The organism is Tomitella cavernea (assembly GCF_016599145.1).
Lineage (GTDB): Bacteria > Actinomycetota > Actinomycetes > Mycobacteriales > Mycobacteriaceae > Tomitella > Tomitella cavernae.
Genome location: NZ_JAENKO010000005.1, coordinates 1 through 57,231 on the forward strand (window position 1 = coordinate 1; position 57,231 = coordinate 57,231).

52 protein-coding genes, 2 tRNA genes and 1 pseudogene (1 of these 55 only partly in view) are annotated in these 57,231 nt (G+C 69.1%); 20 read left to right on the top strand and 35 right to left on the bottom strand.

Features of this window, described 5'->3' with window-relative positions; all coding sequences use genetic code 11:
* From JJ683_RS03390 to folE, 8 genes and pseudogenes are all read right to left on the bottom strand, one after another.
* Positions 1–197: pseudogene (locus JJ683_RS03390) on the bottom strand (hypothetical protein); the annotation flags it as partial.
* Between the two features lie 227 nt (positions 198–424).
* A complete protein-coding gene (locus tag JJ683_RS03395; RefSeq protein WP_200171264.1) occupies positions 425–739 on the bottom strand; it encodes a DMT family transporter in 315 nt (104 codons plus the stop codon).
* On the bottom strand, positions 739–1,089 hold the full coding sequence (locus JJ683_RS03400; protein WP_200171265.1) for a DMT family transporter: 351 nt from the start codon (positions 1,087–1,089) through the stop codon (positions 739–741). The genes JJ683_RS03395 and JJ683_RS03400 overlap by 1 nt, the downstream gene beginning before the upstream one ends.
* Positions 1,090–1,273: 184 nt before the next feature.
* Positions 1,274–1,633, bottom strand: a complete 360-nt coding sequence (locus JJ683_RS03405) for a type II toxin-antitoxin system RelE/ParE family toxin (protein ID WP_200171266.1) — start codon at positions 1,631–1,633, stop codon at positions 1,274–1,276.
* Complete coding sequence (locus tag JJ683_RS03410; RefSeq protein ID WP_307810663.1) at positions 1,633–1,920, bottom strand: type II toxin-antitoxin system ParD family antitoxin; 288 nt, start codon at positions 1,918–1,920, stop codon at positions 1,633–1,635. The genes JJ683_RS03405 and JJ683_RS03410 overlap by 1 nt, the downstream gene beginning before the upstream one ends.
* Positions 1,921–1,988: 68 nt before the next feature.
* Entirely contained in the window at positions 1,989–2,396 is a 408-nt protein-coding gene (locus JJ683_RS03415; RefSeq protein WP_200171268.1) for a hypothetical protein, read from the bottom strand.
* An 82-nt stretch (positions 2,397–2,478) separates the two neighbouring features.
* Complete coding sequence (locus JJ683_RS03420; RefSeq protein ID WP_200171269.1) at positions 2,479–3,006, bottom strand: DUF2231 domain-containing protein; 528 nt, start codon at positions 3,004–3,006, stop codon at positions 2,479–2,481.
* Positions 3,007–3,039: 33 nt separating this feature from the next.
* Positions 3,040–3,675 carry a GTP cyclohydrolase I FolE gene (folE, locus tag JJ683_RS03425; protein ID WP_200171270.1) on the bottom strand — a complete coding sequence of 212 codons (636 nt, stop codon included), beginning with the start codon at positions 3,673–3,675 and terminating at the stop codon, positions 3,040–3,042.
* A gap of 113 nt (positions 3,676–3,788) precedes the next feature.
* Here folE and JJ683_RS03430 point away from each other — a divergent pair, with 113 nt between their 5' ends.
* Positions 3,789–4,484, top strand: coding sequence for a helix-turn-helix transcriptional regulator (locus JJ683_RS03430; protein ID WP_242474370.1), 696 nt, complete (start codon positions 3,789–3,791; stop codon positions 4,482–4,484).
* Positions 4,485–4,505: 21 nt separating this feature from the next.
* On the opposite strand, the gene JJ683_RS03435 is transcribed toward JJ683_RS03430, so the two are convergent.
* Complete coding sequence (locus JJ683_RS03435; protein WP_200171271.1) at positions 4,506–5,351, bottom strand: SDR family NAD(P)-dependent oxidoreductase; 846 nt, start codon at positions 5,349–5,351, stop codon at positions 4,506–4,508.
* Positions 5,352–5,519: 168 nt separating this feature from the next.
* Here JJ683_RS03435 and JJ683_RS03440 point away from each other — a divergent pair, with 168 nt between their 5' ends.
* Both JJ683_RS03440 and JJ683_RS03445 read left to right on the top strand, forming a co-directional pair.
* A complete protein-coding gene (locus tag JJ683_RS03440; protein WP_200171272.1) occupies positions 5,520–5,894 on the top strand; it encodes a hypothetical protein in 375 nt (124 codons plus the stop codon).
* Between the two features lie 84 nt (positions 5,895–5,978).
* A complete protein-coding gene (locus tag JJ683_RS03445; RefSeq protein WP_200171274.1) occupies positions 5,979–6,605 on the top strand; it encodes a SagB/ThcOx family dehydrogenase in 627 nt (208 codons plus the stop codon).
* A 242-nt stretch (positions 6,606–6,847) separates the two neighbouring features.
* Here JJ683_RS03445 and JJ683_RS03450 read toward each other — a convergent pair.
* From JJ683_RS03450 to JJ683_RS03475, 6 genes are all read right to left on the bottom strand, one after another.
* Positions 6,848–6,920 (bottom strand) — tRNA-Ala (locus JJ683_RS03450).
* 156 nt (positions 6,921–7,076) lie between these two features.
* Positions 7,077–7,150, bottom strand: a tRNA-Ile gene (locus tag JJ683_RS03455).
* An 87-nt stretch (positions 7,151–7,237) separates the two neighbouring features.
* On the bottom strand, positions 7,238–8,311 hold the full coding sequence (locus JJ683_RS19585; RefSeq protein ID WP_307810664.1) for a DUF3566 domain-containing protein: 1,074 nt from the start codon (positions 8,309–8,311) through the stop codon (positions 7,238–7,240).
* The gene (gyrA, locus tag JJ683_RS03465) at positions 8,312–10,828 is read right to left on the bottom strand and encodes a DNA gyrase subunit A (RefSeq protein WP_200171276.1); all 2,517 of its coding nucleotides are present in this window, start codon (positions 10,826–10,828) and stop codon (positions 8,312–8,314) included. It lies immediately after the preceding gene.
* Positions 10,829–11,314: 486 nt separating this feature from the next.
* Entirely contained in the window at positions 11,315–12,187 is an 873-nt protein-coding gene (locus JJ683_RS03470; protein ID WP_200171277.1) for an alpha/beta fold hydrolase, read from the bottom strand.
* A 187-nt stretch (positions 12,188–12,374) separates the two neighbouring features.
* A complete protein-coding gene (locus tag JJ683_RS03475; protein WP_200171280.1) occupies positions 12,375–12,878 on the bottom strand; it encodes a MaoC family dehydratase in 504 nt (167 codons plus the stop codon).
* Between the two features lie 298 nt (positions 12,879–13,176).
* On the opposite strand from JJ683_RS03475, the gene JJ683_RS03480 reads away from it, so the two are divergent.
* Positions 13,177–13,545, top strand: coding sequence for a hypothetical protein (locus JJ683_RS03480; RefSeq protein WP_200171282.1), 369 nt, complete (start codon positions 13,177–13,179; stop codon positions 13,543–13,545).
* Between the two features lie 145 nt (positions 13,546–13,690).
* Here the strand turns inward: JJ683_RS03480 and gyrB are convergent, their stop codons facing one another.
* From gyrB to dnaA, 5 genes are all read right to left on the bottom strand, one after another.
* The gene (gene gyrB, locus JJ683_RS03485) at positions 13,691–15,748 is read right to left on the bottom strand and encodes a DNA topoisomerase (ATP-hydrolyzing) subunit B (RefSeq protein WP_200171284.1); all 2,058 of its coding nucleotides are present in this window, start codon (positions 15,746–15,748) and stop codon (positions 13,691–13,693) included.
* 274 nt (positions 15,749–16,022) lie between these two features.
* The gene (locus JJ683_RS03490) at positions 16,023–16,595 is read right to left on the bottom strand and encodes a DUF721 family protein (RefSeq protein WP_200171286.1); all 573 of its coding nucleotides are present in this window, start codon (positions 16,593–16,595) and stop codon (positions 16,023–16,025) included.
* Complete coding sequence (recF, locus tag JJ683_RS03495; RefSeq protein ID WP_200171288.1) at positions 16,585–17,844, bottom strand: DNA replication/repair protein RecF; 1,260 nt, start codon at positions 17,842–17,844, stop codon at positions 16,585–16,587. Before recF ends, JJ683_RS03490 begins: the two co-directional genes overlap by 11 nt.
* A gap of 8 nt (positions 17,845–17,852) precedes the next feature.
* Positions 17,853–19,037, bottom strand: a complete 1,185-nt coding sequence (gene dnaN, locus JJ683_RS03500; RefSeq protein ID WP_200171290.1) for a DNA polymerase III subunit beta — start codon at positions 19,035–19,037, stop codon at positions 17,853–17,855.
* Between the two features lie 730 nt (positions 19,038–19,767).
* Positions 19,768–21,372, bottom strand: a complete 1,605-nt coding sequence (gene dnaA / locus JJ683_RS03505) for a chromosomal replication initiator protein DnaA (protein ID WP_200171293.1) — start codon at positions 21,370–21,372, stop codon at positions 19,768–19,770.
* A 961-nt stretch (positions 21,373–22,333) separates the two neighbouring features.
* Between dnaA and rpmH the strand changes: the two genes are divergently transcribed.
* The 9 genes from rpmH (at position 22,334) to JJ683_RS03550 (ending at position 29,598) form a co-directional block, all read left to right on the top strand.
* Positions 22,334–22,477: a 50S ribosomal protein L34 gene (rpmH, locus tag JJ683_RS18865; RefSeq protein ID WP_143910285.1), complete on the top strand. Its 144-nt coding sequence runs from the start codon at positions 22,334–22,336 to the stop codon at positions 22,475–22,477.
* Between the two features lie 27 nt (positions 22,478–22,504).
* Positions 22,505–22,873, top strand: coding sequence for a ribonuclease P protein component (gene rnpA, locus JJ683_RS03515; protein ID WP_200171295.1), 369 nt, complete (start codon positions 22,505–22,507; stop codon positions 22,871–22,873).
* A gap of 26 nt (positions 22,874–22,899) precedes the next feature.
* Positions 22,900–23,253 (top strand): membrane protein insertion efficiency factor YidD, encoded by a 354-nt coding sequence (yidD, locus tag JJ683_RS03520; RefSeq protein WP_372435228.1) that lies wholly within the window; start codon positions 22,900–22,902, stop codon positions 23,251–23,253.
* A 74-nt stretch (positions 23,254–23,327) separates the two neighbouring features.
* Complete coding sequence (gene yidC, locus JJ683_RS03525) at positions 23,328–24,644, top strand: membrane protein insertase YidC (protein ID WP_200171299.1); 1,317 nt, start codon at positions 23,328–23,330, stop codon at positions 24,642–24,644.
* 63 nt (positions 24,645–24,707) lie between these two features.
* Complete coding sequence (locus JJ683_RS03530; RefSeq protein WP_200171301.1) at positions 24,708–25,358, top strand: Jag family protein; 651 nt, start codon at positions 24,708–24,710, stop codon at positions 25,356–25,358.
* Between the two features lie 310 nt (positions 25,359–25,668).
* Positions 25,669–26,343: a 16S rRNA (guanine(527)-N(7))-methyltransferase RsmG gene (gene rsmG, locus JJ683_RS03535; RefSeq protein ID WP_372435229.1), complete on the top strand. Its 675-nt coding sequence runs from the start codon at positions 25,669–25,671 to the stop codon at positions 26,341–26,343.
* Between the two features lie 243 nt (positions 26,344–26,586).
* Positions 26,587–27,456: a ParA family protein gene (locus JJ683_RS03540; protein WP_200171303.1), complete on the top strand. Its 870-nt coding sequence runs from the start codon at positions 26,587–26,589 to the stop codon at positions 27,454–27,456.
* A gap of 1 nt (position 27,457) precedes the next feature.
* Complete coding sequence (locus JJ683_RS03545) at positions 27,458–28,687, top strand: ParB/RepB/Spo0J family partition protein (protein ID WP_200171305.1); 1,230 nt, start codon at positions 27,458–27,460, stop codon at positions 28,685–28,687.
* Positions 28,688–28,818: 131 nt separating this feature from the next.
* Positions 28,819–29,598 (top strand): acetyltransferase, encoded by a 780-nt coding sequence (locus tag JJ683_RS03550; RefSeq protein WP_372435231.1) that lies wholly within the window; start codon positions 28,819–28,821, stop codon positions 29,596–29,598.
* A 28-nt stretch (positions 29,599–29,626) separates the two neighbouring features.
* Here JJ683_RS03550 and JJ683_RS03555 read toward each other — a convergent pair whose 3' ends face one another.
* The 8 genes from JJ683_RS03555 to JJ683_RS03590 all read right to left on the bottom strand — a co-directional run bounded on the left by JJ683_RS03555 (position 29,627) and on the right by JJ683_RS03590 (position 41,903).
* A complete protein-coding gene (locus tag JJ683_RS03555; protein WP_200171307.1) occupies positions 29,627–30,820 on the bottom strand; it encodes an N-acetylmuramoyl-L-alanine amidase in 1,194 nt (397 codons plus the stop codon).
* A 269-nt stretch (positions 30,821–31,089) separates the two neighbouring features.
* The gene (gene trxA, locus JJ683_RS03560; protein ID WP_200171310.1) at positions 31,090–31,413 is read right to left on the bottom strand and encodes a thioredoxin; all 324 of its coding nucleotides are present in this window, start codon (positions 31,411–31,413) and stop codon (positions 31,090–31,092) included.
* Between the two features lie 28 nt (positions 31,414–31,441).
* Positions 31,442–32,437 (bottom strand): thioredoxin-disulfide reductase, encoded by a 996-nt coding sequence (gene trxB, locus JJ683_RS03565; protein ID WP_200171311.1) that lies wholly within the window; start codon positions 32,435–32,437, stop codon positions 31,442–31,444.
* 223 nt (positions 32,438–32,660) lie between these two features.
* Entirely contained in the window at positions 32,661–33,332 is a 672-nt protein-coding gene (locus JJ683_RS03570) for an RsmA family anti-sigma factor (RefSeq protein WP_200171313.1), read from the bottom strand.
* A gap of 494 nt (positions 33,333–33,826) precedes the next feature.
* Positions 33,827–34,393, bottom strand: coding sequence for an RNA polymerase sigma factor SigM (gene sigM, locus JJ683_RS03575; RefSeq protein WP_200171314.1), 567 nt, complete (start codon positions 34,391–34,393; stop codon positions 33,827–33,829).
* 51 nt (positions 34,394–34,444) lie between these two features.
* On the bottom strand, positions 34,445–38,290 hold the full coding sequence (locus tag JJ683_RS18870) for a murein biosynthesis integral membrane protein MurJ (protein WP_242474372.1): 3,846 nt from the start codon (positions 38,288–38,290) through the stop codon (positions 34,445–34,447).
* A gap of 8 nt (positions 38,291–38,298) precedes the next feature.
* Complete coding sequence (locus JJ683_RS03585; protein WP_200171315.1) at positions 38,299–41,292, bottom strand: glycoprotein; 2,994 nt, start codon at positions 41,290–41,292, stop codon at positions 38,299–38,301.
* Positions 41,289–41,903 (bottom strand): NUDIX hydrolase, encoded by a 615-nt coding sequence (locus JJ683_RS03590; RefSeq protein WP_200171316.1) that lies wholly within the window; start codon positions 41,901–41,903, stop codon positions 41,289–41,291. The genes JJ683_RS03585 and JJ683_RS03590 overlap by 4 nt, the downstream gene beginning before the upstream one ends.
* Before the next feature lie 305 nt (positions 41,904–42,208).
* On the opposite strand from JJ683_RS03590, the gene JJ683_RS03595 reads away from it, so the two are divergent.
* From JJ683_RS03595 to JJ683_RS03610, 4 genes are all read left to right on the top strand, one after another.
* The gene (locus JJ683_RS03595) at positions 42,209–43,660 is read left to right on the top strand and encodes a CCA tRNA nucleotidyltransferase (RefSeq protein WP_307810666.1); all 1,452 of its coding nucleotides are present in this window, start codon (positions 42,209–42,211) and stop codon (positions 43,658–43,660) included.
* A gap of 116 nt (positions 43,661–43,776) precedes the next feature.
* Positions 43,777–44,673 (top strand): NAD-dependent epimerase/dehydratase family protein, encoded by an 897-nt coding sequence (locus JJ683_RS03600; RefSeq protein WP_200171318.1) that lies wholly within the window; start codon positions 43,777–43,779, stop codon positions 44,671–44,673.
* Positions 44,674–44,757: 84 nt separating this feature from the next.
* A complete protein-coding gene (locus JJ683_RS03605) occupies positions 44,758–45,396 on the top strand; it encodes a hypothetical protein (RefSeq protein WP_200171320.1) in 639 nt (212 codons plus the stop codon).
* A gap of 66 nt (positions 45,397–45,462) precedes the next feature.
* Positions 45,463–46,068: a YqgE/AlgH family protein gene (locus JJ683_RS03610; protein WP_200171322.1), complete on the top strand. Its 606-nt coding sequence runs from the start codon at positions 45,463–45,465 to the stop codon at positions 46,066–46,068.
* A gap of 28 nt (positions 46,069–46,096) precedes the next feature.
* Here the strand turns inward: JJ683_RS03610 and JJ683_RS03615 are convergent, their stop codons facing one another.
* From JJ683_RS03615 to JJ683_RS03625, 3 genes are all read right to left on the bottom strand, one after another.
* On the bottom strand, positions 46,097–46,855 hold the full coding sequence (locus JJ683_RS03615) for a hypothetical protein (protein ID WP_200171324.1): 759 nt from the start codon (positions 46,853–46,855) through the stop codon (positions 46,097–46,099).
* 409 nt (positions 46,856–47,264) lie between these two features.
* Positions 47,265–48,254, bottom strand: coding sequence for a bile acid:sodium symporter family protein (locus tag JJ683_RS03620; protein ID WP_200171325.1), 990 nt, complete (start codon positions 48,252–48,254; stop codon positions 47,265–47,267).
* A gap of 43 nt (positions 48,255–48,297) precedes the next feature.
* Entirely contained in the window at positions 48,298–48,705 is a 408-nt protein-coding gene (locus tag JJ683_RS03625; protein ID WP_200171326.1) for an SdpI family protein, read from the bottom strand.
* 153 nt (positions 48,706–48,858) lie between these two features.
* On the opposite strand from JJ683_RS03625, the gene JJ683_RS03630 reads away from it, so the two are divergent.
* Complete coding sequence (locus JJ683_RS03630; RefSeq protein ID WP_307810667.1) at positions 48,859–51,768, top strand: leucine--tRNA ligase; 2,910 nt, start codon at positions 48,859–48,861, stop codon at positions 51,766–51,768.
* 107 nt (positions 51,769–51,875) lie between these two features.
* Here the strand turns inward: JJ683_RS03630 and JJ683_RS03635 are convergent, their stop codons facing one another.
* Positions 51,876–52,790, bottom strand: a complete 915-nt coding sequence (locus tag JJ683_RS03635) for a DUF5050 domain-containing protein (RefSeq protein WP_200171328.1) — start codon at positions 52,788–52,790, stop codon at positions 51,876–51,878.
* A 234-nt stretch (positions 52,791–53,024) separates the two neighbouring features.
* Between JJ683_RS03635 and JJ683_RS03640 the strand changes: the two genes are divergently transcribed.
* Positions 53,025–53,399, top strand: a complete 375-nt coding sequence (locus JJ683_RS03640; RefSeq protein ID WP_200171329.1) for a nuclear transport factor 2 family protein — start codon at positions 53,025–53,027, stop codon at positions 53,397–53,399.
* 11 nt (positions 53,400–53,410) lie between these two features.
* Here the strand turns inward: JJ683_RS03640 and JJ683_RS03645 are convergent, their stop codons facing one another.
* A complete protein-coding gene (locus JJ683_RS03645; RefSeq protein ID WP_200171330.1) occupies positions 53,411–54,622 on the bottom strand; it encodes a hypothetical protein in 1,212 nt (403 codons plus the stop codon).
* 36 nt (positions 54,623–54,658) lie between these two features.
* Positions 54,659–55,591: a metal-dependent hydrolase gene (locus JJ683_RS03650; RefSeq protein WP_200171332.1), complete on the bottom strand. Its 933-nt coding sequence runs from the start codon at positions 55,589–55,591 to the stop codon at positions 54,659–54,661.
* Between the two features lie 238 nt (positions 55,592–55,829).
* Here JJ683_RS03650 and JJ683_RS03655 point away from each other — a divergent pair, with 238 nt between their 5' ends.
* Positions 55,830–56,438, top strand: coding sequence for a TetR/AcrR family transcriptional regulator (locus tag JJ683_RS03655; RefSeq protein WP_200171333.1), 609 nt, complete (start codon positions 55,830–55,832; stop codon positions 56,436–56,438).
* Positions 56,439–56,562: 124 nt separating this feature from the next.
* Here the strand turns inward: JJ683_RS03655 and JJ683_RS03660 are convergent, their stop codons facing one another.
* On the bottom strand, positions 56,563–57,231 hold the 3' portion of the coding sequence (locus JJ683_RS03660) for an SDR family oxidoreductase (protein WP_200171335.1). It continues 27 nt past the right edge of the window; only the last 669 of its 696 coding nucleotides appear in the window; its start codon lies beyond the right edge, outside the window; it ends in the stop codon at positions 56,563–56,565.

Genomic DNA, 57,231 nt, shown 5'->3' on the forward strand with positions numbered 1-57,231 from the left:
TTCACATCCGCACGCTCAGGCAGGGCATTTCCCGCACTATCGGTGACCAGATAAATACTCGTATACGTCGAGAACGCCTTGTTGTACTGCAACACCGTCACCGCCACGAACCCGATGACCAACGCGATGAGGACGACGCCCCAGATGCGCCGGCGCGGCACGGACGTCTCGAGCAGGGTGAATGATTCCGAACTCAATATCTGGCCCCTGCGCGTCGTCCGTCTGCGGTCTTCACGCCCGCGGCCCGGCAGGCGCTGCAGGCGCGAAGATTGCTGTACCTGTCGGTATCACGATAACGGTGTGCGCGGCGTCCTCCGCGGGGGGTATCCGACGTCCCTACCCGCCTGACATTCTTCGTGATACACGTCACGACCTGCGCAAACAGTGCTGTCACGCACTTTTCGGCGGAGGGGCGCCCGCCGCGTCAGCCGATCTCGACGAGCACGACGCCCGCGGCGATCACGCCGATGCCGACGAGCATGCGCCTCGTGAGCGGGTCGCCCCAGATCGCCCGGGCCAGGAGGGCCACCATCGCGATGCCGGTGGCCGTCCAGATGCCGTAGGCCACGCCGATCGGCATCCCGGCCTCCAGCGCGCCGCCGAGGAACCCGAAGGCGAGCACGTAGCCGAGCACCACGGGCAGCAGCCACGACTTCCTCTCCAGTCCCCTCGAGGCGCGCAGCGACAGGGTCGCGAACAGTTCGGCGGCGATGGCGGCGGCCAGCCACACCCCCGCCATCAGGGCACCAGTTCGGTCGCGTCGCGGTCGGAGCCGGGAGACCCGGTCTCCACGAGCACCACCCCGATGATGATCAACGCGATGCCGGCGATCGCCGCGGCACTGAGCGTCTCGCCGAAGATCACGGTGGCGAGCATGGCAGTGAGGGCGACGCCGCTTGCACCCCAGATGCCGTAGACGACGCCGATCGGCAATCCCGACCGCAGCAGCCACGACAACAGTGCGAAGGCGGTGACATATCCGGCGGCGACCAGTGCGTACCACGCGGCGTGGTCGGTCGCTGCACGCAGCGACATGGTGCCGAGCACCTCGGCCCCGATGGCACCGACGAGCATCAGCCACCTGGACATACCCGCTCCTGTATCACGTCCGCACGGTCGATGGGCGCACACCGCGTGGAAGGTCACCGGCCGTTCTCCGAGGCGACGCGCAGGGTGCATGTCCGACGATACGGGCACTGCCGGAGTCGCCGGCACGTGTGCCCGACGTTTCGCGTGTCCGCGGAAGCTCTGTCGGAGGTTCGGCTGTGGACGTCTACTCCCACGCCTGCCGGGAATCGAGGTGCCGACGCAATTCCATGGCGTCGTGCAGAACCCGACCGACGACGAGCACCCCGCGGTCCTCCCGGCAGATCAGGAAGTGACGCGGACGGTGGACGGTTCCGCCCGGAGACCGGGTGCGGCTCTGCATCAGATGCCGGGAGAAAACGCCCTCACCCAGCTCGGGCCGGTCCCTCCGCCCGACTCCGGCACCGGGGGCGGCAGCATCGCGGAAAGCCGCGACGATGAGGGCCACGTAGCGCTTGCGCGCCTCCTCGCCGAATCGCTCATGAGACCAGGCGAGGATCGAGATGATGTCGTCTTCGGCGGCGTGGGTGAGTCGATACGCGGGCATCAGTCCGGCGATGACGTCCCGGCCGCGCGGACGCCGAGTTGCCCGAGGAAGTGGTCGAGGGACCGGTCATCGACGTCGTCGAAGCGTCCCGACGCCAAATCAGACCAGCCCTCCTCCGCGGCGCGGCGCAGAACGGCGACTCTGGCGGCCTCTTCCGCCTCCTCCCGCTCCAAGAGCCGAAGGCCCTCGCGCAGAACCTCGCTCGCATTCTGGTACCGCCCGGACGTCACGAGCGAGTCGACCCACTCGTGCTGGTGCTGAGTCAGGACCACGTTCCTCGTCGCCACGTGGATCACCTCCATTGGCGTTATATGCCAGTGCGGGCCGCCCTCGATATCGGCTCAGCCCGCACGCGTCAGCCGATGTCGAGGGCGGAGAGCAGCACCGTGACCACCGTCGCGACCGCGAGCACGCCGTGCAGGCCCACGACGGCGACGGGGAAGCCCTTCTCCGGCGCGGCGTCGGCGCCGGATGCGGTGCCCTGGTAAACGGGGAGCCAGCGCGCCACCATGGCGAAGCCGGCGAGCGCGATGACGACCAACAGGGCGAACGACACCCACGCCAACGCGTCGGCATCGATGACGACGTAGATGATCCACAGGACCAGCCCCGCCGCGGCCAGCAGGAAGTGGGCGAACACGACCGGCGCGGGCAGGCGGCTGCCGCCGCCGGGCTTCGCGCCGCCGCCGGCGATCCATTTGGCCAACAGGATGAATCCGCCGATGGCCGTGATGATCCAGAGGACGAGTGCGGCGATCTCCATGACAGTGCTCCTTCGGTAGGGATTCGGCGGGCGGCGCTGCCGCAGCGTCGAAGTCGTGTGTGCGGCGCCCTACGCGCGGGCGTCAGCGGCGGAAGCCGTCGGCCTGGGTGCACTCGTCCACCACACGGACCCCGTAGCGGTAGGCGAGCTTTCCGCCCAGAGCGCCGGCGGCCACGAGCACGACCAGGCAGACGATGGTGAGCACCAGCGGGCCCGTGCCCACCGTGCCGTCGAGCCCCGAGGCCGTGCGCCACCAGAAGTCCAGGGCGAACCCGACGGTGACCGCGAGCATCAGCGACATGTGCGTGAGCCCGGTGCGTAACGCCTTCGTCCCGGTGGGGATGGCGAGCAGGTCGAGGAAGCCGACCGTGGCCGCGGCGAGTGCGCCGAGCACCCCCACCGCGATAAGCCAGGCTGCGCCCTTGTTGAGAAAGTCCGGGTCGCCGACGATGAACGATCCGATGTCGAACACCAGCGACGCCGCCCAGGTGCCGATGGGGATCGTCACCAGGATCGGGTGGAACGGGTGCCCGTACGGTCCCGTGAGTACCGCGCTGACCGGCTGCTTCGCCTGCAGCGCGTACTCGGTGGGGATGATCTGCTCACTCATGGCGGACTCCAGTGCCGGATTGCGGTCGAGGGTTCAATGGCGGATGAGGCCGAGGAACTCGCGCCGCGCCGCGCCGTCCTCACGCAACAGTCCGCGCATGGCCGACGTGGTCGTACGGGTGCCGGCGGCGTGGACGCCGCGAATGGACATGCACATGTGCTCGGCCTCGATGACGACGCCGATCCCCCGCGGCGACAGGTTCTCGCCCAGCCAGTCGGCTACCTGCATGGTCAACCGCTCCTGCGCCTGCAGGTCGCGGGCGAACAGCTCGACGACGCGGGCCGGCTTGGACAGCCCGAGGATGCGCCCGCCGGGCAGGTAACCCACGTGCGCCACCCCGCGGAACGGCAGCATGTGGTGCTCGCACAGCGAGGTCATGGGGATTTCGCGCGCCAGCACCAGCTCGTGGTAGCCCGAATCGTTGGGAAAGGTGGTGGGGTCGAACTCCCGCGGCGTCAGCAGTTCCCGGTAGGCGTCCGCCACCCGGCGAGGCGTCTCACGCAGATGCTCGTCCTCGGGGTCGCGGCCCAGGGCACGCAGCAGGTCCGCCACGGCCCGGCCGGCCGCGTCGCCGTCGATTGCGGGGCGCACACGCGCCGCGCGCAGTTGCCGCCCATATCGGGGGTCGTCCGGCTGTACGCCGACGTCGACAAGGGATGAAACCGTCATGGGACCTCGCTCGGAAGGGTGCTTCGCGTCACCGCCTACGTTCTAAAACCTGCACTTATTGACGATAGATGTGAAGAAGTTGTACCAAGCCGTCTTGGTTTTACACTGGGGATATGGAATCCATGCACAAGCGTGGCGGGTCCGGCGACGGGACTGCAGACGTCGCGGCGGTCTCGGCGCTCGACGAACCCACCCGCGGGCATCTGTACGACCTGATCTGCGATGCCGCGGTTCCGATCGGCCGCGACGAGGCCGCAAACGCGCTCGGGATTCCGCGCAAGACGGCGGCATTCCACCTGGACAAACTCGCCGAGGTCGGGCTGTTGGAGATCAGCTTCGCCCGGCGGGGCGGACGCAGAGGGCCGGGGGCTGGCCGGCCGTCGAAGTTCTATCACCGCGCACAGCGTCAGATCGCCGTGCAGATTCCGGCGCGTGCCTACGAAATGGCCGGGAAACTCCTCGCCGACGCGGTGGCAGAGTCTGAGCGCACAGGTGACTCCGCGCTGAGGTGCCTGTCACGCGGCGCGGCCGCGTTGGGCCGCGAGATCGGCGCCGGTTCGGGCGCGACCGTCGCCGACCTCATGGCGGTGCTCCGCAAGCACGGCTACGAGCCGCGGCTCGAGGACGGGACGATCGTGCTGGCCAACTGCCCGTTCCACTCCCTGGTCCGGGATCACACCGCGATGGTCTGCGGAATGAACTTGGATCTCATCGGCGGCGCGATCGAGGGCGCACGCTGCGAGGGGTGCCATGCGCGACTCGAGCCGCACGACGGCTACTGCTGCGTGCGGATCGACCCGGCTTCCTGATCCCGCCCGCACCCGGTCACCTCAGCCGAAGATCTTCTCCGTGTACTTGGCGATGAGGCCGGTGTAGAACCGGGGCGCCGCGCGCACGAGCAGGTCGAGCGTCTTGGCGTCGTTGCCGACCAGAACGCGCGCGCGACCGGCTTCCACGCCGTCGATGATCGTGCGCGCGGCCTTGTCGGCCGGCAGCTTCAGCAGCTTGTCGTTGTAGGTGCGCACACGGACCCGGTCGCGGTCCGTCGGCTCCTCGCCGCGCGCCTCGGCCTGCGCGAGCGCCGCGGACGCGATGTTCGTCTTCACGCCGCCCGGGTGCACCACGGTGACGGCGACGGGCCGGTGATCGGCGAGCATCTCCGCACGCAACGTCTCGGTGAAGCCACGGACGCCGAACTTCGCCGTGCAGTACGGGCCCAGCTCCGGCTGCGCCATGATCCCGTTGAGGCTCGAGATGTTGATGACGTGGCCGTCACCCGATGCGATGAGGTGCGGCAGGAACGCCTTGGTGCCGTGGATGACCCCCCACAGGTTGATGCCGAGGACGCGGTCGAACACGGCATAGTCGGAGTCGAGGATCGAGTGGCTGCCTCCGGAGATGCCGGCATTGTTATAGATCTGGTGCACCACGCCGAACCGGGCGACCACGTCGTCGGCGAAAGTGGCGACGTCGTCGCGGTTGCTCACGTCCAGGTGTGAGCCGGACGCCTCGGCGCCGAGGGCCCGCACCCGCCCCTCTGTCTGCGCGAGCCCCCGGTCGTCCACGTCGGCCAGCGCCAGTATCGCGCCCCGCCGCGCCAGTTCCAGCGCCAGCTCGCGCCCGATACCCGACGCCGCACCAGTGACCACCGCGACCTTGCCGCTTACGCTTCCCATCCGCGCCTCTCCGTTCCGCCGGCACCACACCCGGCGCTGTGGGTCTACATCGGGGATTCCCGTCCGCACTGCGCACGACAGTATCGGACCGGACACCACGGCGTGCCGGTCCCGAGCTCCGGGGGTACGAGACCTGAATGCCGCCCCGTCCGGTGGTAGAACTGCGGTATGGCGCATCTGACGGTGGAAGGCGAGGACCTGGTGGTGCGACTCTCCCCGATCGAAGTCGCCGGGGCCTTCCACCGCTCCCCGCGGGTTCCGCTGCGCTGCGTGACATCGGTCGAGCCGTCCGACCTCATGTGGGGGGAATTGCGCGGATTCCGCGCCCCCGGGACCGGCTTGCCGCGGGTGATCGCGCTGGGCACCTGGCGATCCGCCGGACACAAGGACTTCGTCGCCGTCTACAAGACCACCGGGGTGGTCGTCACGCTTGAGGACTCGGAGTGGTCCCGCCTGCTGGTGTCGTCCGCGGACCCGGACGCCGTGTGCACGCGGATCCGGCGACCGCGGCGCGGTCAGCCGTCCGCCGGGCCGGCCGAATGATCGCCGCCGCGCCCGCCAGACAGGTCCGCGCGGCGGTATCGGGCGGTTTCACGTGAAACTTGCCGCGCCCGACGGTGTCCGCCGATGGTCGCGGACGGCACGGTGAACCATCGCCGCGACGAACCGCCCGGCCTCGACGCTGCGGGAGCGCTCCTTGCTGCCCGGGCGTCGACCAAGTCGTTCTCTGATGCCCCCGTGCCGGTACAGCTCCTCACCCGACTCCTCGCCGTCGCCGTTGGTGACCGTGCCGACGGCGGCCGCGCCTACCCCTCTGCGCACGCGCTCCACCCGGTGGACGTGTTCGTGGCGGTGGGCAAAGTCGACGGCCTGCAGGCAGGCGCCTACCGTTTCGACAATCCCGAGCATGCTCTGACCCCCGGTGCACGCGGCGACCACCGGCGCGCGCTGGCGCAGGCCACGCTCGACGCCGGGTGGGCAGCAGAATGCCCGGCGCTGCTCCTGCTGACGGCAGACCTCGATGCCGCCGACAGGGCATTCGACACCCAAGGCTCCGCACGTGGTTCGCGGTATTGTTGGATCGAAGTCGGCGCGATCGCCGAGAACATTCATATCTGCGCGGCCGCTCTGGGACTCGGCACTGTCTTTCTCGGCGGTATCGACGATGACGCGATGCGCACGGCTGCCGAGCCTATCGTCGAAGGATCCCGGTCCGTGCTGGGCCTGATGCCTCTCGGCTTCGCCGCACGCTGACCCGCCGCCAGCACGAGCAACATCGCGCCCGACGAGGAGACGGCGAGGGCGGCGGCCAGGTTCGCGATCATCACCATGCGCAGTGCAGTGCGCAGCAGAAGACGTGCCAACAGGACGAAGATGAGTCCGGCCCGCAGGACGACGGCGATCCCGGTATCACGTCGATCACGGTCAACGGTGGCCTATGGCCGAACGGAGCGAGCGTTATACCCCGTCGAAGAAAAGTCCAACCGATGATGTTGTGGAGACTAGGGGAATCGAACCCCTGACCTGAAGCTTGCAAAGCTACCGCTCTACCAACTGAGCTAAGTCCCCGAGGTTGTGCCGCGTTGCGGTCCGGCACAGTTTACAGCCGGTGCCAGGTTTCCTGCCGATCGCGAAGGAAGACGAGGTAGCCGACAACGGCTGCGACCACAGCACCGGCGGGAAGGAGAAACCGCACGACCGGTGTCCCTTCGTCGGCGCCGAGGGTGGGCCTAGGAGGACTTGAACCTCCGACCTCTTCGTTATCAGCGAAGCGCTCTAACCGCCTGAGCTATAGGCCCTCGAACGAATCCCGACACTACCGTACGCCTCCGCCCGATCCCAAATCGGGCGCCGACGAACGATGACGGTGCAGGTCGTCCACGTTTTCAGTCCCGGTCCGCGAGCGTCACTTCGACGCCGCCGACCATCTCGGAGGACATGTTGTAGATGAAGGCGCCGAGCGTGCTCAGCGCGGTCATCAGCACGATGTTGATGATCCCGAGGATCGCCGCCACGCCGAAGACCTGCCCGGGCCCGACTAGCGCCGAGCTCGACTCTTCAGTGGAGATGATGTCGGACACACCGGAGTTGAGCCGGTCCCACACGCCCATGCCGTCGAGAACGACGTAGATGATGGCCACCGCCACCATCCACACCAGAAACAGCGCCACCGAGACCACCAGCGACACCTTGAGGGCCGACCAGGGGTCGATGGACCGCAGCTGCATGGAGGCGCGCAGGGGGCCGCGCCCCCGCCGCTTGCCGACGGTGACGGCCGTGCGCTGATGCGGTTCGGGCTCGAGCTTCGTATCCGCCGGCGCGGGATGCCGCACCTTGCCCAGATCCGGCATCTCCGTCGCCGCCAGGCTCGACCGGTCGATGTGGCTCGTGGGCCCGTCGATCCCGCCCCCAGGCTTGGTGGTCGCCGCCGGACCGCTCTCGGTGCCCGAGGACGCCGCAGCCGTAGTCTTCTTCGGTCCTCCGCTTGCCGGCCCCCCACCGGCCTCCCCGGGCTCCCTGCCCAGCAGCTTGGCCGCAGCCGTACCCGAAATGATGGGGCGCTTGGCCGGCTGCTGTTCGGCGCGCCTGGGCACGCTGGCGCTGGCCGAGGCGATCGTGCGGCCCTTGCGCGGGGCGTCAGCGCGCTGCGCTGTAGCTCCCGTCTCCGTCGCGGTCCGCTCCGCCGCCCCCTGCGCCGAGGGCGTGCCGACCCCGACCCCCGTGGCCTTCTTCGCCGCTGCGGCCGACGCCGTATCCGCTGATCCAGCGCCCTGTCCGGGCTTTTCCTGCTCCTCAGACATCTCGCGCTGGTGCACACGCTCCCGCATGCGCTCGGCCTCCTCGACGCGAACCCGCTGCGCCGGATCCTGCCCCTGCCCGGGGTCCGTCGTGGCAGCCCGTGGCTGCTCGGGCTTGGCGCCCGAGCCGGGGCGGGAGGCCGGCGTCTCGTCAGGGCTCACTTACGACTCCTCGGGTGCGTCGTTTCCGGTGGCGTCCTGCACAACATCTTCGGGCTCATCGGCGTTGCGTGCAATCGCCAGGAGCGTGTCGCCGTCGCCCAGGTTCATCAGACGCACGCCCTTGGTCTGCCGCCCCGCCTTGCGGACCTGCTTGGCGAGGGTGCGGATGACGCCGCCGCTCGAGGTGATCGCATACACCTCGTCGTCGAGATCCACCATCAGCGCGCCCACCAGGTCGCCGCGCTTGGGATCGTGCTGGATGGTGAGCACGCCCTTGCCGCCGCGGCCCTGCGTCGAATAGTCCTCGATGGCGGTGCGCTTGGCGTAGCCGCCGGAGGTGGCCACCAGCAGGAACGTGCCGCGGCTGACCGCGGTCATCGACAGCAGCGCGTCGTCGTCGTTGAACCGCATGCCCTGCACGCCAGAGGTGGCGCGGCCCATGGGGCGCAGCACGTCGTCGGCCGCGGAGAACCGGATGGACTGGCCCTTCTTGGACACCAGCAGCAGCTCGTCCTCCGAGGAGACGAGGCGTGCGCCCACCACCTCGTCCTCGCCGCGGAGGTTGATCGCCACCAGCCCGCCGCTGCGGTTGGAGTCGAAGTCGCTCAGGCGCGACTTCTTCACCAGCCCGCCGCTTGTGGCAAGCACCAGGTACGGCTGATCCTCGTAGGTCTTGATCTGGATGACCTGCGCGATCCGCTCCTCCGGCTGGAACGACAGCAGGTTGGCCACGTGCTGACCGCGCGCGGTGCGCGAGGTCTCCGGCAGCTCGTACGCCTTGAGCCGGTAGACGCGCCCCTTGGTGGTGAAGAACAGGATCCAATCGTGCGTGGAGCACACGAAGAAGTGCGCGACGATGTCGTCCTGCTTGAGGTCGGCCCCGCGCACGCCCTTGCCGCCGCGCTTCTGCGAGCGGTAGAGGTCAGTCTTGGTGCGCTTGGCGTAGCCGGTCTCAGTGATGGTGACCACCACGTCTTCGCGGGCGATCAGGTCCTCGGCGCTCACATCGCCGTCGGCGGGCACGATCCGGGTGCGCCGGTCGTCACCGTGCTTGTCGACGATCTCGCCCAGCTCGTCCTTGACGATCTGCCGCTGACGGTCCGGCCGCTCGAGGATGTCCTTGAGGTCGGCGATCTCGCGTTCAATCTCCGCCAGGTCGTCGACGATCTTCTGCCGCTCGAGAGCGGCCAGGCGGCGCAGCTGCATCGCCAGGATCGCGTCGGCCTGGATCTCGTCGATGTCGAGCAGCTCGATCAGGCCGGCGCGGGCGATGTCGACCGTCTGGGATGCGCGGATCAGCGCGATGACCTCGTCGAGCGCGTCGAGCGCCTTGACCAGCCCGCGCAGGATGTGGGCGCGCTCCTCGGCCTTGCGCAGGCGATACCGGGTGCGCCGGACGATGACCTCGAGCTGGTGGGCGACGTACAGCCGGATCATCTGGTCCAGGCGCAGGGTGCGCGGCACGCCCTCGACGATCGAGAGCATGTTGGCCCCGAAGCTCGTCTGCAGCTGGCTGTGCTTGTACAGGTTGTTGAGCACCACGCGGGCGACGGCGTCACGCTTGAGGGTGACCACGATGCGCATGCCGATGCGGTCGTTGGTGTGGTCCTCGATCTTGGAGATGCCGGCGATTTTGCCATCCCGCACCTGCTCGGCGATTGAGCTGATCAGGTTGTCCGGATTCACCTGGTACGGCAGCTCGGTGATGACGATCATCGTGGGGCCCTTGGGCTCCTCCTCGATCTCCACCACGCCGCGCATCTTGATCGAGCCGCGGCCCGTCCGGTAGGCGTCCTCGATGCCCTGTGTACCGGTGATGAGGCCCGACGTCGGGAAGTCCGGCCCCTTGACCCGTTCCATCATCGCTGCGAGCGTGGTCTCCTCGTCCGCCTCCGGGGTGTCGAGGCACCAGAACACCGCCTCGGCCAGCTCTCGCAGGTTGTGCGGCGGGATGTTGGTGGCCATACCCACCGCGATGCCGCCGGAACCGTTGGCGAGCAGGTTCGGAAACCGGCTGGGCAGGACCGTGGGCTCCTGCGTCTTACCGTCGTAGTTGGGGATGAGGTCGACAGTCTCCTCGTCGATCTCGCGGAGCATCTCCATCGCCAACGGGGTCAGGCGGGCCTCGGTGTACCTCATGGCGGCTGCCGGGTCGTTGCCCGGGGAGCCGAAGTTGCCTTGCCCGTCCACCAGCGGATACCGCAGCGACCACGGCTGGGCCATGCGCACCAGGGTGTCGTAGATGGCCGAATCGCCGTGAGGGTGGTAGTGGCCCATCGTCTCGGCGACGGAGCGTGCCGACTTCACGTAGCTGCGGTCGGGCCGGAAGCCGGACTCGTACATCGCATAGAGCACGCGGCGGTGCACCGGCTTGAGACCGTCGCGTACCTCGGGCAGCGCGCGCCCGACGATGACACTCATGGCGTAGTCGATGTAGCTGCGCTGCATCTCCTGCTGAATGTCCACCGGCTCGACCCGGTCGTGCGAACCCTCCGGCGGCAGCGTGGTGTCGGTCATTGGCTCCTCTTCTGTCCAGCCCGGTCGTGTCGTGCCGTGCCGTCCCGCGGCACGCGTGACCCTGGCGCAACCGTTCAAGTCTATAGGCGGGCGCCCGTCCACGCTGGTGGTGGGCGATGCGGCACGTCTTCCACAACGTCCATGCACGCGGGCGGGACGCCGGAACCGTAACTTCCCCGGTAGGACGGTCGCCGCACTGCCGTCCCTTCCACGATCGATCGGACGCACCACCGGACCGGTGACCGTGACGGTAGTGCGCATCGGCGCACTGGTGCCGCGCTACGTGCTTGCCACCGCGGGACCCGTCATCCACCCGAGTCAAGCGTCATTTCATTCCCGAAAACCATTGTTGCCCAATATTTTCCGCGGTGCACACGACATCTCCGGGGCCGCCGCCTGACCGTCACCCACTCTCCGCATAACATCCCCCGGAGCCGCGTTCGCAACCTCGTGTCACAGCTCGATCCGCTTCGCGGTGGCGGCCGCTCACGCCCGTGCATCGAGCCAGCTCATCAGCCGCTTCGTCACCTCGTCGCGGTTGGTCTCATTGAAGATCTCGTGCCGCGCACCCGGGTAGATCTCCAACTCCACATCTTTCACGCCGGCGCTGCGGTAGCGGTCCGCCACCGTCGTCGGCATGTAGCCCTTGCCGGCCAGCGGATCGTCCTCGCCGCTGACGACGAGGATCGCGACGTCCGGGCTGATCCCCGACAACACATCGGGATCGCCGGTGGGTCCGCTCGCGCCGAAGATGCTCGGCAGCAGGTCGGGTTGCACGTCGAACCCGCACAGCGGATCGGCGACGTACTTCGCCACCTCTTCGGCGTCGCGGCTGAGCCACTCGTAGCCCGTGTCGCCCTCGAAGCCGGCGTTGTAGGCGTCGAGGTTCGCGTTTTCCGCGGCCGCCGAGCCCGGTTCCGGCATCGCGGCAGCAGCGATGTCCAGCGCCGTCGTTCCGCTCAGCGCGACGCCGGCGTAGTCGGTGGAATGATCCAGCAGCACGAACTGCGACGCGAAAGAGCCCATCGAGTGGCCGACGAGGAAGTGCGGCACCCCGGGGACCGCACCGGCGACGACGCCGCTGACCTGAATAACATCCGCGATCAGGCCGCCCCATCCGGCGTCACCGAAGCCGCCGTGTGGCACCGCGTCGTTCATCGACGCCCCGTGTCCTCGGTGATCGTGCGCCCACACGTCGTAACCTGCGGCGACGAGGGTGCGAGCGAGCCGGTCGTAACGTTGGGCGTGTTCAGCGAGCCCGTGCGCCAGCTGGACCGTGGCCTTCGGGTTTTCCGCCGGCCAACGATATGCCTGCAGCGTCAGGCCGTCGACGGCAGAGACCAATTGTGTGCGTTCCATCGGGTGGAACCTCCTTGCGAGACGACGGCGCAGCCCCTGCGGCCGCGCTTCGCCACCTTATGCTTCGCGCGCCGTGGCGGAGTGATGCGAGTCTCACTAGTCAGGCGCCGGCCCGCGTGGAACCGTGCGACGTTTCACGTGAAACGGTTTCACGTGAAACGGTTTCACGTGAAACAGCGCCGCACCGTTACGCGGGGCGCGCAGCGATGAGGTTCATCGCACGCAGGGTGAGCACCATCGCGCCGTCCTGGTTGAACATCTCGCCGGTGGTACGGATGATCCCCCGGTCGGGCTTCGACCGGGAGCGGCGCGATTCGTCCACCGTCACCCGGATCCGTAGCGTGTCACCCGGGCGCACCGGGGCCGTCCAGCGCAGTTCGTCGATGCCCGGCGACGACAAGCTGCCCACAGCGGTAAGGAAGTTGTCCGCGAACATCCGCATGAACACTGAGGCGGTCTGCCACCCGCTCGCGATGAGCCCGCCGAACGGCCCCTCGCGCGCCGAGTCCTCGTCGATGTGGATCGACTGCGGGTCGTAGCGGTGCGCGAACTCGAGGATGTCGTCCTCGGTGACGGTGATCGACCCGTATTCGAACACTTCGCCCGCCACGTAGTCCTCGAGCCACCGGTCGGTGACGGGATTCGTGAAGTCGTGGGCACCGATGGACGAGGTTTGCCAGCTGTCTGTCATGGCTGCCACCTTATGCGCTAGGCGCTGCTTCGCGTGGTCGCAGTGCCGCGTGAGCACAGGGACGCGGCACTGAACGCCCCGGTGACCCGCCCGCCGGCCATCACCGGCGCGGGTGCCGCCTCAGCCATAGACCTGGGTTCCTTGGGCAGCAGTTCGCTGGGCAGCCTCGACGTGCTCGGCAGCCTCGGCGGCGGCCCCTACGACGGCCTGACCGGCACCGTCACCACCGACGTGAGCGAGGACGGCGCGACGAACACGATCCACGCTGATCCAGAGGAGCGGTGGGAAGGGCACAGGCGTGCTGTGCCGCGCGTACGTCGTGGAATTCAGCGAGCTCGGCAGCGTCAACGACCACGACGTCACGCTCATGATCTCGCACGGAATGACGTACGACAGCGTCAATGTCATCGACGACGCCAAGGAGCTCCAGCCGGACATGAACGCGACGGACCTCGAGGACTCGGACACCCTCACCGTCGCTGACCTCACCGCCGGCGAGTACTCCATCGCCTCGGCCTGCTTCAATGAGGCAAACGGTAAAGTCGGGCCCACGCAGACCGTCACGGTCGTCGACAAAGTCGACACGCTGGCCTTCGATCAGGCCAGCGGTGGGCTGTTGGGCGCGCTCGACCTGTTTGGTTCCCTCAGTACGCGGTCCGCCAGCTGATCGAGCGCTTCCCCGATGAACGGGCCCAGGATGCCATTTGGCGTCCGGGGCCCGTTCGTCACGTGACGTCTCACGGCCCGGGATGCAACACCGTGGCCCCGGCTCACATCCTGACGAGCCGGGGTCGTGGTGTGGGGCCCGTCCGCTACACGTCCAGGAACCGCACGTCCTTGGCGTTGCGGGTGATGAAGCTGCGCCGCGCCTCGACGTCCTCGCCCATGAGGATGCTGAACAGCTCGTCGGCTGCGGCCGCGTCGTCGAGGGTGACCTGACGAAGCACGCGCACCTCCGGGTCCATCGTGGTCTCCCACAGCTCCTTGGCGTCCATCTCGCCGAGACCCTTGTAGCGCTGGATGCCGTCGTCTTTGTTGATCCTCTTGCCGGCCGCCAGGCCCGCTTCCAGCAAACCGTCGCGCTCGCGGTCCGAGTAGGCGAAGTCCGGGTCGGCGCCGCGCTGCCACTTGAGCTTGTACAGCGGCGGCTGCGCCAGGTACACGTGCCCGTGCTCGATGAGCGGCCGCATGAACCGGAACAGCAGCGTCATCAGCAGCGTGGAGATGTGCTGGCCGTCCACGTCGGCGTCGGCCATGAGCACGACCTTGTGGTAGCGGAGTTTGGCGATGTCGAATTCGTCGTGAATTCCGGTGCCCAGCGCCGTGATGATGGTCTGCACCTCGGCGTTCTTGAGCACGCGGTCGATCCGCGCCTTCTCCACGTTGATGATCTTGCCGCGCAGCGGAAGGATCGCCTGGTACATCGAGTCGCGACCCGATTTGGCCGAGCCGCCGGCCGAGTCGCCCTCCACGATGTAGACCTCGCACTTGCTGGGGTCCTTGGAGCGGCAGTCGGCCAGCTTGCCGGGCAGCCCGCCGATATCCGTCGCCGTCTTGCGTCGCACCAGTTCACGGGCTTTGCGGGCCGCCATGCGGGCCTGAGCGGAAGAGACGGCCTTGTTGACGATGACCTTCGCCTCGGCGGGGTTGGACTCGAACCAGTACTCCAGGTGCTCGTTGCACGCCTTCTGCACGAACGAGCGCACCTCGGTGTTGCCCAGCTTGGTCTTGGTCTGCCCCTCGAACTGCGGCTCGGTCACCTTCACCGAGATCACCGCGGCCAGGCCCTCCCGGACGTCGTCGCCGGACAGCTTGGGATCCTTGTCTTTGAGCAGCTTGTGATCCTTGGCGTAGCGGTTGACCGTGGAGGTCAGCGCCGAGCGGAACCCCTCCTCATGCGTGCCGCCCTCGGCCGTGTTGATGGTGTTGGCGAACGTGTGCACCGACTCCGAGTAGCCGGAGTTCCACTGCATGGCCACCTCGAGCTCGTGCCCGTCGCCGGCGGCGGTGAAGTCCAGCACCGACTGGTGGATGGACTGCTTGGTGCGGTTGATGTGCTTGACGTAGTCGACCAGCCCGCCCGGGTAGTGGAAGACGCGACGCTTGACCTTGGGCGCGGCCGCCTTCTCCTCGGCCTCCTCCGCCTCCTCGGCAGCATTCTTCGGCGCCTCGGCGACATCGCCGACCACCTCGTCGGTGACTTCCTCATCGGCCACCCGCTCGTCGACGAGGACGATGGTGAGCCCCTTGTTGAGGAACGCCATCTCCTGCAGCCGCCTCGAGACCGTCTCGAAGTCGTAGACCGTCGTCTCGAAGATGTCCGGGTCCGCCCAGTACCGCACGGTGGTGCCGGTGCGGGAGGTGGACTCACCTTTGTTGAGGGCGCCGGGGATCGACTTGATGTACTGCTGGTCCCAGTGGAAGCCGTCATAGTCGATCTCCACCTCGAGCACGGTGGACAGCGCGTTGACCACGGACACGCCCACGCCGTGCAGGCCGCCGGAGACCGCGTACGAGTCCGAGTCGAACTTGCCGCCCGCGTGCAGCTGGGTGAGCACGACCTGCACGGTCGGTTCGCCGCTGGCGTGCATGTCCACCGGGATGCCGCGGCCGTCGTCCGTCACCTCGACGCCGCCGTCGGCGAGCAGCGTCACGCTGACGGTGGACGCGTAGCCGGCCATCGCCTCGTCGACGGAGTTGTCGACCACCTCCCACACCAAGTGGTGCAGACCGCGTTCACCCGTGGAGCCGATGTACATGCCCGGACGCTTCCGGACCGCCTCAAGCCCCTCGAGGATCGTGATGGAGGAGGCGTTGTAATCGCCCACCGAACCGTTGGATGACGCCTGGTCTGAGTCGTTGGCAGCCACTGGTCGCTAGCACTCCTTCTGGTCGAGCCGCACACACGCATCCACCACCCGCACGGGGCGCCCGGCTGAGGGTGGTGGATATGGCGGCACCATTTCCGCTCCAGCCTACTGCCTCGGCCGACCTGGGAGGCTACTCGCACACGCCTGGAGGCGTCACTGCGGCACGAAATCGATGGACGACGAGAGGCCGGGACAGCCCGGCACAACCCGACAACGTCAGGCACCGTACGCGGCCGGTACGCGCGGCGGGCTCCCGACAATGCCGTCCACCCGGTCAACCGTAGGTGTCCCGCGGTCCGCGCCCGCTCACGTGCCGGGGCCCGTGCCGCCAGCTCGGTGCGCTGGGGCCGCGGATCTCGAGCTTGGTCACCACGCCGTCGCCCACCGCGCGGGCGATCTTCGCGAGGATCTGGCCCTGCACCATCCGAAGCTGCGTCGCCCACGCCGTCGACTCCGCCGTCACGTGCAGGACCCCGTCGTTGAGCGACGACGGGGCGGCGTGGTCGGCGATCTCGTCCCCGACGACCTCCTCCCAGCACCCGAGTACCCGCCCCTCGGCCACGTGCCGGTTCCACCCCCGCCGCCGGGCCAGTGATGCGGCGAGTGTTCCCAGGGTTTGCGGGTCGCGTGGGTCGGCGGCGGGCCCGGACCAGCGGCGACGCGACGGCCTGCGCTGTTGTCGCCGTTGCGGCGAGGCCATGCCCTTGCCCACCGACTTGCCCTGCGCCGCGGCCCGCGCGCGCGCCTCCTCCAGGGCGCGCCGCGCCAGGTCGGCGCCGCGCGGGGCGCCGTCGACGGCACCAGCCCCATCGGGAGCGCCCCCGGCATCCTCGGATTCAGCCGCCATCGCCGGTCACCTCCGCATCGTCCGGACCGGGCGATCCGCCCGCATCGTCGTCGCCGCTTCTGCTTGCACATGGCGCAGCCGCGATGGTCGACGCGCGTCCCAGGTCGCCGCGATCCCGCATCGTCACGACGTACTGCCGCCCCCGCAGCCCCTCGGGCACGTCCTCGGGCACAGCCGCCGTCACCAGTACCTGCTCGGTCTGCCCGGCCACGCGGGCGAGGGCACTGCGCCGCCGTCGATCGAGCTCGGCGAACACGTCGTCGAGGATGAGGATCGGCTCGGTGCCGTCCTGCCGCAGAAGCTCGAACGCGGCCAGGCGCATAGCCAGCGCGAAGGACCAAGATTCTCCGTGGCTCGCATAGCCTTTCACGGGATGCTCGCCCAATCGCAGTTCCAGGTCGTCACGGTGCGGGCCTACCAGGCACACACCGCGCGCGATCTCCCGGGTGCGCACCCGGGCCAGCGCCGCATGCATCGCCTTCTCCAGTCCCGCCACCGCATCGGACGACGGTTCGGGGGGCATGTCCTCCGCGAGGCTGCAACGGTAGCCGAGCGACGCCGCCTGCGATTCGGGGGCGATCGACGCGTACGAGCCGGTGAGATGCGGCGCCAGCTCGCCCACCAATTCCATTCTGGCGGCGATGATCTCCGATCCGTAGGCAGCCAGGTGCCCGTCCCACACCTCGAGGGTGGCCAAGGCGCTCGCACCGTCGGATCCGCGCCCGCCGTCGCGCATGGCGGGGCCCGCGGACTTCAGCAGCGCCGACCGCTGGCGCAGCACCTTGTCGTAGTCGGCCCGCACGCCGGCCAGCCTGGGTCGGCGCGCCGTCATCAGCTCGTCCAGGTACCGGCGCCGTTCGCCGGGGTCGCCCCGCACGAGCGCCAGGTCCTCGGGCGCGAAAATCACCGACTGGACCACACCGAGAATCTCGCGGGTACGGCGCACCGGGCTCTGCCGCAGCCGCGCCTTGTTGGCCCGGCCCGCATGGACGGTGAGATCCACGGTGAGCTCGCGGCCGTCGTTGATGGCCGTCGCCGCGATCAGCGCGGATTCGGCGCCGGACCGGATGAGCGGTTGGTCCGACGAGACGCGGTGCGACGACAGCGTCGCCAGGTACCCGACGGCCTCGAGGATGTTCGTTTTTCCGCGGCCATTTGCGCCGACGAAGACAGTGACACCGGGCTCGAGGTCGATGTCGAGTGACTCCCACGAACGGAAGTCCTGCAGCCGCAGGTGACGGAGGAACACCGCCGCGGTCAGCCCGGCAGGCGCACAGGCATCAGCAGGTAGGTGTAGCTGCCGGTCGATGCGGGGAATGCGCCGGAGTCGTCGGCCTGAGGCAGCTCCTCGGCCGCGGGACACAGCACCGCGGGCCGGCTGGGGCTCGTGAACCCCATGTGCACGTGCTCGGTGCCCAGCGCCCCGAGGCCCTCCTGCAGGTACCCGGGGTTGAATGCAATGGTGAGCGGCTCGCCGGCGAACTCGGCGGGCAGGGACTCCTCGGCGCTGCTGGAATCGTCCCCGCCGGCTGCGAGCACAAGCCCGTCCTCCGAGAACTGCATGCGCACCTGCGCGCCGCGCTCGGCCACCAGGGCGACGCGCTTGATCGCATCGGTCAGCGGCGTGACCTCCACCGAGGCCACCGCGGTATGCGTCGCAGGAAGCAACTGGCGGAATTTCGGGAACTCCGCATCGAGCAGCCGTGCCGTCGTCTGACGGGGACCCGAGGTGACGCCGAGCATGCCTTCGGCCCCCACCGAGCTGCCGTCGCCCATTTCGATCTCGATGTCGGCGGACGCCGACGAGGTCATCGTCTTCGCCGCCTCTGCCAGGGTGCGCGCGGGCACCAGGACGGCGGCCTCCAGGCCGGGGGTGGCCGGCTTCCACTCGAACTCCCGCACTGCGAGCCGGAAGCGATCGGTAGCGGCCATGACCACCTTGTCGCCCTCGATCTCCACTCGGATCCCGGTGAGCATCGGCAAGGTGTCGTCCTTGCCCGCCGCGACCGCAACCTGGCCCACCGCCTGCGCGAACTCCTCGGCCGGGACGGCCCCCGTCGGGGCAGGCGGAGTGGGCAGCTGCGGGTAATCCTCCACGGGGATGATCGGCAGGGAGAACGTGGCACGACCTGCCGCGATGGTCAGGTGCGTCCCGTCGAAGGCCACGTCCACCGGCTTGTTCGGCAGCGCCTTGGTGATGTCCGCCAACAGCCGGCCGGACACGAGAACCGTGCCGGGCTCGGGAACCTCCGCCGGCACCTGCATCCGCGCGGAGGTCTCGTAGTCGTACCCGGAGACGGTCACGCCCTGCTCGGTGGCCTCGAGCAGGATGCCGCGCAGCACCGGCACGGTGGGCCGTGCCGGGAGGCTGCGCGCGACCCAGGTGACGGCATCCTGGAAGTCATCTCGGGTAACCCGGAATTTCATGCCGGCTAGCTCCATCAGACCCGGGAATCCTTCCAGTGTGGCGGCCGTGGCCGGCTGTGCCCGCGCGTCAAGCGCGGTGCGTACTCCGGTCACCGCCGGTGACGTGCAACGATCGTTCGGTGGTTCAGCTCAGTGGTGCGTTCGGTGCCACGACGACGCCGACGGAGAGCCCCGGTGCCAGAGGCTCCGTGCGAGAGGATCGAACCTCCCGGACGTGCGCCGGGCACACCTGGTCTCGGATCCCAGATTAGCCGATAGCGCTGACGCCGAGAGCCGGTCCGGGATCTCCACCGTAGGTCGTCCGGCGCTTGCCGTAAAGCGCGGGATCCGGTTCTGCGGACACGGCGAGGAGGGTCCACAGCAGCGACTTTCCACACAGGCTGTTTTGTAGTTTCCTCTCTGGAAGAGATTTCAGTAGTAGTAGTAGGTCCTGTGGATCCTGTGCACAACCATGTGGAACTCCTGGTGGCGGGCGGTCTGCAGGTGTGCACCGGGCGGTGGACGGGGCTGTGGACCGGTGTGGTCGGTTGTGGACGGCGAAAAGTTGTTCCACTTCCGTCCCCATGTTGTCCCCAGATGCGACGAGTTATCCCCATGGTTATCCACAGGTGTGCAAACTCGTCACCGGAGTCACACGAGCACCCCTATTCACTGCGGGCGGCGGCGTGACGGTGCGCCCGGAGGCCGCGCATCATCGCTGTGCGAGGGCCAGTTCCCCGGCCAGAGCGGAGCGCCGGGCGGACCTTCAGAGTTTGGACCGCTGTTTGATGCGTGCCGTGAGCTCCTGGACCTGGTCGTAGACCTTGCGCCGCTCGGCCATCTCGCCGCGGATCTTCTTCTCCGCGTACATGACGGTGGTGTGGTCGCGGCCGAAGGCCTGGCCGATCTTCGGCAGCGACAGGTCGGTGAGCTCGCGGCACAGGTACAGCGCGATCTGGCGGGCGGAGGCGATCTGGCGGGCCCTGCGCGGCCCGCAGAGTTCGTCGATCGTGGTGTCGAAGTACTCGGCCGTCACCGCCATGATCGTGGCCGCGGTGATCTCCACTGTGGCTGTCTCCGGCGCGAGGTCCCGTAGCACCACCTCGGCCAGACGGAGGTCGAGCGGCTGCTTGTTGAGCGATGCGAAGGCGGTCACCCGGATCAGGGCACCTTCGAGTTCGCGGATGTTGCGCTCGATGCGGCCGGCGATGAGCTGGAGTACCTCGTCAGGCACCTCGATGGAGTCCATCTGCGCCTTCTTGGACAGGATGGCGATGCGCGTCTCGAGGTCCGGCGGCTGTACGTCGGCGATCAGGCCCCACTCGAAGCGGGTGCGCAGACGGTCCTCCAGCGTCGCCATCTGCTTGGGCGGCCGGTCCGAGGTGATGACGATCTGCTTGTTCGCGTTGTGCAGAGCCTCGAAGGTGTAGAAGAACTCCTCCTGAATGCCCTCCTTGTTCTCGATGAACTGGATGTCGTCCACCAGCAGCACGTCCGTCTCGCGGTAGCGCCGCTTGAACGCCACCTTGCGGTCGTCGCGGATGCTGTTGATGAAGTCGTTGGTGAACTCTTCGGTGGACACGTAGCGCACCCGCAGGCCGGGGAAGAGCCGCTTGGCGTAGTGGCCGGCCGCGTGCAGGAGGTGCGTCTTGCCCAAACCGGACTCGCCCCAGATGAACAGCGGGTTGTACGCGCGGGCCGGTGCCTCCGCGATGGCCACGGCGGCCGCATGCGAGAAGCGGTTCGACGGGCCGGTGACGAACGTGTCGAAGGTGTACTTGGGGTTCAGCCCGGCCTCGCGCGCACTGCCGGCGGCCTCTGGTGCCGGCGTGTTGAAGTGCGAGGGCCATGTGCGGTCCAGGCTCTCGCGTGCTTCCTGCTCCTCCGCGATGAGATCTTCCTCGGCCTCGGCGGAGAGTTCGTCCCGGCGTCCCTGCAGCAGCGTGGCGGTGTCGGTGTAGTGCGGTTCGGCGGGGTTGGCCGCCCACATGCCCGCGCCGTCCGACGGCGCGGGCATGTGGGCGGCGGAGTGTGGCGAATCCTCGCGCGGGCGGTCCGCCCGGTCGTCGTCGAGGGCGGTGTCGATGCGGACGGCGATCTCGACAGGGTCGCCGAGGTGGCGTTCGAGGGCATCGGAGATGGGCTGACGCAGGACGCGCTCGATCGCGTCGCGCGCGAAGCTCGACGGTGCGGACAGCAGCGCGAAGCCCCCGGCGAGGGTGATCGGTTTGGCGAGCAGCAACCAGGCGCGTTGCTGCCGGCTCAGCGGCAACCCTGGCATGGCCGGCGCGCCCTCGTCACGTTCCGCGGAGGTGAGCTCGGAGACGACGATCGGCCACACCCGTGACAGAGCGTTCGGGTCTTCCTCCACAGAACCTCGTCCTCCCCTGACGTCCAAGATGTCCTTCAGCGGTCATTGCGCGGCGCTTACCTGCAAGAACGCACGTGCCGCACGGGGGCGCGCAACTACTGCGTCCAATGGTCGCCGACATATCCACACGATTATCCACACCTGTGGACAACTGTGAACGATAGTGGACCACTCGGCGAGCGAGTGGCACGGTGACCCGGCACGACTACCCACGGTTCTGTGGACGAACCTGTGGAAAGCGTCGGTTCAGTGTGAAATTTTCGGGTTAGCCAGACGCTCGATGCCCTCGCTGCCGGCACTGTGATGTCGCCGACGGCCGTCGGATTCAGCCACCACTGCGTCGTGGCAGCAGATCCGTCTGATCGTCGCCCGTGGACCCGGCACGCGTGCCCGGCGATCTCGGACCTGCTCAGGCACTGCGGCGGTGCTGCCCAGTCCGGATGTCGATCCGATCCGTTGTTACCGCTTCGTCATCTTGGAACGCTAACAAGGGGGACACGGTTGCGCAACGGAAACCCACAGACAGGTGACATCCGCAAGCACCCGGCTGCTGTGGCGTGTCGCACTCCGCCGCGCCCGTGCAGGTCACCCGCACTGCAGACGCGGATCGACGGTTTGACCCCGGACCTTGCGCTGAGTAGTCTCGGGCGGTCTCCCGTTTCATCCGGGATGTCCTCGGCGTGGGTGGATCAACGGGATCACCGTTGGCGGATTGGCGCTGCACGGAAGTGTGCAGGCGGATTCCGACCGGGCGTGATCCTGGGCTGATCCCCGTGTCTGCGGGCCACCGGGGACACGCAGACCAAACGTACGTGGCCTTCTGCTTCATGCGATTCGGGTACCGCCGTGCGATTCCACCCGCGGGTGCGGTCGCCAGCGATGCCGTTGCAGGGGGTCACGGGACGCATCGGACACCAGCCGCGGCGCCACGAGGTGCCGGAGAACTTTAAGGAGAATCACCGTGAGCAAGGGCAAGCGGACATTCCAGCCGAACAATCGGCGCCGCGCGCGCGTTCATGGGTTCCGGCTGCGCATGCGCACCCGCGCCGGCCGCTCGATCGTCGCGAACCGTCGTCGTAAGGGCCGCGCCGCACTGTCTGCCTGACCGGCAGCCAGAGCGCGGAACGCGACAGTGCTGCAAGACCGGTACCGTCTGCGCCGTCGTGGAGAATTCACTGCGGTGATGCGCGGTGGCCGTCGGTGCGGCCGCCGCGACATCGTTGTCCATGCATTGACCGAGCATGAGCCGGTCACCGTGCACGGTCCGCGATTCGGCCTGATCGTGAGTACAGCCGTCGGGAATTCGGTGGTCCGCCATCGGATCTCCCGGCGGCTTCGTCATGTCGCCGCAGGATACGTCGATCGGCTCGATCCCGACGTGTCCGTGGTGCTGCGGGCCTTGCCGGGTGCCGCGAGTGCGACGTCCGCGCAGCTCGACCTTCAGGTGGGCGGCGGCCTGCGGAAGCTGGGCCTGCTCGGCGGCCCGACGGCGCCGCGATGACCGGCAAGCGGGGTGCACTGGGGCGCGTGGCCGCACAACCCGCACACGCCGCGGTGTTCGCCGTGGAGCTCTACCGCACGTACGTCTCGCCCACCCGGGCTCCCACGTGCCGGTTCATCCCGACCTGCAGTGAGTACGCCGTCACCGCCCTGCGAGAATGGGGCCTGTTGCGCGGCGCCGCGCTCGCTTGCTGGCGCCTGCTCAAGTGCGGACCGTGGTATCCGGGAGGATGGGACCCTGTTCCACAGCGTCACGGGCATGGATACTCGGCGCCGGGGACTGGCGATACGGGCGGCGCGGAGGATTCCGAGGTCTCCGTCCCGGTCCCCACCGGAACGGAGACCGGGACGACGGCGGCGGGCCGTGTCCGCCATGATTGACCGCATCGATCGTTCGACGTTGCATCGGACGGGCTGCACCGCAGTCTGCGCTGAGAATAGGAGTGCCTAGCGCCGTGCTTGACTTCATCTACTGGCCTGTCTCGTGGATCATGCGGATGTGGTACAAGTTCTTCGAGCTCCTGGGGCTGGGCTCGCAGAGTGCGATCACGTGGGTGCTCTCCGTCGTGTTCCTGGTCTTCACCCTGCGCGTCATCCTGTACTGGCCCGCGGTCAAGCAGATCCGCACCACGCGTCAGATGCAGGAACTGCAGCCGCAGATCAAAGCCCTGCAGAAGAAGTACAAGAACGACCGGCAGCGCATGGCCACCGAGATGCAGAAGCTGCAGAAGGAGCACGGGTTCAACCCGCTGCTGGGCTGTCTGCCGATGCTCGCCCAGGCACCGGTGTTCATCGGCCTGTTCCACGTACTGCGCTCGTTCAACCGGACGGGCGGCATCGGCCGCGTGGTCAATGTCTGCGCGGACATCCCCGATCCGGCGACGTGCGCGGACGTCAACGCGAGCATCGCGAACTATGCGTTCACGCCGGAAGACGTCAACAACTTCATGCACGCCAACATTTTCGGCGTGCCGCTCTCCAGCTACATCACGCAGTCGGCGGACACCTTCAAGGGATTCTTCGGATTCATCGATACGCCGTCGCGAGCGCTCATCGCGGCGGTGGCGGTACCGCTGATGATCGTCGCCGCCGTCGCCACGCACCTGAACGCCAAAGCGTCGGTCGCCCGCCAGAGCCCGGACGCGGCGACGCAGCCGCAGGCGAAGATCATGAACAAGCTGGCGGTGTACGTCTTCCCGCTGGGTGTGCTCGTCTCCGGTTCCTTCTTGCCGGTGGCCATCCTCATCTACTGGGTGAGCAACAACGCGTGGACCGTGGTCCAGCAGCACTACGTGTTCAAGAAGATTGAGAAGGAAGAGGCCGCGAAGAAGGAGCGGCTGGAGCAGGTGCGTGCCGATCGTGCGCCCAAGCCGGGAGCACGACCGAGCCAGGGCAAGAAAGGGCGGGCCAAGGGCGGGGCCGCAGTGATCGACGGTGATGTCGTCTCGGACGACGATGCGGATGCCGCGGGCGGCGACGCCGCCGAGGGCGACGGCGTCCCGTCTCAGAAGGGAGGCGGCACCGGCGGAGACTCTTCGGCGCAGCCGCCGAAGAAGAAGCCGGCGCCCGGGCAGAAGCCGAAGGCCGAAAAGGGGCAACAGGGCCAGAAGAGTTCCGGTGGGCAGAAGAACAGCGGCGGACAGAACCAGAATCGGTCGGGGCAGAACCAGAATCGGTCGGGACAGGGCCAGAAGCGTCGTCCCCAGGGACAGGGCTCCGGCAGTAAGGGGCCGCAGAAGAAGTCGGGCGGGGGCAAGAAGAAGCGGCGCTGACGGCGGTGCTCCCCCGGCCGCGCGCGTGGCGCCACCGCTCGCCGCTTCCGGCCTCCGCATGCGATGACGAAGCCTCCCCGTACGGGGCACGAGACAAGGAGAGATCACGTGGCTCAGGACGACCTGCTGCAGCCTGAAGAGGCGCAGGCCGAAGACAATCAGTCCGACACGCCCGCAGAGGACGGCGCGGCGGAGCGGTCGACCGAAGAACAAGAGACAACCGACGAGCAGGACGGCGCCGGGCTCAGTGGCGAGGAGTTGCTTGTCGAAGAGGGTGAGATCGCCGGCGACTACCTCGAGCAGCTGCTTGACGTCCTCGACTACGACGGGGACATCGACATGGACGTCGACGGTCGTCGTGCGGTGGTGAGCGTCGAGGGTGGTCGCGACCTCGGACGGCTGGTCGGCCAGTCGGGTGACGTGCTCGACGCCCTGCAGGAGCTGACCCGTCTTGCCGTTCAGCAGCAGACCGGCGTCCGCAGCCGGCTGATGCTGGACGTGGCCGGCTGGCGCGCGGGCAAGCGCACCGAGCTGACGCGCTTGGGAAAGTCGGTCGCCGAACGGGTCAAAGACACCGGCGAACGCGAAGAGCTCAAGCCAATGACGCCCTTCGAGCGCAAGATCGTCCACGACGCAGTGGCGTCGGTCGATGGCGTCTACAGCGAGAGCGTGGGTACCGACTCTTCTCGGCGGGTTGTCGTTCTACTGGCGTGACGCAGTCGCGTTCCGTAGCGGAACCGGCCCCCGTAGTCGCGCACTGCGGGGGCCGGCTGCTTTCCACCGCCGCATCGGACGCCGCTGCTGAACACCGGGCCGGCACTGGTTATCCACAGCGGTGCGGGGTGGACTTGTGCGGCCCGTCGTCCACCAGGGAGAATGGTGCTCGGTACCGCGGATCGAGTGCCCGGATAGTGCGTGCGCCGGTGCGCATCACGGGGCGTCACGGTGAGGCATCGAACGCCTGACCCCTCGAACTACACCATTGTGTTTCTGCACCATAGTGCACCGTCTGTCATGAGCGAGGTTGTTTCACGTGGAACAAGAGGTTCCAGAGTCCATGCGGGAGGCTGCCGAGCGGGTGTTCGGTGATCGGCTGACTCTCGCGCTCGGATATTACGCATCATTGGCGTCTGATGGCGTGGAGCGGGGGCTGATCGGTCCGCGTGAAGTCCCCCGACTCTGGGAGCGGCACATCCTCAATTGCGCGGTCCTCGGCGAATTGATCGAAGAGGGCGCGACCGTCGTCGACATTGGCAGCGGGGCCGGCCTCCCCGGTATCCCCCTGGCGATCGCCCGCCCGGATCTGACCGTCAAGCTCGTCGAGCCTCTCTTGCGCCGGACCCGCTACCTTGGCGAGGTGAACGAGTCGCTCGGGCTCGGGGCGATCGTCGTGCGTGGGAGGGCGGAGCAGTCGGGTGTGGTGAAGGAGGCTGGCGGCGCAGACTATGTGACCTCGCGTGCGGTGGCGCCACTGGAACGGCTGGTCCCCTGGTCGCTGCCCCTAGTGCGTAAGGGTGGACACATGTTGGCGATCAAGGGCGCCAGCGCTCAGGAGGAGATCGAACGAACACGCCGCGACCTGGAGAAATCCGGCGCCACGGAATTGCATTTGGCCACCTGCGGTGTGGGAATTCTGACCACGCCGACTACTGTGGTATCCGCGGTACGTGCGACTCGCAGGGTTGCTCGAGCGCAGTGATCCACCCCACCCGATCAACGGAGTCCGTACAGGGGATTGTTGCGTCGGCCAACGAGCAGGACCCTGCCGCGGAACACGGAGCGCCCACCAAGCTTGGCTGCGCCGTTTCACGTGAAACAGTGTCGGTCGCGGTTTCACGTGAAACAGCGAACCGATATCGGGATTGTGTACCCGCAGCGTTTCACGTGAAACACTCCCTTTGCGCGATCGAACTACAGGCTGACGACCCCAACGGACGGTGGCATGACTAACGACACTGCTGAAGAAGTGCAGAACGCGCAGCCGGCGCTCGAGACGCTCCCGCGGCCGGAGGCGCGGCGTGTGATCACGATTGCGAACCAGAAGGGCGGCGTCGGCAAGACCACCACTGCGGTCAACCTCGCGGCGGCGCTCGCTGCCCACGGGTTGTCCGTCCTCGTCATCGATCTCGACCCCCAGGGCAACGCGAGCACAGCTCTGGGAATCGATCATCGCTCGGGAGTGGCTTCGTCGTACGAGCTCCTCATCGGCGAGGTCGACATGTCCGAGGCGATCCATCAGAGTCCGCATAACGAGAATCTCTATTGCGTACCCGCCACCATCGATCTGGCCGGCGCCGAGATCGAGCTCGTCTCGATGGTCGCTCGCGAGGGTAGGTTGAAGAACGCGATCGACCACACGGCACTCAATCAGCACAACATCGACTACGTGCTCATCGACTGCCCGCCCTCGCTCGGCCTGCTCACGGTGAACGCTCTGGTGGCCGCGCGTGAGGTGTTGCTACCGATCCAGTGCGAGTACTACGCGCTCGAGGGCGTCGGACAGCTTCTTCGCAACATCGAGTTGGTGCAGGCGCACCTCAACCCCTCGCTGCACGTCTCGACAATCCTGCTGACCATGTACGACGGCAGGACGAAGCTGGCCGGGCAGGTGGCAGACGAGGTGCGCAATCACTTCGGTGCGGTGGTGCTCAAGACGATCATCCCCCGAAGCGTGAAGGTGTCCGAGGCGCCGGGCTATGGTTTGACGGTGTTGGAGTACGACCCGGCCTCGAGGGGTGCGATGAGCTACCTGGACGCCGGGAAGGAAATAGCGGAGCGTGGCGCAGCCACGGTCAAGGTGCGGGAGCGATGAGATGAGCCAGACACGTAAGGGCGGCCTGGGACGAGGGCTGGCCGCGTTGATCCCCACCGGACCGACAGAGGGTCCGCGACTCGGCGCTGCAGCGGCGGACGTCGTTTTCGGACCCGATTCGAAGATCATCGGTACGCCCGCGGAATCCGATAAAGACGAGGGCACGTCGGGCAATCCCGCCAAGGAGCGCGGTGACGATGGCGCGCCCGGTGCGGCGGCCCGGACAGACAGGCAAAGCGGCACCACGAAGAACGGAGCTTCGCAGGGTGCATCCAGCGAGGACGATCCCGACGAGGGGGGTGCCGCACGGCGGGATGCAGCGGCGAGACGGAAGCCCGAGGAGCATGCACCCGCGTCGCCCGCGCGCAGCGACGCGACCGACGCGGCCCGCGCGGACGCCGGTGCCGGCGGACCCGCCGACATCGGTGCGGAGTACCGGGAAATCCCGCTTGAGCAGATAGAGCCGAACCCCAAGCAGCCGCGCCAGATCTTCGACGAGGAAGCACTGGCTGAGCTGGTGCACTCGATCCGCGAGTTCGGACTGCTGCAACCGGTGGTCGTTCGCGAGGTTTCCCGTGACCGCTTCCAGTTGATCATGGGTGAGCGCCGCTGGCGCGCGAGTCAGCGTGCCGAAACCGCCACGATCCCGGCGATTGTGCGCAACAACGCGGACGACACACTCCTGCGTGATGCGCTGCTGGAGAACATTCACCGCGTCCAGCTGAATCCACTCGAAGAGGCGTCGGCCTACCAGCAGCTGTTGGAGGAGTTCGGCGTGACGCATGACGAGCTGGCGTCCCGTATCGGGCGCTCCCGGCCTGTAATCTCCAACACGATCCGGCTGCTCCGGCTGCCGGTACCGGTGCAGCGGCGCGTAGCGGCCGGCGTGCTGTCTGCCGGACACGCTCGTGCGTTGCTGTCTCTGGAGGCAGGCGCGGAGGCGCAGGAGGCGCTCGCGGCGCGTGTCATTGCCGAGGGGATGTCGGTGCGCGCCACCGAGGAGGCGGTGACGCTCGCGAACCGTGAGGGCGACTCCCCCACGCCGGCTCCGGTTCGGCGTAAGCCGGTTCAGATGCCGGCGCTGCAGGAGGTGGCGGAGCGGCTCTCGGACAGCTTCGACACGCGGGTGACCGTGAGCCTGGGCAAGAAGAAGGGCAAGATCGTCGTCGAGTTCGGCACTGTCGACGACCTTGAACGCATCATCAAGCTTATGGAGCACGAGGACGACTGAAGCGCTTTTCCAGGAGACTGTGGATCGACATGAGACGATCCTCCGCCCGCGTTTCGTCACTGTGATGAAACGCGGGCGGTGGGACGGGTGCCCCCTCGGCGGGGCGAATGCGGTGGGAGGCGATTGACGCAGTGGAGGCGGACACTACTCCCCTGACCCTGGCGACGATAGGCGATCTTCCGGGGCACGGACGATCGTGCGTCTTCTGGGAAGTCGACCCCGACACCAGCAATGGCCCGCACCTCGATTCGGCGTTCGAGAAGGAAGCATGGCTGTCGATGGTGATGCTCGACTGGGGCCCGTGCGGGCGAATCGCGTGGGAAGAGGACTCCGTCGTCGGCTATGCGCTGTACGCCCCTCCGGCGCTCCTTCCGTACGCCCATCGCTTTCCGACGGGGCCGGCCAGCACGGACGCGATCCTGTTGACACAGCTGACCAGCCGGGCAGGACCTGCAGGAGCGTTGGACGCCGGTCGGGACACTGTTCTTCTCGACGCCGTCGTTGGCGACCTGATCCGGCGCGGTGTGCGCGCGGTCGAGGCGTTCGGCTACCGGGCGCCCGCAACATTGGGCCCCGGCGACCATGCCTTCGATCCGTTCGACCTGGTGCGAGGTGTACCGGAGTCGGCGGGGCCGGATTGCACGTGCTCCCGGTGCATGATTCCGGCGGTGTCCTTGACCGCGTGGGGATTCGAGGAAGTCGCGCCCCACAATCTGTTTCCGCGGTTCCGGCTGGAATTGGGCCGCGACCTGGGATGGAAGGCCGAGGTGGAGGCGGCGCTCGAGAGCCTGCCCGTCGCCGATCAGGCCGCGTCGACGACGCGCGGCGGGGGCTCTCCGTTTGTTACCGCGCGGGCGGGTGGGGACCCAGGCTGCGGTAGCCCAGCAGACATGGTTGCCCCGCGGGCTTGACGCCCCCGACGGACTGCACGCCCTGGGGTCAGGTCTGCTCCTCGGCGAGCAGGCGGGAGAAGGTGTAACTGCCAGTCGGCTGGTCGTCGTTGTCTAGCAGGTAGAGGCGCTTGACGGCGACCAGGACGGCCTCGGCGACGATGTCCCGGGTCTGCGGGTTCGACAACAGTGTGAGGTCGGTGGTGTTCGACAGATAGCCTACGTCGACCTGGGCGACGGGCATACGCGTGAGACGCAGGATGTCCCAGGTTCGGGCGTGGCTGCGGCAGTCGCGCAAGGCCGTGCGCGCCACGATCTCGCGCTGGATGAATCCGCTGAGGATCGAGCCGATCATCGAGGTGGACCCGTGCGTGTTGCCGAAGTGGAAGGTGGCGACGCCGTTGGGGTGCGGCGAACTCGAGGAGCTCGCCTGGATGGAGATCATGAGGTCCGCGCCGAAGGCGTTCGCGATGTGCGCGCGTTCGGCGACAGTGGGGCTGTTTTTGCGCCCCCGGGTCAGGATGGTCTCCATGCCGGTGGCGGCCATGCGTCCCTCGAGGCGGGTCGTGATGTCCCAGGCGATCTCAGCCTGGTTGAGCGACTCGTTGTCCGCGTGCGGGTTCGGCACCGTCAGGCCGGGCTCGGTGCCGCCGAGGCCCGGGTCTAGCACGATGCGCTTGCCCGCCAGGCGGGGACCGGAGCGGCGCACCAGCTCCCGCTCCGTCAATGCGTGCGGCGACCCGCCGGTGACGCGGGTGCCGAGGAACTGCAGTGATCGCAAGGTGGCGGGCCCGCAGATGCCGTCGGCGGACAGGCCGTACTCGCCCTGGTAGGACACCAGAGCCTCGTGCGTGGCGCGGCCGAAGTAGCCGTCGACCAGGTCGCGGTAGAAGCCGAGATCCTGCAGGCGCAACTGGAGGGTGGCGACGTCGTCGCCGGTCATCGGCGCGGTCACCTGGTAGGCCAGCGTGCGCGTACCCAGGCGATAGGACGCGTCGCGCAGGGCCTGGTAGGTGGCAGGCCCGACGACCCCGTCGACGAGCAGGCCCCGTTGCTGCTGGAATGTGCGGACGACCAGGTCGAGGTGTTCGTCGAAGAACGGCTCGCCGCGATTCCACTGCTCGCTGCCGACCGGCACCGACGCATCCACCGCGGCCTCGCCCCGGAGCATCCCGATGCCCGTGAGGATGGTACGAACCTCTGCCACCGCGGCACCGCGTGAACCGAGGCGGAGTAGGTGCATGCCGTTCGTACCTTTCGCGTGGGGTCGTCGTTCACCGGATTGATCGGCCCGGACACCGGCCTTACCGCCGGGGGCCCCGACAGCCGTTGCATGGACCATCGCCGAGTTCCGCGCTCATTCTTCCAGAACGACGCGCGAATGGCCGCGCGGGGCATCGTCGTTGTGACGGGCGAGGTGGGGACGTCCCGGAGTGGCGCCGGAGCAGCCGGCGCGCCGATACGTCGCGGGCCCCGGTGAGAATGTCACCGGGGCCCGCAACGCGTGCCGGATCAGATCTTTCCGGAGAGCAGTTCGAGGATCTTGGACTTGGACTGCGCGCCGACGAGCTGGCCCGATTGCCGGCCGCCCTCGAAGAGCATCAGCGTCGGGATGGACATGATCTGCAGATCACGCTGGACCCCCGGCGCCTTGTCCACGTCGACCTTGGCAAAGGTGACCTTGTCGGAATGTGCCGCGGCGAGCTCCTCGATGACGGGAGCGATCATCTTGCACGGACCGCACCAGGTGGCCCAGAAGTCGACGAGCACGGGCTTGTCGCTCTGTAGTACATCGCTTTCGAATGAACCTTCGGTGACGGTGATCGTCGAGGACATGGGAACCTCCGGAATCGGGTCGGATGGATCAGACAGTGGCGGCGACGGCGTCCGCCGCAGGCTTCTCGGCGGGGTGGGCAGCGTCGTCGCCGGCGGGCTGCGAGGCAAGCCAGCGCTCCGCCTCGATGGCGGCGGAGCAGCCGGTGCCTGCCGCCGTGATCGCCTGCCGGAAGGTGTGGTCGACGAGGTCGCCGGCTGCGAAGACGCCGGGAACCGAGGTGGACGTCATCGGCGAATCGACGCGCACGTAGCCGTCCTCGTCGGTGTCCACCTGGCCGCCGACCAGCTCGTTGCGCGGGTCGTGGCCGATGGCGACGAACATGCCGGTGACCGCGAGGGTCGACGCTTCCCCGGTCACCGTGTCACGCAGGTTCAGCGTGGAGACCGAATTGTCGCCGACGACGGACTCGACCGCTGTGTTGGTGAGAAACCGGATCTTCTCGTTGGCGCGGGCGCGTTCGAGCATGATCCGGGACGCACGGAACTCCTCGCGCCGGTGCACGATGGTGACCGAACGCGCGAACTTGGTCAGGAAGGTCGCCTCCTCCATAGCGGAGTCGCCGCCGCCGATCACGGCGATGTCCTGCTCCTTGAAGAAGAAGCCGTCGCAGGTGGCGCAGGCGCTGACGCCGCGGCCGAGCAGCTCCTGCTCCCCGGGAACGCCCAGGTAGCGTGCGGCCGCACCCATCGCCAGGATCACGGCGCGCGCCCGATGGACCTCGTCGCCGACGGTGATTGTCTTCACCGGGCCGGACAGGTCGATGGCATCGACGTCCTCGGTGCGCACGTCGGCACCGAACCGGATGGCCTGCTCACGCATCTGGTCCATCAGCTCGGGGCCCATGATGCCCCCGGCGAAACCGGGGTAGTTCTCCACGTCTGTGGTGGTCATCAGCGCGCCGCCGAACTGGGAGCCCTCGAACAGGACGGGCGCGAGCTCTGCGCGGCCAGCGTAGATCCCGGCCGTGTACCCGGCGGGGCCGGAACCGACGATGATGAGGTCGTGGACGGTGGAGGTGCTCATGCGTGCCTTCCGTTCGGGCGGTACGAGGATGCCGGCGTCCGCAGCGACCCGGGCCGAGCGTGACGGCCGAGTCGATCGGGGATCGGCGCTGACCCCGAGCACGTGGCGGGCCCGATCCACGGACCGTATGGCGCCGACGGTGCTCCGGGGACGCCGTCCGGCGTGTCTTTCCGGTCAACACCAGACTAATCGGTGTTGTTCCCGGGCCGGGGTCGGCGGAGTATCAGGGCGCGCCGAGTTCGGTCCGGAAGAGCAATCCGTCGCCGCCCACGCCGCACTGCGCGGTCACGACGAGGCCCGTCAGCATGGGGGGATGCGGGCCGGGAACGAGGAGCAGGGTGCCCTCGCGGCCGTCCACGTGGACCGTGCCGGCCCCCAGGATCCGCGCGTCGGCCGGGAGCCCGTTGGCCGCCAGACATCGGTGGAGGGCTGCGGGCTCCGCGAAGGGCCCCAGGTCTGTGCTTCCCTGCATGCGCAGCAGTGCGCCGCTGTCGACATCCCCGCTGTCCCGGTGCTTGCCCGCGTCGTCCAAGGTCGCATCGACGGCGCCCTCGCCGGATCGTCCGTCCACGGTGGTGTCGCGGGCGTGGGAGGTCCCGTCGATGGGGTCACTGTGCGCTGTGACGGAACCGTTGGTGTTGTCCGGGCCTGCGGTGAGCCAGAGGGCGGAACCGCCGACGGCGGCCCCGATGGCGGCGACAGCGGCTGCAGCGGCAATCATCCGGCGTCCACGGGGGGCGGGGACACGTGCGGCCGCGGGAATGCCCTCCATGGATTCGTCGGCGGACCTCGCCGGTGCGTGCCCCGGTGCGGGCTCTGCGACCAGTGCGCGGCGCAGCCGGGCCGCGACGAACTCCGGCATCGTCTCGTCCGGCATTGCTTCGTCGTCCGCCATTGTTCCGTCCGGCGCAGCGACAGAGGCGACGGTGCCGGGGTGCTCCGCGGCGGCCGTCCCACCTGCCGCGCTCGGGCCGGCATCACGCTCCCCTGACGGGGGTGTGGTTCGCGTTGGCACGGTAGCGAGCCGCGCGCGGACCTCATCGAGTTCGCCGAGGAGCCGTGCTGCGTCCGGATCGGCGAGGACTGCCTCGTGCATTGCGCGAAGGTGGCCCGGCGCGTCATGGTCGGCGGCGACCGGGGTCGGCCCCTGCCAAGGAGGCCGTGGGCTCGGGGTTACGTCGTGATCGCACAGGTCCGCGTGCAGCGCCGCGACGATCGCCGGCGTGAAGGACGGCGAGGGAGCGGCATCCGCAGTTTGTTCCGTCGACATCCCGGGACCCCTTCCTCTCCATCGCGTTCGCTGTGCGCCGCTGTCTTCTAGGACGCATGCCGGCGCCCGCGGGTTCCGGCCGCTCGTGTCGGGCTTGCCGGCCGTGTCACCCGGTCGGTTCAACCGGCGTGTTCACGCAGGCCAGCGAGGGTGCGGGCGAGCTTGAGCCGGGCACGCGCGCAACGGCTCTTCACCGTGCCCCGGGCGACGCCCAGCATCTGCGCGGCGTCCGCGACCGACTGGCCTTCCACGTCGACCAGGTAGACGGCCATGCGCTGCTCCTCGGGCAACTCGGCCAGTGCCACGCGCAACGTCATCGCCGCGTCGACCCGGGCGAAACCATCATGGTGGTCCGCCGGTTCCCAGCCGCCGTCGGGGAACGGGACGGAGGGCCGTGCGGCGTTGCGGCGGAGCCGGTCGAGGCAGCTGTTCACCACGATCCGGTGCAGCCAGCTGCGCACGGCGCACTCGCCGCGGAATGCCCCGGCACGCCGGTGGGCGGAGAGCAGCGCCTCTTGGACCGCGTCCGCCGCGTCCTCCGCATCGCGACAGTTGCGCCGCGCCACCGCCCACAGATAGTCCTGGTGTCGGGCGATGAGATCTGCGAAGGCATACCGGTCACCCCGCACATGGTCGGCGAGCAGCTCCACATCGCTCCGCGAGCGATCCCCCCCATTGGTCCGCACGTACGGAACCCTAGCGCACCGGTCGGCGGCCCCTGCCGGAGACCACCGTCACTATTCCGCGACGGTGAACTGGACCTCGGTGATCTTGGACTGGAAGCGCGAACCCGCGGGCCCCAGCTCGGTCAGCCACACGAGCACGTGCGTGGACGCCTGGTCGGTGGGCGGATCCACCGCGATCTCGGTGTGCCCGCCACCGAGCTGGCCCGACGCGATAAGCCGTGTCTGCGCGATCGACGCGTTCGGCCCTGGGGCGGTCCGGATCTCGACGTGGGTGCCCGGGGTGGGTGAGTCGATGCCGACCTTCATGACTTTGACCGGCCTGTCGAACTCGGCCATGAGCCCCACACCGTTCTTGAGGGCGGGCAGCTGCTGGAAATACTGGTCTGTCGACCATTGTGTGCCCGGGTCGCCGTCGATGGCGAGCGGCGCGCCGCGCGGATCGTCCGGGACGCCCTGCGGCGAGTAGACGGCGATATTGACGGGTTTCGCGGTGACACTGGCCGGCGGTGGCGGCGGGGCGGGCGCTTGCTCGGTGGTGCTCGCGGCCGTCGTCGTCGGATTGAGCCCGATGTTCTGTTGCGTCAACGGCGCGTCGCTGCCCCCGCCGAAGACGTCGCCCACCTGCACCATTACGAAGATGACGACGGCGATCACGGCGACCGCGAGCGCCACCAGCACGGTGGACATCGTCCTGCGGGACGGTCCCTTGGGGCCGTCGTCGAGCAACAGGGAACGCGGGCGCGCGGTCGTGCGCCGGGGCGGCGACTGTCCGCCGCCCGCGGGTATCCGCCCGGTGTGTTCGTCGGATGTGCGGTGCGGTGCGTCCGGGCTGCGCGGGCGGTCCGGCGCCGCGGCCGCGTGTTCCGTCTCCCCTGCGTGTCCCGCAAACCTCCCGTCCTCGGGTGCGACGGGCGCGTCGACGGGGCGTCCTTCTCCCCTGGCGCCCCGGTCGGTCCTGGCGAACCGCCGGCCGGGCGGCGGCGGTGTGGGCGCGTTGGCGGCCTGCTCGAGCACGTGCTGGACAGTCGCGGCGGTGCGAATGCCGCTGTTGCCTTGGATGGCGCGCATCGCCACCGCCGAGATCTCGAACGGGATGTCCGTGCGCACGACATGCGGCTCGGTGGGCAGGCCCTGCGCGCCGAGCAGGGCAGTACGGAACCCCCCGACCTCGCCGGCCGGGTCGTCCTTGGAGGCCGGCCACTCGTTCGTGAGCAGCGCGTACAACGTGGCGCCGAGCCCGTGGACGTCCTCGGCATGGTCGACGCCGGGCAGCGTGGCAGGGAAAGCGAGGACCGCGGCGCCGTCGGGCGTGATGCGGATGCGGTCGGGGTGGTCGATGCACATCTCGGCGCCCGCCCGGTGCGCCTGCTCGGCGGCCGAGGCGAGGACGGCCACCGCCCGCGCGGCGCCGTCCGGCGGCGGATCGGTGGCGGCGACCTCGCTGAGCGGGCTGCCGTCGGTCCATTCGGAGACGACGATGCCGCCGGAGACGCTGCGGACGACGTCGAGAACGCGCGCCAGGCCGGGGGCGTTGATCTTGCCGAGCCGCAACGTGCGGGTGAGGATGCTGTCCGGGTCGGTGGACGGGTCTGTGCCGGTGCGAGCCCCGTCGGGATCGATGAAGGTGAGCGCGACCTCGCGGTCCAGTCGGGTGTCGAGCGCCTTCCAGAACTGCAGCCCCCTCGTGCCGCCGTGACGTACGAGTAGCCGGTACCTTCCGCCGGCGACCATCGCGCCGGGGATCAGTCGCGGTCCGCGCTGGGGGCTGCCGGATCCGGCGCGCTGCGCCGCGGCGTGCGTCTCTGTCACTTGCAACTTCCTCAGGGCGGCATCGACCCGTGGCAGCAACGGGTCGTAGGTGGTCGTGTCGAATCCAGAGTACGGGACGAACAGGTCCGGAAGCGGTTGTCCGGGCCCGCTGAACAGCGGTTCGCGCGGCACGGGCCGCCGCGATCGCACCGGGTCCCCGGCGTACGGGTCCTCCGGAAGGAGGGGGCCGTGTCCCGGGGGCGGAACGTACCGGCCGCCGCGTGCCCCCGCACCGCCCGGGGGTAGCGCGCCGGCGGGGCCGTCGCCGCCCCGCGTGCCGTCGAAGTCCTCCCGATACTGCGCGGGCCCGTCGTGCGGGCGACCTTCCGGGACGGCGGTGTCTGCGGCGGCCGCCCGACGCAGGCGCGCGGGTGTCACGGCCCCCGGCAGTACCCGCACCAGCACGCGCGCCAGGGACCGGCCCACCTGGTCGACCATGGGTATGCGCATGCGGGACAGGACCAGGACCGTCACCGTGAGCATGACGACGCCGTCGACGCTGACGGCCATTACGGACACCAGCCCGCGCCCGCGGCCGGCGATCTCGTGCAACCCGGTGAGCAGCTCCAGAATCAGCATCGCGGCCACGCCGACGGCGGATGCGAAAAGGATACGCATCGAGTCGTGCAGGATGGAGGCGAGGTTGAGGTGCCCGAGGCTCCGGCGCAGCAGGTAGCCGCCGACGACGACGCCTGCGACGAAGCCGAGCCCGTTGGCGGTGCCGAGCGCGATGACGACGTGTTCCGGAGCGACGAGCACGGGCGCGAACAGCGACAGCGCCGTCTTCACCGCCATGATGCCGATGATGATGAAGGTCGGCGTCCAGGCCTCTTCGCGCGCGTAGAACACGCGCAGCTGCAGCAGCACCATGGCGTACGGGATAAGCGTGAACGCGGATGCGGACAGGGTGATGCCCAGCAGCGTCGCCGAGTCCCCGCCGAACGCGCCGTAGTTGAACAGTGCCCGGCCGATACCCGGCCCGTCGAAGGTGAAGAACATGACGACGGGCAGCAGGGCGAGCATCGTCAGCTTGGTCGACATCGTGAGATCGTCGACGACGGCCCGGTTGTCGCCGGCGGCCGCGTTGCGGCTCAGCTGCGGCATCACCGCGGTGAGCAGCGTGACGCCGAGGATGCCGTAGGGAACCTGGAGCAGCAGCCAGACGAAGTTGTAGATGGCCGGGCCGGCCGCGTCGGCGTCGGCGGCGATCCGCGTGGTGATGACCATCCCCACCTGGCTGATCGCGACGTACACGATGATGGCCACGGCCATGCCTGCGAACTTCTTGAGCCGCGGGTCGATGCCCCAGAGCGGACGCAGGTCGATCCGTTGCCGGCGGATCGCGGGGACGAGCACCGCCGCCTGGCACAGCACGCCCAGGGAGGTGCCGATGCCCAGCACGAGCAGCTTGGGGGTGCCCATGTCCACCGGGTTGAGGGTGATCTCGCCGGGCATCACCGCGAAGAGCACCAGCACCGTGATCGCCACGACGTTGTTGGCCACCGGGGCCCACGCGCCTGGCTTGAACACGCTCCGGGTGTTGAGGATCGCGGTGAGTAGCCCGCCGGCACCGTAGAAGATGATCTGCGGCAGCAGCAGGTAGGCGAAGGCGGTGGACAGCCCCAGGTTCACCTCGGAGTCGTCGCCCACCATGAGCTGCGACAACCACGGCGCGGCCGCGACGGAGACCACGGTGGCGATGCCGAAGATCGTCATCGCCACCGTGAAGAGTCTTCGCATGAACGCGGCGCCGCCGTCGGCGTCCTCGCGTTCGGCGCGGACCAGCACGGGGATGACGATGGCGGTGAGCACCGCACCGAGCACCAGCTCGGACACCAGGTTCGGCAGCGTGTTGGAGACGGTGAAGGCGCTCGCCATGGCGGGGCCGAGGACCGCCGCGGTGAGCAGCACCTTGAAGAACCCGGTGATGCGGCTGATCAGGGTGGCGATGGCCATTGACCCGGTGGATGCGAGGACGCTGGGCCGGGAGCCTCCGCTGCGGGTGCCGGACGTGTCCGGTCCCGCGCCGGGAGTGCTGCGCACCCCGGCGTCGCTACCGTCTTCGTGGTGGCGGTGGGCGTCGGTCATCTGGCTTCTCAACCTTCGTCTTCCGGGCCCGGATGCGCTTCGTCGCGCCGGTACTGCTCGAGGACGGGCCCGCGTTCGCTCGCACGATCGTCGGCCCGGTCGTGTTGTCCGCGCAACCGATGCCATCCCCGGCGGCCCGCGAGGAACAGCAGCAGCGCGCCGGAGATGCCGGTCAGCACGGGTATCACCATGCCGTACGCGTTCGAATGCAACGAAATGTGGATCTGCTCACCGATCGGAGTGGAATCGGGCGCGAGGAGCTGCACGCGCAGGTCCATCTGCCGGCTGAACTCGATCTGCGCTGGGACCTGGATCTGTCGGCTTCCGCGTGCTGGTATGACGTAGTCGTCCGCCTGGCCGATCTGCACGCCCTCGGGGGCGCGGATCCGCAAGCTCGCGTTCACCGGCATCGCCAGGTCGTTCTTCGCGACGACGAGCAGAGGGCTCTGCGACGAGGCGAGCGTGTAGACGGAGCCCGGTGCCACGACGGTGACCGCGTCGAACTGGTCGGTCAATGACGCGGTGAGCGCCGCGGTCCGGTCCTCCGCCGCGGCGCGCGCGTCGGATGTTCCGGTGCCGCCGCGTCCCCACGTGCTCACCGCCCGCAGCACGTCTCGGTACAGGGGCGTGATGTAGTGCTCCGGGGTTTCACCGTCCGGGCCGTTGCCGGCGAGCATTCCGCGCAAGGTTCCCAACCGGGCGAGCTGGCCGCGGAGACTCTCGATCAGCGAGTCCGACACAGATCGGCCGGTGTTCCACGTGAAACCGAAGCCTGCTCCGCCCGTCGCACCGGTGCCGGACTTGGACCCGTCCGCGCCGGCCTCCGCAATCCCGCCCCCCGGGTTGGGATCGGTCAATTCGGCCGACGGCGCCCCGGGCGCCCCCGCCGCGGCGAGCGCGGTACTCAGGGGTCGCGGTGCGGCGAGGCCGTCCTGGTAGGCGCGCTGCAGCAGGCCCAGCAGCGCGGAGGCCTCGTCGTGGCCGGCTGTCCAATCCTGGGGCGGCGCAACGACGAGCGGCGCGGTCGGCGCGGTGGCACCGGAACCGCCTGCGGATCCGTTCCCGGAGCCGCCTGTGCGGAGCGCCGACACCGCAGAGCGCCGGGCCTCGAGCAATGGCCAGGCGACGGCCCCCATGGCATCCTGCAGCCGCGCCGTGCGCGAGTCGTCGGCTATCTTGAATCGGAGGTCCTCGGGCACGAATGCGGGCGTGGACGGTCGAGTGCCGACGGCGGCGAGCGCGGCGCTGGTGGGCATGTCGAACAGCAGCGCAGGATTCGACGCGGGCACCGGGTGGCCGGTCGCAGCGGCTTCGTCGGGTGCCTCCGCCGTGGTGATATGTACGACGTTCGCAGTGTCGGAGCCCGCCGAGGGAGACGAGCCGGAACCCGTCATTCTCGCTGCCCCGGTGGTCTCCACCGTGTTGTCCGCGATGAGCACGGTGGGCGCGGCGGATTGATCCGCGGGCGGAGCGGCCGGATCGGGGGGCGCCGGGGCGGCGCCGGCGGGTTCTTCCGGTGCGGGGGCGAGGGCCTGCGTGACGGTGGCGAGGGTTGCGGGCGCCACCTGCCCCGTCGAAGGCCACACGAGATCGCGTACCGACTTCACGCCCAGGATGCCGTCGACGATGTCGGCGGGAGCAGCGAGAGCCGACGCGGTGATGTGCGGGGACGCCAGATCCCGAACCGCATCGAGGTCGGCCTGCGCGTACGGCAGCGCCACTGTGCATGTTTGCGCGGCGAGTTCACGCAGGTCCTTGAGCCACGCTGCGGCCGCGGTCTGGCCCTCCGACTCCGCATCGTCCGTGCTCGACGCGTCGGAGTCCGGGTCGGCAGGGTCCTTGGAGACCTCGAAACCGCGGGTCATCGCGTCGACCGTGACGAGCAGGTCCGGGTCGATGGCGAGGCACAATCCGGCGCCGAGTGCGCCGCGCGGGTCCGCGGCCGGGCCGAGCGCCTCGCGTGCGGCGGCGAGCACCCCGTGCAGCCTGCCCCCGGCGGCCAGCGACCGCGGGAGCGAATCGTCGACGAGCCGCACGGCGGCGGGCGAATCCAGGGCCGGCCCGGGTTGGCCGGCCGCGAGTTCCGGTGCCGCGGTCAGTGGATACAGCATGGTCACCGGCACCGGCGACGGCGCCACGGGCCCTTGCTGCCGCGCGGTGGCGGTGGGGGTGGCACCGGCGGGCAGGGACAGGACCGGAAGCAGGAAGCGCGCGTCGTCCAACCGGGCGCGCCCGCCGTAGTCGGGAGTCCCGTTGACATTGACCAGCAGCGGATACACGCCCGGTTCGGCGATCTCCAGGGACCGTGTCGCGGGGTCGTTGAGCGGGAGCGACAGCGTGAAATCCACCGATTCGCCTTGGCTGAGCGACTCGGCCACCGGGTGGAACAGGCCGACGGTGCCGTAGCTGCTCTGGTCGAGGCTCAGTACTGAACGCACCTCCTCGGCCGCGTCTATCCGCGGCGCACGTTGCAGGCGGACCTCCACGTCGGACACATCGCGGTCGCCGACGTTACGGACGGTTCCGGTGACGGTGACGGTGTCCTCTCGGCCGTCCGGACGGGGCCCTTCCCCTGGGGCGTCGCCTGCCGCGCCGCCGGTGGACCGATCGTCGCTGACTACCTCGGGTGTGACGGTGGTGATCGTGAGCGAGAGGAACCGGGGCATGCCGGTGCGGCGGGAGTCGCCCGGCGGTGTGCCTTCGGCCGCGGCCGTCGTGGGTGACCCCGTTGCGGATGTCTCCACGCCGGTCGTCTCCACGCCGGTCGTCTCCACGCCGGTCGTCTCCGTGGCGGCCGCCGTCCTGGCTGGCGATGTCGTGGGTGTTGCTGCCTCGGTGGCCGGGGTGGGCGCCGCGGTGACGGGCTCGGCATGCGCGGCCGGGGCGGCGACGCCGACGGCGAGAGCGGCCGGCGCGCACGCGAGCGAAACCGCAGCCACCGCGACGGCCGCTCGGCGCACCCCGTGCACGAAGCCGGACGGCCTGGTGGTCCGGATCCTCATGTGGGGCTGGTCTTCCCCCTCGGCTTCGGGAGCATCGCGCGGTGGTTGCGGCGGCGCCTGCGGGCCCGCTTGGACGGTTCGGCTCCCGGCTGCGGCCGCGGCGGCGCCCCCGCCTCTCCGCTGGCGTCGTCACGAGGCGAGGGTCCGGAGATCATCTCACCGAGTATCTCGGCGGCCACGGCGGCGAGTTTGCGCTCGTCCGCATAGGCGAGCCGCCCGGAGAGTTCTCCGAGCGGCACCCACTCCACTTCGCTGACCTCGTAGTCCTCATCGGAGAGCTCGCCGCCCTGGTAGCGGAGCAGGAAGTGATGGACGGTCTTGTGGATGCGGCGGCCGTCGGAAACGAACCAGTAGTCGATGCTTCCGAGTGACGCGAGCACCTCGCCGCGGATTCCCGTCTCCTCTGCGATCTCGCGCGTCGCGGTCTGCTCGACCGTCTCGCCGGCCTCGACGTGCCCCTTGGGCATGGACCACAGCGTGCGGCCGCGGCGGTCGAGCCGGCCGATAAGCGCGGCTCGCAGCTCGCCGGCGGACGCGGAGCCGTCTGGGGAGGTGCGGTCGAAACCGTCGATGACGAGGCCGCCGGCCGAGGTCTCGCGGACGGTGTGCATGCGCCGGCCGGTGGTTCCGTCACCCGTACGGCGTCCTCCGCCGGAGCTCTGCCGTGCGCCGCCTGTCGACGTCCGCGCGCCGTTGTTCCGGATGCCGGAATTGCGCGTTCCCGCGCTGCGGGTGCCCCCGTTTCGTGTGCTCCCGTTTCGTGTGCCGTTGCCCGGCTGAGCGGGGCGCCGTCGGCGACGACGCCCGCTGCGGGAGTGATCGGCGGGGGACACGGAGACAATCGTACTTGGCGGTCTCGGGCGTGGGGGGACGCCGTCGACTATGGCGGATGGCCGCCACGATAAAATGGTCGATCGTGTCGACTACCCGAGGTTCCGAGGCCGAACGCCGGCAGCGGCTGCTTGCCGGTGCCACAGCGACCCTGCGATCGCTCTCGGAAACCCTGTCCGGATTGGGCGGTAGGTTCTCCGAGCGCGGACATCGGTTGTACCTGGTGGGTGGCAGTGTCCGCGATGCCGTGCTGGGCAGGCTGGGCACGGACCTCGATTTCACCACCGACGCCCGCCCGGACCAGGTCCAGGAAATCCTGTCGGGCTGGGCGGAGGCCCAGTGGGACACCGGCATCGCGTTCGGGACGATCAGCGCGGTCCGCGCAGGTTGGCAGATCGAGGTGACCACTTTCCGCGCGGACAAGTATGACCGTGTGAGCCGCAATCCGGCTGTCACGTACGGTGAGAGCCTCGAGGACGACCTGGTCCGGCGTGACTTCACCGTCAACGCGATGGCGGTGCGGGTGGACGGCGACGGGACGCTGGAGTTCGTCGATCCGCTCGGGGGGATCGACCAGCTGCTCGCCGGCGTGCTGGATACGCCCGCCCGGCCCGAGGACTCCTTCGACGACGATCCTCTGCGGATGCTGCGCGCGGCCCGCTTCGTCGCGCAGCTGGGGTTCACGCCGACGCCCCGGGTGATCGAGGCGATGACGGCCATGGCAGGGCAACTGGAGCGGATCACTGTCGAACGGATCCGGGCGGAGCTCGACAAGCTGATGCTCGGTGAGCATGCGGTGGAGGGCGTCGACCTGCTCTGCCGCACGGGCTTGGCCGAGTATGTGATCCCCGAGGTTCCGGCGATGCAGCTGGAGATCGACGAGCACCATCAGCACAAGGACGTCTACCGGCACTCCCTCACCGTCCTGCAGCAGGCGATGGACCTCGAGGACGGGGATCCGGACCTCGTGCTGCGGCTTGCGGCTTTGTTCCATGACATCGGCAAGCCGGCCACCAAGCGCAACGAGCCGGGCGGGGCCGTGAGCTTCCACCACCACGAGGTGGTGGGAGCGAAGATGACCCGCAAGCGGATGCGCGCGCTGAAGTACTCGAAGAAGCTGATCGAGGACGTCTCGACGCTCGTTTTCCTGCACCTGCGCTTCCACGGGTACGGCAGTGGCGAGTGGACCGACTCTGCCGTGCGCAGGTACGTCAACGACGCCGGCGTGCTGTTGCCGCGCCTGCACAAGCTCGTGCGCGCCGACTGCACGACCCGCAACAAGCGACGGGCGGCGCGGCTGCAGGCGACGTACGACGATCTGGAACTCCGGATCGCCGCCATCGCAGAGGCGGAGGATCTCGCGCGGGTGCGTCCCGACCTCGATGGAAACGCGATCATGGAGCTGCTGGGCATCGGACCCGGCCGGGAGGTCGGCGCGGCGTGGCGGTTCCTCAAGGAGCTGCGGCTGGAGCGCGGCCCGCTCCCCCGGGACGAAGCGGAACGCGAGCTGCTCGACTGGTGGGCGCGCCGCACCTGACGGCCCCGTGTTTCACGTGAAACCGTCCGGTCGGTCGGCCCCAGTGGGTCGCGGTGTCCCGCACCGTCGATCGTTCTTCGTCTCGGGCGGGCTCTGAACGGCATTAGGCTGTGGTTATGAGCAACTCGCCCGAAGGAACTGCACGACGGATCGTCCTGCTGGGTGCGGCGGGCGCGACGGGCCGATCGGCGCTCGAGGCGCTCAGACACGCCGGTTACGAGGTGGAGGCGCACAGCCGCCGGGTGGGGACCGGGGCCGCATTGCCGCGCTCGGACGACGGCGGCGTGCGCTGGGTCGGCGGCGACTTGCTAGGGGACGGAGCGCACCTGCGCCGCGTGCTGGACGGTGCGGACGCGGTGGTCGACATGCGTGTGGCGCTGCCGACATCGCTGCGGAACGCGGGCGCCATACGGCAGTACCGGGCGGTGCGGGACGGGGGCGTGCGGGCGCTGGTCGACGCGGCCCTGCAGTTCCGGATCCCCCGGATCGTGCACGACACCATCACCATGATCTACCGCGATGGCGGGGACGCCTGGCTGAACGAGTCGAGTCCGGTCGAGGCGCCCGGCCCGATGCGCGCGAACCTCGCGGGTGAAGCGCACGTGCGCCGCTTCACGGAGGGCGGCGGGACGGGGGTGAGTCTCCGGCTCGGGCAGGTGCACGGTGCTCCCGCCGACGACCCGATGATGGCGATGATCGAATCGGTCGCCCGCCGCGGATGGTTCGCGCTGGCCGGGCGAGACGGCTCCTACCTGTCCTCGATCGCACTGTCGGATGTCGGTCGCGCCGTGGTGGCGGCGCTGGACGCCCCCGCCGGCCTCTACAACGTGGCCGAGGAGCCGCGCACCCGTGGCGAATGGCGTCGCGAGATCGCCCGGCGCGTGGGCCGCGACGACCTGCATGCACTCCCCGGCCTGGTGGCTGGCCCGCTGGGACGCTCACAGCGCGTCTCCAGTGCGCGTTTCACCGACGCGACCGGGTGGGAGCCGCAGGCCGAGCCGTTCGGGGCCTGAGCGGAACCACCTCCCGCTCCGGCACGTCCTAGTGGCAGGGGACGTGCGGCATCGCCGGCCGCGTGCGTGAGGACGGGGGCGTGAGTGGACATCACCTATGCATTCGGTACGGGGGACGGCGAGCTCACGGAATGGTCGACACCGGCGGGCCTGGACGTGGACGGTGACGGCACGGTGGACGCCGTGGAGCTGGATTTCGACGGCGACGGTCTGATCGACGACGCCATGTGGGATTCGGACGCGGACGGGGTCGCGGACACCACCTGCCTGGACGTCGCCGACGGCGCAGGCGGGGGTGAACGGTGGTTCGTCGACGCCACGGGTGACGGAACCTGGGCCACGGAGATCCCGGTGGAGCGCGGGGCCGGAGGGCCCGGCGGACCGCAGACGCCGGCCGAGCGGGACCGCGTCGTAGGGACGGCCGGGGGCCCGGACCACCCCGGTGCCGGCGCAGGCCGCGGTGGGGATGGCAGCTCCGGCCGGCAGCACGACGGTCGACTTCTCGTCGATTCCGACGGCGACGGCGTTCCGGACACGCAGCTCGCGGACTCCGACGGCGACGGCTATCTCGACACCGCGGCGCCGGCGATAACGCCGCCGGCAGCGCCGCCACCACTGTCGGAGGGTTCCGGGTCCGCCGCCATGGCGATGCTCAGCGGGCTGGCCGCCGTGTCCGGTGCAGGCTCCGGAGGCACTGGCTCCTGGGGTGTCGGCGTGCGCTGAGGACGCGTGCGATTCACGCGCGCGGATCACCGCGCCGCTGCGGCGGATCAGTGCCAAGATGGCAGTGTGACGTATCCAGCTGATGGAGAGGGACGCCAGGAATCGCCGGTCGCACAGGTGGGCCCGGGAAGCCTGCTCGTGTCCGGAACCCATCTGACGGAGCCGGTCTTCCGCCGCAGCGTGATCTACGTGATCGAGAACAACGACGGCGGAACGCTCGGCATGGTCCTCAATCGTCCCAGCGAGACGCCGCTGGTCGACGGCCTGCCGGAGTGGTCCGCGGTCTGCTCCCCCGCCAAAGTGTTCCACCTGGGCGGCCCGGTGAAGCTGGACGGCGCGTTGTGTCTGGGGGTTCTCCGGCGCGGCGCCGGCATCGACGATGTCGACGGGATCACCCGGGTCGATGGGCGGGTGGTGCTCATCGACGTCGCGGCGGAACCGCTCGACGTGGCGCCGCTGGTGGAGGGCGCGCGCATCTTCGTCGGCTACTCGGGGTGGACCTTCGGGCAGCTCGACGGGGAGCTGCTGCGCGACGACTGGATGGTGTTCACCTCGCGGCCGGGCGACATCATCGCGCCCCCACAGGTGGACTTGTGGGGGCGCGTGCTCCGGCGGCAACCCCAGCCGTGGGCGATGCTCGCGACGCACCCCATCGACGTCGAGCGGAACTGAAACTTCGCCGGAACCCGGCGAGGCCGGCCTACCGCTGCCCGGCGCGCGCGGCGGTGTCGTTCATCAGCGTTGCCGCGGTCTGCCGGAGGTGATCGAGCACCTCCGGCGGCAAGGCCTCGGTGGACGGCTGGTGGACCATGACCCGGATCGAGGTCCCGTCCACCTCCTCGGCGGTGAGGATCGTCGTGACGTTGCCTGCGTCGCCCACGGACTGCGTGCGGGTGATGCCCAGCGGCTCCTCCCCCGTCGCACCGGCGGGCGCGAAGGTCTCGGTGGTGACGTCGGTGGCTGTGCCGTCGACCTGCACCGTCACCTGGCCGCATCGATCGAGGGACGAGCGGAACGCGTCGAGCGAGGGGTCGTCGCGTGAGACGATCACGCCGATCTTGGTGCCCTGGTCCTCGTTGCCGGCCGCCACCATCGCGGTGGCCGCGGGGTCGAGACCGGCGGTGAGGTCGAGGGTGTCCTTGCACTCGGCAGGGTCCACCACCTGCGACTTCGCCTTGTCGCGCACCTGGCTGAGCGTCGCGTCCAGCTGGGCGGTCGTTACCGGGGCGGCCACGAACCCCTCGCCGAAGGCGTCCTGCTCCGGCAGAAGCGCACGCAGCTCCCCGGAACCGGCCTGCGCCCCGGCCGCGGTCGTGGCGGCCGTGCCGGTCGCGCTCCCGGCGGGGCCGGAATCGGCGTCCGCACCCGACGAGCACGCGCCGAGTGCACCGGCGAGCGCCAGCGTGGACGCTGCGGATACGGCTGCGACGAGGAATCGTCCGTCCCGGGTGGTGATCATCGTTCCCCCTGCTGTTCGACTCGCCCGCGGTGTGACGGACGGCATAACGATACCGACGGGCCCAGCGCCGGCCGGGGGCAGGCCCGCCGGGCGGTGCGGATCAGCTCCGGGTGCCGCGGTCCGCCAGCGCGTTGGCGGCGGCCGCGAACTCGCCGGCGCGGTCGGTGGTCACTGTGATGGTGTCGCCGGATGCGGTGCGGTCGCCGGGATCCGCGGACGGTGGTCGCGCAGCAGCGCCACGCCGGCGAGCCCCACGACGAGACCGGTGAGGACGCCCGCCCCTATCGACAAGGTGCTCAGGCGCGCAGCCGGTCGATCCACACCGCGGTGAGCGCCACCGTGACCGCGGCGGCGAGGACAGGGAAGCCCAGGCCGAAGGCGGCTCCCGCCGGGTCGGCGCGCCTGACGCTCATCCTTCGGCCACGGCCAGACGGTCGGATTTCTCGGCGAACTTGGGTGCGAGCATCGCGCACACCACGAGCTGGATCTGGTGGAAGATCATCAGCGGCAGGACGATCAGGCCCACCGTGCCACCGGAGAACAGCACGGTGGCCATCGGCAGGCCGCTCGCCAGCGACTTCTTGGAACCGCAGAAGATGATGACGATCTGGTCCGGCCAGGAGAAGCCCATCGCGCGTCCCGCGAAAGCGGTCACCCCCAGCACGAAAGCGAGCATGGCGCAGGACAGGCCGACGACGATGAAGATCTGCGCCGCAGAGGTGGACGACCAGATGTGCGCGTTCATCCCCTCGCTGAAGGCGGCGTAGACCACCAGCAGGATCGAACCGCGGTCGACGATCTTGATGGGGGCCGAGTACCGCTGCAGGAAACCCACCAGCCAGGGCCGCAGCAGCTGACCGGCGATGAACGGCACCAGCAGCTGCAGGATGATCTCGACGATCGCGTCGGCGTGGAGACCGCCGGACCCGGTGGTCTCCATCAGCCACAACACCAGCGCGGGCGTGAGGAAGACGCCGATGATGTTCGAGAACGATGCGCTGACGATGGAACCCGCCACATTGCCCTTGGCGATCGACGTGAACGCGATGGACGACTGCACCGTCGACGGCACGAGGCACAGGAACAGCAGACCCATGTAGAGGTCGTCGGTGAGTATGCCGGGCGCCAGCGGCCGCATCGCGAGCCCCATCAATGGGAACAGCACGAAGGTGACGGCGAGCACGGTCAGGTGCAGCCGCCAGTGCGTGAACCCCTCCAGCGCCTCGCGCGGGGACAGCCGCGCGCCGTAGAGCAGGAACAGCAGGCCTATCGCGATCTTCACGGCCCAATCGAGTACCTCGGCGCCCGCTCCGGAGGCGGGGAGCAGGCTCGCCAGGATCACCATGCCGAAGATCGCGGCGACGAAACCGTCGATGTTCAGGCGTTTGAGCAGCTTCATACGGCGGACCGGCGAGGACGGTGCGATCTGCGGCCGATCAGCATCAGTGCACGGCGGATGCGCACGAGTCCTGCAGGGCGCACGCGCCGCAGGAGTGCCCGCACGGGCCGCCGTCGGCGGGCGGCATGGCCGCCGCGACCCGCTGCGCAATGCCGGCCCCCACCGCGGTGAGCACCACCGCGACCACCGGCGCGGCGATGACGACGAACAGCGCGGCGGCGTCGCCGAGCAGCAGACCACCGCACGCGCCGAGCACCAGGACCGCCGCGGCGCCCAGCTGGGCGGGTGCGGCGACGCGGTTGGCGGCGCGGAAGGTGGCGTCGTCCCGCAGGGTCGCGTCGGTGCGCAGGCCCCACCACCGGTTGCGCGGAAGCCTGCCGGAGAGGGCCGCAGCGGCGACGGCGCCGAGTACGACGGCCAAGACGAGGAACACGATTGCAGCGATCACCACGCGATTCATGGTATCCGACCGCTCGCCCACCGCCCATGCGGTGCGCCGGGCACCGCCGAACCGCCCGGCGCCCACCCTCTATCCTGGCGTATGCAGCGTGCCTGCAGTGACAGCCTGCAGCGTGTCGAGAACCCCGAGTAGATGGTGACGCCCGTGACCGATTCCGCCCCCAGCAGCACCGCGACCCCGGCCGAAGCCGTGTCGGCGCCCGCCGCCGCGCCGCCGCACCGCTACACGGCGCACAAGGCCGGCGAGATCGAGCAGCGCTGGCAGCGGTCCTGGGAGTCGGCGGGCACCTTCTACGCGCCGAACCCCACCGGGCCCCTGGCCGGCGCGGTCCCCGATGACAAGCTGTTCGTCCTCGACATGTTCCCCTACCCGTCGGGCGCCGGGCTGCACGTGGGCCATCCGTTGGGCTTCATCGCCACCGACGTGTACGCGCGCTTCCACCGCATGACCGGCCGCAACGTGCTGCACACGATGGGCTTCGACGCGTTCGGGCTGCCTGCCGAGCAGTACGCGGTGCAGACGGGCACGCACCCGCGCTCCACCACCGAGCAGAACATCCAGCGCTACCTGGGCCAGATCCGCCGCCTGGGCCTCGGCCACGACGAGCGCCGTCGCGTCGCCACGACGGACGTCGAGTTCTACAAGTGGACGCAGTGGATCTTCCTGCAGATCTACAACGCCTTCTTCGACGCCGAGCAGCGGAAGGCCCGTCCCATCGCCGAGCTCGAGGCCGAGTTCTCCTCCGGTGCGCGCACCCTGGACGACGGCCGCGACTGGTCCACGCTCACGGCGGCCGAGCGCGCGGAGATCATCGACGCGCACCGGCTCGTCTACCGCTCCGACTCGCTGGTGAACTGGTGCCCGGGCCTGGGCACGGTCCTGGCCAACGAGGAGGTCACCGCGGACGGGCGCAGCGACCGCGGCAACTTCCCCGTGTTCCGTAAGAAGCTGAGCCAGTGGATGATGCGGATCACCGCCTATTCCGACCGGCTCGTCGACGACCTGGAGCTGCTCGACTGGTCCGAGCAGGTCAAGTCGATGCAGCGCAACTGGATCGGCCGCTCGCACGGCGCCACGGTCAAGTTCTCCGTGGCAGAGCAGCCCATCGAGGTGTTCACCACGCGCCCCGACACGCTCTTCGGCGCCACCTACGTGGTCCTTGCACCCGAGCACGAACTGGTGGACCAGCTGACCACCGCGTTCTGGCCGGAGGGGCCGAACGGCGAGCCGGTGGACCCGCGGTGGACGGGCGGCGCCGGCTCCCCCGCCGAGGCTGTGCAGGCCTACCGCGACGCCATCGCCTCGAAGTCCGACCTGGAACGCCAGGAGAACAAGGACAAAACGGGCGTCTTCACCGGCAGCTACGCGGTGAACCCGGTCAACGGCACGCAGGTGCCCGTCTTCATCGCCGACTACGTCCTCACCGGCTACGGCACCGGCGCCATCATGGCCGTGCCCGCGCACGACCAGCGCGACTGGGAGTTCGCCACCGAGTTCGGCCTGCCCATCACCGAGGTCGTAGCGTCCGATCACGACCTCGCCGAGAGCGCTTACGCGGGCGACGGCACCGCCGTGAACTCGGCGAACAGCGAGGGGCTCGACATCAACGGCATGGCCGTCGACGAGGCGAAGCGGACCGTCACCGAGTGGCTCGAGGGTCACGGCGAGGGCACGGGCACGACCGCGTACAAGCTGCGCGACTGGCTCTTCGCGCGGCAACGCTATTGGGGCGAGCCGTTCCCGGTGGTCTACGACGACGCCGGCGAGGCGCACGGCCTGCCGGAATCGATGCTGCCGGTGGAGCTTCCGGAGGTGGCCGACTACCAGCCGGTGAGCTTCGACCCGGACGACCGCGACTCGGAGCCGTCCCCGCCGCTGGCCAAGGCCGTCGACTGGGTGAATGTGGAGCTGGACCTGGGCGACGGGCTCCGGCACTACAGTCGCGACACCAACGTGATGCCGCAGTGGGCCGGAAGCTCCTGGTATCAGCTGCGGTACATCGACCCGACGAACACCGAGGCGTTCTGCGACCCGGAGAACGAGCGCTACTGGATGGGGCCCCGGCCCGCCGAGCACGGCGCGGACGACCCGGGCGGCGTGGACCTGTACGTGGGCGGGCTCGAGCACGCCGTGCTTCACCTGCTGTACGCGCGGTTCTGGCACAAGGTGCTCTTCGACCTGGGGCATGTCTCCTCGAAGGAGCCGTACCGGCGCCTATTCAACCAGGGGTACATCCAGGCCTACGCCTACACCGACGACCGCGGCATCTACGTGCCCGCCGACGACGTGGTCGAGCGTGACGGCGGTTTCTACCTGGTGGGCGTGGACGGCACGGAGCAGAAGGTGCACCGCGAGTACGGGAAGATGGGCAAGAGTCTCAAGAACTCCGTTGCGCCGGACGACATCTGCGAGCAGTACGGCGCCGACACGCTGCGGGTGTACGAGATGTCGATGGGGCCGCTCGACGCGTCGCGGGCATGGGCCACCAAGGACGTGGTCGGTGCGCAGAGGTTCCTGCAGCGCGCGTGGCGCCTCGTCGTCGACGAAGAATCCGGTTCCGTCACGGTGACGGACGGGGAGCCGGACGAGGCGACGCTGCGGGCGCTGCACAAGGCGATCGCAGGCGTGCGCGAGGACTACGCGGCGCTGCACGACAATACGGCGGTAGCCAAGCTCATCGAGTACACCAACCACCTGACGAAGGCCTACCCTGCGGGCGCGCCACGGGCCGCCGTCGAGCCGCTGGTGCTCATGCTCGGCCCGGTGGCCCCGCACCTGGCAGAGGAGATGTGGTCGCTGCTGGGCCACGGTGATTCGCTGGCGCACGGCCCCTTCCCCACCGCCGAAGAGAAGTACCTGGTGGAGGACACCGTCGAGTACCCGATCCAGGTCAACGGGAAGGTGCGCAGCCGGATCACCGTGCCCGCCGACATGGCGAAGGTCGACATCGAGGCGGCCGCGCTGGCCGACGAGCGCGTCGTCGAACTGCTGGGCGGCGCGCACCCCAAGAAGGTCATCGTGGTGCCCGGAAAGATGATCAACGTGGTCAAGTAGGCCGCCCGGCCCGGTGACGGGTGAGCGCGTGCCTACGCTTCCGGGGCTGGAAGGAGCAGGCACGCGCTCACTGGTCGAAGCCGGTGGCCGCGCAGGGCCGGCCCGGGTCAGCCGACGCTGCCCAGGCTGCCGAACATGCCGCACAGGGACGCGAGCGAGCCGGTGCACGCCGGGTTCTCCGGCGTGTACACGGCGATGCCGACGGGGTGGTCGACGGCGGTGGAGATCACCCGATTGCCGGAACCGTCGAGGTGCATCGTGATGATCTGATCGGACTGATCTGCGGTGACGAAGAGCGACTCCCCGTCCGAAGCGATACCGGTGGGGCCGACGATGCCGGTCGCGACGTTCTGAGGGTCGGAACCGTCGAGGTGCATCGCGACCACGGTTCCGTCGAGGTACCCGGTGACGAAGAGCCGATCACCGACCACGTCGAGATCTCGCGGTGTGTTGATCCGGTCCGTGATTACGGTCGGATCCTCTCCTGCGGTGGTCATGGAGACGATCTCATTGGCATCCGTATTGGCGACGTACACCCTGCCGTCGTGCACCGCGATCCCCGTGTGGACGACGTTACCCGTCGCGATGGTCTCTCTGTCGGTTCCATCGGGAAGGGAGGAGAAGATCGTCCCGGAGGCGGTGTCGGCGACGTAGAGGCGTCCGCCGGCGGCCGCGATGCCCTCGGGTCCTGCCAGACCCGAAATCACGACGTGGGCAGGCGACCCGTCCAGGGGCACGGCGACGACATTGCCGTTCGTGAATGAGGCGACGTATGCCGTGTCGTCGATGATCGCCACGTCCTGCGGCCCGTCGAGCCCGGTAGCGTCGAGCGGCACGGCGCCGGAGCCGTCGAGGCCCATCATGGTGACGGTGCTGTTCTCCCAGCTGGTTGCGATGAGCGACGGTGCGGTGGGCAGCGGGTCTGCACCTGCCGCGGTGGCCGCGCCCGCGGCGACTCCGACGGCGAGTGCTGCGGCTGCGGCCAGACGGGCGGCGCGGCGTAAGCGGCGGTGTGAACGCATAGCGGATCCTGACGTCGTTGAATAACACCTCCCGATCAGAATAGGCACTTCCTGCTGAGAGCGAATCCGCCAAATGGCGTAGACCGGACGGGCGCTTGATAACGATTACGACACGGGTCGAATTGACGTGTACACGCCCGCACGGCGGGAGCGAGGGTGGCGGGACGACGATGCCCCTCGCGTACGCTCCGGTGGAACGAGTTCTCATTCCGTCGTCACCGTTGAGGAGCAGCCATGGCGCCCGCACCCGAGGCCGTCCGCAAGACCATCGAGTCCTACATCACCGCCGTCACCACAGGCACCGTCGACGAGATCGTCGGCCTCTTCGCCCCGGGCGCCACGGTGGAGGATCCGGTGGGCAGCGGCGTGCGGGACACCGAGGAGTCGATCCGCGAGTTCTACAGTGTGGTCGCCGGCATGAAGCAGACGGGCGAGATCTACACGATCCGTATCGCCGGCAGCAGCGCGGCCTTCCACTTCCGCATCACCACGGAGGCGGGCGACCAGACGGTGCAGATCACGCCGATCGACGTGATGACCTTCGACGACGACGCGAAGATCACCAGCATGCGCGCGTACTGGGGTCCGGGGGACATGGTCGCCAAGTAGGCGCTTGCCGGTCAGCTCGTCGGCGTCAACGCGTGCTCGGCCGGGCCGTCGCCGGCGAGCACCGGCCGCGCCTGCCGCACCGACCAGGCGGCGGCGACGACGGCGATCGCCACCGCGAAGCAGGCGAGTGTGTACCAGAGGTTGCCGATCGGATCGCCGTTCGCCGTGACCCCGTCGACGGCGGCGATGTAGTCCGGCAGCGCCGAGGCCCACAGCACCGCCAGCACCACGAGGTAGACGATGGCGTAGAAGCGGATGAACGGATTGTCGTGCCGGACGGAGTCGGCCCCGGTGAGCAGGCCCGCTCCCGATCCGGGACGCAGCCGCAGCCACTGCCGGGTGAGCACCACGACCGCGATCACCGCGATGGCGGCAAGCTCGATCACGTATCCGGCGGCCCGCCAGCCGTTGCCGCCGATGCCCATGATGGTGGCGGGCATGGGCAGGATGAGCACGCCCACCGATGCGAGAAGGCCGACCACGACCGTGCGGCCCGTCAGCGACCACCCGCCGAAACGCCTGCCGGCGTCGGTGCTTTGCATGCCGAAACGCCTGCCGGCGTCGACATGCCGGCCCACGAAGAACTGCACGCACAGCGCCAGCGACATCGGCCAGAGCGCCGCGAACACCACGATCGACGGCACGGGCACCGCGTCGAGGAACGGTTTGGCGATCTCGTTGTCCGCCGACCACTCCCACCAGCGCAGCTGCGGCCCGAGCTGGTCGAAGATCTCGTAGAACGCGTGGTGCACGAAGCCCACGCATGCCGCGCCGATGAACACCCCGTAGCGGCGGAACACCCCGAGCATCCGCACAAGTTCGAACGCCATCGTGGCCATGAGCGGGTAGATCGCCACGATATACAGGGGAAGCCGGCCCCACAAGAAATCGACCGCGAACACGTTGTGGGCGAACATCGTCCCCAAGTACTCCTCGGTGCCGAAATGGGCCGGGAAGTAGATGGGCGGCTCGATGATGAACAGGAAGAACAGCGCGCCGAACCACAGCACCAGGTTGGTCGGGTCGCCGTGGCGGCGCAGCCGGACGATCGCGTACAGCAGCGCCAGCACCGAGCCGACGATGATGAGCGTGCCGAGCACCGGCAGGGTCCAGTTCTCCAGGCCGAAGGGGCTGCGGAACGAGACGACGCCGCCCGTCTCGGCGCACGAGAATCCCATCGAGTGCGCAAGTTCGGCGAAGGCCGGCGAACAGTGGTCGGTCATGCGGAACTCCCTGTAACGGACTGTCGGTGAGCGGGGTCAGGAAGCGGTGGAGGCGGATCCGGCCGTGTACCAGCGCGTGACGTCGTAGCCGTCGTCGTAGCGGCGGAACCACACGTCGGCGAGCGCAGGCAGGTTCTCATGCTCGGGGTTGTGCCGGGGAAGCTGGCTGCGCACGGTGCCGGCGAGCGCGACGAGCTGCTCGCGCATCGGGAGCGCCGTGAACGCGCGTGGCATGGGGCCGCGGTCGACGTACTCCATGCCCGGGATCAGCTTGGACAGGCGCTGACGGCGTCGGTAGTTGGCGAACATGCACATCGCATCCACCTGCCGATCCTCCAGCGGCACATGCTTGTTGAATCCCTCGCAGGCGATGCGGATGACGTCGAGCACGTGCTTGAAGATCGATGGCGCCATGCGCATGCGGTAGGTGTCGCTGCCGATCACCGAGTCGAAGATGATCAGCGCGGAGCTGCGGTGCTCCACCTCCTCGACGAAATGCCAGATGAACAGCGATGCCACGCGGTCGTCGCCCGGACGGAACAGCCGCGCTTCGTTGTCGAGCATCAGCTTGAACACCGGGGTGAAGGTGGCCTCCAGGTCCGCGGTGTAGGCGAGGCGGTAGTCGGCGGAGGTCTCCACCGCGAGCTTGTCGAAGGCACCGATGACACCGTCGAGGGTCTCCTGCAGCGACGGGTACCGGCGCACGAGCGCGGCGGCGTGCTGGCGGTGGGCGGCCGAGTGCTGACCCTCCTGGCGGACGAACGCGGTGGCCTCGCCCGCGATGTCCGGGTCGGTGATCCTGGGCATGACTTCGCGGATCATGTTGACGATCATCTTCTCGAACCCGATGGCCAAAAACGACACGGCATTGGCCATCGCGGAGAACGACGGGTTGTCGGGGTTCCAGTTGAAGGGGACGTCGTACTCGTCGAAGGCGAAGCGCATCTTGCGCATCTGCAGGTCGGTCATCGGCACACTCCTCGCCGTCCGGCGCCGCGCGGCGGCGCGCAGGGGTTATACGAACATACAACCAGTCGGATTACTGTATGGTCAATGGCGGGTGCATCGCGTCAGGTGCCGGCGGTCTTCGCGCGGGGTAGGCGGTGGGGCGCGTGGTAGCGTCGGCCGGGCCGCCCAGCGGCGGTGCGGGGTGAAGGGAATCCGTGCGCCCCGGGGCACGGGGCATTGCGAGACGAGGACACGGCTGGTGGCGCGCAGACGAGGCTGGGGCGGTGCACCCCCCGCCAACGATGAAGAGGCCGCCGAGAGGATCGTCGCCGCGGCGGTGGCACTGATCACTGAGACCGGGTCCGGTATCACCATCGCCGACGTGGCCGAACGGCTGGGCGTGATCCGGCAGACCGTGTACCGCTACTTCCCCAGCGCCGACTCGCTCATGCGCGCGGCCGCGATCGCCTCGGTCGACGGCTTCCTCGACCGTCTCACTGCGCACGTCCACGGCCTCACCGACCCGGCCGGCGCGATGGTGGAGGCGGTACTCTACACGCTCGAGGAGGTCCACCGGATCCCCCACCTGGGCCTCATGCTCTCCGGCGAACATGCGCAGGGGGTCACTGCGCCCGAGGCGATCGGCTTCGGCATGACGATGATCCGCCGGTTCGACGTGGACTGGGGGGCCCATGGCTACGATGACGCGGCGCTGCGGGAGCTCGTCGAGTTCGTGCTGCGGACCATGCAGTCGTTCTTCCTGTCGCCCGCGGACCCCGCCTGGGGGCGCGCGGTTCTGCGGCGCTATCTGGACCGGTGGATGGGCACGGCGATCGCCGCGCAGGCGCAGATCACCCCCGCGCGGTAGGGGCGGCCGGGTCCTGGCCGATCCGGCCTCCGGCGAGGTCGAGCACCGATTGCCGCCGAAGCCGCTGGAACGCGCGCTCGAACTGTGCACGCGGTGCGCGGATTGCAGGGCGGGTCGCAGCGTGTCAGCGCCCGGTGGGGCGCAGCACGATCTCGGTGGGGTGCGCGTCCGCGGGTGTGCGCACGGCGTTGCCGACGGCGCGGGCGACGGTGGCGGGCGCGAGGAACCGCCGCGGGTTGTACGTCGCGCCCTCGGAGGCGACGATTGCCCGCTGCATGGGGGTGTCGATGCGTCCGGGGTGCACGGAGGTCACGCGCAGCCCCGGCTCTTCCTGGCGGAGCGCGTCTCCGAACGCCCGCAATGCGAACTTGCTGGCGGCGTAGGAGCCCCACCCGGGGTTGGCGCGCAGACCGGCCCCCGAGTTGATGAGCACCACGTGGCCGCCCGCCGCGCGCAGTGCGGGGAGCAGCGCGCGGGTGAGCTCGACGACGGCGAACACATTGGCTTCGAAGGTGCGTCGCCACTGCCCGGCGTCCGACTCGTCCACGGAACCGAGTTCGCAGATCCCTGCGCTGTGCACGAGCACGTCGAGCCTGTCGATGCGTGCAGTGGCCTCGGCGACGGCCGTCGCCGAGGTGAGATCCACCCGCCACTGTTCGGCGCCGGGCAGTTCGGCCGCCAGCGCGCCCAGCTGCGACGCGTCGCGGCCGCCGAGCAGCAGGCGATGGTCGGCGGCGAGCTCGCGCGCGATGTCCGCCCCGAGCCCGCTGGACGCGCCCGTGACCAGCGCGGT

Coding starts and splice junctions, on each gene's coding strand:
- JJ683_RS03395 (WP_200171264.1), bottom strand. CDS start 739: ATGGCGGGGGTGTGGCTGGCCGCCGCCATCGCCGCCGAACTGTTCGCG.
- JJ683_RS03400 (WP_200171265.1), bottom strand. CDS start 1,089: ATGTCCAGGTGGCTGATGCTCGTCGGTGCCATCGGGGCCGAGGTGCTC.
- JJ683_RS03405 (WP_200171266.1), bottom strand. CDS start 1,633: ATGCCCGCGTATCGACTCACCCACGCCGCCGAAGACGACATCATCTCG.
- JJ683_RS03415 (WP_200171268.1), bottom strand. CDS start 2,396: ATGGAGATCGCCGCACTCGTCCTCTGGATCATCACGGCCATCGGCGGA.
- JJ683_RS03420 (WP_200171269.1), bottom strand. CDS start 3,006: ATGAGTGAGCAGATCATCCCCACCGAGTACGCGCTGCAGGCGAAGCAG.
- folE (WP_200171270.1), bottom strand. CDS start 3,675: ATGACGGTTTCATCCCTTGTCGACGTCGGCGTACAGCCGGACGACCCC.
- JJ683_RS03430 (WP_242474370.1), top strand. CDS start 3,789: ATGGAATCCATGCACAAGCGTGGCGGGTCCGGCGACGGGACTGCAGAC.
- JJ683_RS03435 (WP_200171271.1), bottom strand. CDS start 5,351: ATGGGAAGCGTAAGCGGCAAGGTCGCGGTGGTCACTGGTGCGGCGTCG.
- JJ683_RS03440 (WP_200171272.1), top strand. CDS start 5,520: ATGGCGCATCTGACGGTGGAAGGCGAGGACCTGGTGGTGCGACTCTCC.
- JJ683_RS03445 (WP_200171274.1), top strand. CDS start 5,979: ATGGTCGCGGACGGCACGGTGAACCATCGCCGCGACGAACCGCCCGGC.
- gyrA (WP_200171276.1), bottom strand. CDS start 10,828: ATGACCGACACCACGCTGCCGCCGGAGGGTTCGCACGACCGGGTCGAG.
- JJ683_RS03470 (WP_200171277.1), bottom strand. CDS start 12,187: ATGGAACGCACACAATTGGTCTCTGCCGTCGACGGCCTGACGCTGCAG.
- JJ683_RS03475 (WP_200171280.1), bottom strand. CDS start 12,878: ATGACAGACAGCTGGCAAACCTCGTCCATCGGTGCCCACGACTTCACG.
- JJ683_RS03490 (WP_200171286.1), bottom strand. CDS start 16,595: ATGGCGGCTGAATCCGAGGATGCCGGGGGCGCTCCCGATGGGGCTGGT.
- dnaN (WP_200171290.1), bottom strand. CDS start 19,037: ATGGAGCTAGCCGGCATGAAATTCCGGGTTACCCGAGATGACTTCCAG.
- JJ683_RS03530 (WP_200171301.1), top strand. CDS start 24,708: ATGACGAAGCCTCCCCGTACGGGGCACGAGACAAGGAGAGATCACGTG.
- JJ683_RS03540 (WP_200171303.1), top strand. CDS start 26,587: ATGACTAACGACACTGCTGAAGAAGTGCAGAACGCGCAGCCGGCGCTC.
- JJ683_RS03545 (WP_200171305.1), top strand. CDS start 27,458: ATGAGCCAGACACGTAAGGGCGGCCTGGGACGAGGGCTGGCCGCGTTG.
- JJ683_RS03555 (WP_200171307.1), bottom strand. CDS start 30,820: ATGCACCTACTCCGCCTCGGTTCACGCGGTGCCGCGGTGGCAGAGGTT.
- trxA (WP_200171310.1), bottom strand. CDS start 31,413: ATGTCCTCGACGATCACCGTCACCGAAGGTTCATTCGAAAGCGATGTA.
- trxB (WP_200171311.1), bottom strand. CDS start 32,437: ATGAGCACCTCCACCGTCCACGACCTCATCATCGTCGGTTCCGGCCCC.
- JJ683_RS03570 (WP_200171313.1), bottom strand. CDS start 33,332: ATGGCGGACGACGAAGCAATGCCGGACGAGACGATGCCGGAGTTCGTC.
- JJ683_RS18870 (WP_242474372.1), bottom strand. CDS start 38,290: ATGACCGACGCCCACCGCCACCACGAAGACGGTAGCGACGCCGGGGTG.
- JJ683_RS03585 (WP_200171315.1), bottom strand. CDS start 41,292: ATGAGGATCCGGACCACCAGGCCGTCCGGCTTCGTGCACGGGGTGCGC.
- JJ683_RS03590 (WP_200171316.1), bottom strand. CDS start 41,903: ATGCACACCGTCCGCGAGACCTCGGCCGGCGGCCTCGTCATCGACGGT.
- JJ683_RS03600 (WP_200171318.1), top strand. CDS start 43,777: ATGAGCAACTCGCCCGAAGGAACTGCACGACGGATCGTCCTGCTGGGT.
- JJ683_RS03615 (WP_200171324.1), bottom strand. CDS start 46,855: ATGATCACCACCCGGGACGGACGATTCCTCGTCGCAGCCGTATCCGCA.
- JJ683_RS03620 (WP_200171325.1), bottom strand. CDS start 48,254: ATGAAGCTGCTCAAACGCCTGAACATCGACGGTTTCGTCGCCGCGATC.
- JJ683_RS03635 (WP_200171328.1), bottom strand. CDS start 52,790: ATGCGTTCACACCGCCGCTTACGCCGCGCCGCCCGTCTGGCCGCAGCC.
- JJ683_RS03640 (WP_200171329.1), top strand. CDS start 53,025: ATGGCGCCCGCACCCGAGGCCGTCCGCAAGACCATCGAGTCCTACATC.
- JJ683_RS03645 (WP_200171330.1), bottom strand. CDS start 54,622: ATGACCGACCACTGTTCGCCGGCCTTCGCCGAACTTGCGCACTCGATG.
- JJ683_RS03650 (WP_200171332.1), bottom strand. CDS start 55,591: ATGACCGACCTGCAGATGCGCAAGATGCGCTTCGCCTTCGACGAGTAC.